The sequence below is a fragment of the Marichromatium gracile genome (assembly GCF_004343155.1).
Lineage (GTDB): Bacteria > Pseudomonadota > Gammaproteobacteria > Chromatiales > Chromatiaceae > Marichromatium > Marichromatium gracile.
On sequence record NZ_SMDC01000010.1, the window covers coordinates 56,659 to 114,329 of the forward strand.

At 69.5% G+C, this 57,671-nt stretch carries 44 protein-coding genes and 3 tRNA genes (2 of these 47 only partly in view); 13 read left to right on the forward strand and 34 right to left on the reverse strand.

Translation table 11 applies throughout. The annotated features are described in order from the left end of the window. The 7 genes from hemN to htpG form a co-directional block, all read right to left on the reverse strand. Window positions 1-1,051 carry the 5' portion of an oxygen-independent coproporphyrinogen III oxidase gene (gene hemN, locus EDC29_RS13345; RefSeq protein WP_123141091.1) on the reverse strand. Its footprint begins 335 nt before the window's first position, so the window shows 1,051 of its 1,386 coding nt (coding positions 1-1,051); the start codon lies at window positions 1,049-1,051; the stop codon falls past the left edge of the window. Between the two features lie 228 nt (window positions 1,052-1,279). After that, window positions 1,280-2,203, reverse strand: a complete 924-nt coding sequence (gene prmB / locus EDC29_RS13350; RefSeq protein ID WP_123141090.1) for a 50S ribosomal protein L3 N(5)-glutamine methyltransferase — start codon at window positions 2,201-2,203, stop codon at window positions 1,280-1,282. Window positions 2,204-2,374: 171 nt separating this feature from the next. After that, a complete protein-coding gene (locus tag EDC29_RS13355; protein ID WP_123141089.1) occupies window positions 2,375-2,818 on the reverse strand; it encodes an Rrf2 family transcriptional regulator in 444 nt (147 codons plus the stop codon). 156 nt (window positions 2,819-2,974) lie between these two features. Continuing rightward, on the reverse strand, window positions 2,975-3,481 hold the full coding sequence (locus tag EDC29_RS13360) for a DUF1249 domain-containing protein (RefSeq protein ID WP_123141133.1): 507 nt from the start codon (window positions 3,479-3,481) through the stop codon (window positions 2,975-2,977). A gap of 76 nt (window positions 3,482-3,557) precedes the next feature. After that, window positions 3,558-3,932: a thioredoxin gene (gene trxA, locus EDC29_RS13365; RefSeq protein WP_123141088.1), complete on the reverse strand. Its 375-nt coding sequence runs from the start codon at window positions 3,930-3,932 to the stop codon at window positions 3,558-3,560. Window positions 3,933-4,059: 127 nt separating this feature from the next. Next, window positions 4,060-4,719: an adenylate kinase gene (adk, locus tag EDC29_RS13370; RefSeq protein ID WP_062275367.1), complete on the reverse strand. Its 660-nt coding sequence runs from the start codon at window positions 4,717-4,719 to the stop codon at window positions 4,060-4,062. A gap of 205 nt (window positions 4,720-4,924) precedes the next feature. Beyond that, the gene (gene htpG, locus EDC29_RS13375) at window positions 4,925-6,841 is read right to left on the reverse strand and encodes a molecular chaperone HtpG (RefSeq protein WP_123142464.1); all 1,917 of its coding nucleotides are present in this window, start codon (window positions 6,839-6,841) and stop codon (window positions 4,925-4,927) included. A gap of 323 nt (window positions 6,842-7,164) precedes the next feature. On the opposite strand from htpG, the gene EDC29_RS13380 reads away from it, so the two are divergent. Continuing rightward, entirely contained in the window at window positions 7,165-8,799 is a 1,635-nt protein-coding gene (locus EDC29_RS13380; RefSeq protein WP_132230282.1) for an alpha-D-glucose phosphate-specific phosphoglucomutase, read from the forward strand. 658 nt (window positions 8,800-9,457) lie between these two features. Continuing rightward, on the forward strand, window positions 9,458-9,940 hold the full coding sequence (locus EDC29_RS13385) for a Crp/Fnr family transcriptional regulator (RefSeq protein WP_123141085.1): 483 nt from the start codon (window positions 9,458-9,460) through the stop codon (window positions 9,938-9,940). Window positions 9,941-10,114: 174 nt separating this feature from the next. On the opposite strand, the gene EDC29_RS13395 is transcribed toward EDC29_RS13385, so the two are convergent. The 5 genes from EDC29_RS13395 to EDC29_RS13415 form a co-directional block, all read right to left on the reverse strand. Continuing rightward, the gene (locus tag EDC29_RS13395) at window positions 10,115-10,717 is read right to left on the reverse strand and encodes an HvfX family Cu-binding RiPP maturation protein (protein ID WP_123142462.1); all 603 of its coding nucleotides are present in this window, start codon (window positions 10,715-10,717) and stop codon (window positions 10,115-10,117) included. 3 nt (window positions 10,718-10,720) lie between these two features. Continuing rightward, entirely contained in the window at window positions 10,721-11,749 is a 1,029-nt protein-coding gene (locus EDC29_RS13400) for a GGDEF domain-containing protein (RefSeq protein WP_132230284.1), read from the reverse strand. A 3-nt stretch (window positions 11,750-11,752) separates the two neighbouring features. Continuing rightward, window positions 11,753-12,532 carry a PstS family phosphate ABC transporter substrate-binding protein gene (locus EDC29_RS13405; protein ID WP_165913527.1) on the reverse strand — a complete coding sequence of 260 codons (780 nt, stop codon included), beginning with the start codon at window positions 12,530-12,532 and terminating at the stop codon, window positions 11,753-11,755. Window positions 12,533-12,630: 98 nt separating this feature from the next. Next, a complete protein-coding gene (gene pbpC, locus EDC29_RS13410) occupies window positions 12,631-14,634 on the reverse strand; it encodes a penicillin-binding protein 1C (protein WP_132230286.1) in 2,004 nt (667 codons plus the stop codon). 8 nt (window positions 14,635-14,642) lie between these two features. Continuing rightward, entirely contained in the window at window positions 14,643-20,021 is a 5,379-nt protein-coding gene (locus tag EDC29_RS13415; RefSeq protein ID WP_132230288.1) for an alpha-2-macroglobulin family protein, read from the reverse strand. A 254-nt stretch (window positions 20,022-20,275) separates the two neighbouring features. Here EDC29_RS13415 and EDC29_RS13420 point away from each other — a divergent pair, with 254 nt between their 5' ends. Continuing rightward, window positions 20,276-20,908: a hypothetical protein gene (locus EDC29_RS13420; RefSeq protein WP_123140168.1), complete on the forward strand. Its 633-nt coding sequence runs from the start codon at window positions 20,276-20,278 to the stop codon at window positions 20,906-20,908. Between the two features lie 140 nt (window positions 20,909-21,048). Here the strand turns inward: EDC29_RS13420 and EDC29_RS13425 are convergent. The 6 genes from EDC29_RS13425 to rplU form a co-directional block, all read right to left on the reverse strand. Next, window positions 21,049-21,133: transfer RNA gene (locus EDC29_RS13425), tRNA-Leu, on the reverse strand. Between the two features lie 57 nt (window positions 21,134-21,190). Next, window positions 21,191-21,264 (reverse strand) — tRNA-Cys (locus EDC29_RS13430). Between the two features lie 85 nt (window positions 21,265-21,349). Further along, entirely contained in the window at window positions 21,350-22,474 is a 1,125-nt protein-coding gene (gene proB, locus EDC29_RS13435; protein ID WP_062275344.1) for a glutamate 5-kinase, read from the reverse strand. A 6-nt stretch (window positions 22,475-22,480) separates the two neighbouring features. Beyond that, window positions 22,481-23,572 (reverse strand): Obg family GTPase CgtA, encoded by a 1,092-nt coding sequence (gene cgtA, locus EDC29_RS13440; RefSeq protein WP_123140167.1) that lies wholly within the window; start codon window positions 23,570-23,572, stop codon window positions 22,481-22,483. Window positions 23,573-23,718: 146 nt separating this feature from the next. Further along, entirely contained in the window at window positions 23,719-23,976 is a 258-nt protein-coding gene (gene rpmA, locus EDC29_RS13445; protein WP_005224844.1) for a 50S ribosomal protein L27, read from the reverse strand. A 13-nt stretch (window positions 23,977-23,989) separates the two neighbouring features. Then, window positions 23,990-24,301 carry a 50S ribosomal protein L21 gene (gene rplU / locus EDC29_RS13450; RefSeq protein ID WP_062275340.1) on the reverse strand — a complete coding sequence of 104 codons (312 nt, stop codon included), beginning with the start codon at window positions 24,299-24,301 and terminating at the stop codon, window positions 23,990-23,992. A 413-nt stretch (window positions 24,302-24,714) separates the two neighbouring features. Here rplU and EDC29_RS13455 point away from each other — a divergent pair, with 413 nt between their 5' ends. Together EDC29_RS13455 and EDC29_RS13460 are read left to right on the forward strand one after the other, a co-directional pair. Further along, window positions 24,715-25,683, forward strand: coding sequence for a polyprenyl synthetase family protein (locus EDC29_RS13455; protein ID WP_123140166.1), 969 nt, complete (start codon window positions 24,715-24,717; stop codon window positions 25,681-25,683). A 13-nt stretch (window positions 25,684-25,696) separates the two neighbouring features. Continuing rightward, a tRNA-Pro gene (locus EDC29_RS13460) sits at window positions 25,697-25,773 on the forward strand. A gap of 138 nt (window positions 25,774-25,911) precedes the next feature. Here EDC29_RS13460 and EDC29_RS13465 read toward each other — a convergent pair. Together EDC29_RS13465 and pdxH are read right to left on the reverse strand one after the other, a co-directional pair. Next, window positions 25,912-27,219, reverse strand: coding sequence for an MFS transporter (locus tag EDC29_RS13465; RefSeq protein WP_132230290.1), 1,308 nt, complete (start codon window positions 27,217-27,219; stop codon window positions 25,912-25,914). 275 nt (window positions 27,220-27,494) lie between these two features. Then, window positions 27,495-28,136: a pyridoxamine 5'-phosphate oxidase gene (gene pdxH / locus EDC29_RS13475; protein WP_123140164.1), complete on the reverse strand. Its 642-nt coding sequence runs from the start codon at window positions 28,134-28,136 to the stop codon at window positions 27,495-27,497. Window positions 28,137-28,426: 290 nt separating this feature from the next. Between pdxH and aceA the strand changes: the two genes are divergently transcribed. The 4 genes from aceA to EDC29_RS13495 all read left to right on the forward strand — a co-directional run bounded on the left by aceA (window position 28,427) and on the right by EDC29_RS13495 (window position 33,142). Next, window positions 28,427-29,731, forward strand: coding sequence for an isocitrate lyase (gene aceA / locus EDC29_RS13480; protein ID WP_123140180.1), 1,305 nt, complete (start codon window positions 28,427-28,429; stop codon window positions 29,729-29,731). Between the two features lie 80 nt (window positions 29,732-29,811). Next, window positions 29,812-30,297 (forward strand): ribonuclease E activity regulator RraA, encoded by a 486-nt coding sequence (rraA, locus tag EDC29_RS13485; RefSeq protein WP_132230292.1) that lies wholly within the window; start codon window positions 29,812-29,814, stop codon window positions 30,295-30,297. Window positions 30,298-30,306: 9 nt separating this feature from the next. After that, window positions 30,307-32,067 (forward strand): bifunctional isocitrate dehydrogenase kinase/phosphatase, encoded by a 1,761-nt coding sequence (gene aceK / locus EDC29_RS13490; protein WP_132230294.1) that lies wholly within the window; start codon window positions 30,307-30,309, stop codon window positions 32,065-32,067. A 61-nt stretch (window positions 32,068-32,128) separates the two neighbouring features. Beyond that, entirely contained in the window at window positions 32,129-33,142 is a 1,014-nt protein-coding gene (locus EDC29_RS13495) for a thioredoxin family protein (protein ID WP_132230295.1), read from the forward strand. A 30-nt stretch (window positions 33,143-33,172) separates the two neighbouring features. On the opposite strand, the gene serB is transcribed toward EDC29_RS13495, so the two are convergent. From serB to rlmH, 12 genes are all read right to left on the reverse strand, one after another. Beyond that, entirely contained in the window at window positions 33,173-34,402 is a 1,230-nt protein-coding gene (serB, locus tag EDC29_RS13500; RefSeq protein ID WP_123140160.1) for a phosphoserine phosphatase SerB, read from the reverse strand. A gap of 180 nt (window positions 34,403-34,582) precedes the next feature. Then, a complete protein-coding gene (locus tag EDC29_RS13505) occupies window positions 34,583-35,812 on the reverse strand; it encodes an SAM-dependent methyltransferase (RefSeq protein WP_123140159.1) in 1,230 nt (409 codons plus the stop codon). Beyond that, window positions 35,812-36,579: a DUF1365 domain-containing protein gene (locus EDC29_RS13510; RefSeq protein WP_123140158.1), complete on the reverse strand. Its 768-nt coding sequence runs from the start codon at window positions 36,577-36,579 to the stop codon at window positions 35,812-35,814. The genes EDC29_RS13505 and EDC29_RS13510 overlap by 1 nt, the downstream gene beginning before the upstream one ends. Then, complete coding sequence (locus tag EDC29_RS13515) at window positions 36,576-37,910, reverse strand: NAD(P)/FAD-dependent oxidoreductase (RefSeq protein WP_132230297.1); 1,335 nt, start codon at window positions 37,908-37,910, stop codon at window positions 36,576-36,578. Before EDC29_RS13515 ends, EDC29_RS13510 begins: the two co-directional genes overlap by 4 nt. Before the next feature lie 161 nt (window positions 37,911-38,071). Continuing rightward, window positions 38,072-38,344, reverse strand: coding sequence for a hypothetical protein (locus tag EDC29_RS13520; protein ID WP_123140156.1), 273 nt, complete (start codon window positions 38,342-38,344; stop codon window positions 38,072-38,074). After that, window positions 38,341-39,690, reverse strand: a complete 1,350-nt coding sequence (pmbA, locus tag EDC29_RS13525) for a metalloprotease PmbA (RefSeq protein WP_132230299.1) — start codon at window positions 39,688-39,690, stop codon at window positions 38,341-38,343. The genes EDC29_RS13520 and pmbA overlap by 4 nt, the downstream gene beginning before the upstream one ends. 71 nt (window positions 39,691-39,761) lie before the next feature. After that, complete coding sequence (gene tldD / locus EDC29_RS13530; protein ID WP_132230301.1) at window positions 39,762-41,204, reverse strand: metalloprotease TldD; 1,443 nt, start codon at window positions 41,202-41,204, stop codon at window positions 39,762-39,764. A gap of 221 nt (window positions 41,205-41,425) precedes the next feature. Further along, window positions 41,426-42,256 (reverse strand): carbon-nitrogen hydrolase family protein, encoded by an 831-nt coding sequence (locus EDC29_RS13535; protein WP_062275306.1) that lies wholly within the window; start codon window positions 42,254-42,256, stop codon window positions 41,426-41,428. 148 nt (window positions 42,257-42,404) lie between these two features. Further along, on the reverse strand, window positions 42,405-46,250 hold the full coding sequence (locus EDC29_RS13540) for a YhdP family protein (RefSeq protein ID WP_132230303.1): 3,846 nt from the start codon (window positions 46,248-46,250) through the stop codon (window positions 42,405-42,407). 93 nt (window positions 46,251-46,343) lie between these two features. After that, on the reverse strand, window positions 46,344-47,798 hold the full coding sequence (gene rng / locus EDC29_RS13545) for a ribonuclease G (RefSeq protein WP_123140152.1): 1,455 nt from the start codon (window positions 47,796-47,798) through the stop codon (window positions 46,344-46,346). Between the two features lie 136 nt (window positions 47,799-47,934). After that, window positions 47,935-48,549, reverse strand: a complete 615-nt coding sequence (locus tag EDC29_RS13550) for a Maf family protein (protein WP_132230305.1) — start codon at window positions 48,547-48,549, stop codon at window positions 47,935-47,937. Between the two features lies 1 nt (window position 48,550). After that, window positions 48,551-49,024, reverse strand: coding sequence for a 23S rRNA (pseudouridine(1915)-N(3))-methyltransferase RlmH (gene rlmH, locus EDC29_RS13555; protein ID WP_123140150.1), 474 nt, complete (start codon window positions 49,022-49,024; stop codon window positions 48,551-48,553). A 425-nt stretch (window positions 49,025-49,449) separates the two neighbouring features. On the opposite strand from rlmH, the gene EDC29_RS13560 reads away from it, so the two are divergent. Next, entirely contained in the window at window positions 49,450-51,711 is a 2,262-nt protein-coding gene (locus tag EDC29_RS13560; protein ID WP_123140149.1) for an NADP-dependent malic enzyme, read from the forward strand. Between the two features lie 493 nt (window positions 51,712-52,204). On the opposite strand, the gene EDC29_RS13565 is transcribed toward EDC29_RS13560, so the two are convergent. After that, complete coding sequence (locus EDC29_RS13565; protein WP_123140148.1) at window positions 52,205-52,753, reverse strand: hypothetical protein; 549 nt, start codon at window positions 52,751-52,753, stop codon at window positions 52,205-52,207. Window positions 52,754-52,925: 172 nt separating this feature from the next. Here EDC29_RS13565 and EDC29_RS13570 point away from each other — a divergent pair, with 172 nt between their 5' ends. Continuing rightward, on the forward strand, window positions 52,926-54,461 hold the full coding sequence (locus EDC29_RS13570; protein ID WP_123140147.1) for an AmpG family muropeptide MFS transporter: 1,536 nt from the start codon (window positions 52,926-52,928) through the stop codon (window positions 54,459-54,461). 21 nt (window positions 54,462-54,482) lie between these two features. Here the strand turns inward: EDC29_RS13570 and EDC29_RS13575 are convergent, their stop codons facing one another. Further along, on the reverse strand, window positions 54,483-55,046 hold the full coding sequence (locus EDC29_RS13575; protein WP_132230307.1) for a hypothetical protein: 564 nt from the start codon (window positions 55,044-55,046) through the stop codon (window positions 54,483-54,485). A 304-nt stretch (window positions 55,047-55,350) separates the two neighbouring features. On the opposite strand from EDC29_RS13575, the gene EDC29_RS13580 reads away from it, so the two are divergent. Together EDC29_RS13580 and EDC29_RS13585 are read left to right on the forward strand one after the other, a co-directional pair. Continuing rightward, window positions 55,351-56,136 (forward strand): hypothetical protein, encoded by a 786-nt coding sequence (locus tag EDC29_RS13580; RefSeq protein WP_132230309.1) that lies wholly within the window; start codon window positions 55,351-55,353, stop codon window positions 56,134-56,136. Window positions 56,137-56,163: 27 nt separating this feature from the next. Beyond that, a protein-coding gene (locus EDC29_RS13585; protein ID WP_132230311.1) for a sodium-translocating pyrophosphatase crosses the window boundary here: on the forward strand, window positions 56,164-57,671 show its 5' portion. 688 nt of this gene lie beyond the right edge of the window; the window shows 1,508 of its 2,196 coding nt (coding positions 1-1,508); it begins with the start codon at window positions 56,164-56,166; the stop codon falls past the right edge of the window.

Sequence of the window (57,671 nt, forward strand, 5' to 3'; positions counted from 1 at the left end):
AGTACTCGTCGAGCTCGCGCTGGTTCTGGCCGTAGGTGTTGTCGACCTTGCCGATCGAGGTCACGCCGATACCGATCAGGTCGCAGTCGGCGTGGGTCGAGTAGCCCTGGAAGTTGCGATACAGGGTACCGGCCTGCTGGGCGATGGCCAGCTCGTCGTCGGGACGGGCGAAGTGGTCCATGCCGATGTAGACATAGCCGGCGTCGGTCAGACGCTGGATGGTCGCCTGGAGGATGTCGAGCTTGACCTCGGCGGTCGGCAGGTCCTCGTCGCGGATGCGCCGCTGCGGCTTGAAGCGGGTGGGCAGGTGCGCGTAGTTGAAGATCGACAGACGCTGCGGGTTGACCGCGATCACCCGCTCGAGGGTGTTCATGAAGGTCTCGACCGACTGGAACGGCAGGCCGTAGATCAGGTCCAGGCTGATCGAGCGGAAGCCCTCGGCGCGCGCCGCCTCGAGCACCGCCATGGTCTCGGCCTCGCTCTGCACGCGGTTGACCGCCTTCTGCACCCGCTCGTCGAAGTCCTGCACGCCGAGACTCATGCGGTTGAAGCCGATGCGACGCAGCAACGCGATGGTGTTGGCGTCGGCCTCGCGCGGATCGATCTCGATCGAGTACTCACCGACCTCGTCGTCGGCGAGCTTGAAGTGACGACGGGTGGTCTCCATCAACTCGACCATCTGCTGGTCGTTGAGGAAGGTCGGGGTGCCGCCGCCCCAGTGCAGCTGCTCGACCACGCGGGAGTCGTCGAACAGCGCCCCCTGCATCTCCAGTTCGCGATAGACACGGTCGAGATAGGGCGCGACCCGCGAGCGGTCCTTGGTCACGACCTTGTTGCAGGCACAGTAGAAGCAGACCGTGTCGCAGAACGGGATGTGGAAATAGATCGACAGCGGGCGGCCACTCTCGTTGCTGCGCGCGCAAGTGGCGCGGTAGGCCGCCTCATCGAAGGACGTATCGAACTCGACCGCGGTCGGATACGAGGTGTAGCGCGGACCGCTCTGGTCGTAGCGACGGATCAGCTCAATATCGAAGGAAACGCCTTGTTCCACCTAATCAACCCTCCAGCCGCACGGCGCCATGCATCCGGCCCGGTACGGCATTCTTCGTAACGCCCGTTCAGGCATCATCCCCGCCCACCGAGGCCCACCGGGGCGCGTCGATCTGCACGAGCAGGGTATGGAATGGAATCTCTTCCAGGAATCGGCCCGACGCCTCACTGCGCGACCACGAGCACCCGGCAGCGCGCCGGCACCGGGTTCGCGCGAGCGGCGTCGGTCTCATGCGGCGGCCGCCGCCGCGATCTCGGCGCGATGCGCCAGCAGTTGCTCGCGCGTCAACACTAGCACGCCCTCTCCACCGCGCTCGAACTCCAGCCAGGTGAAGGGCACCTCGGGGAGGCGCTGCTCGAGCGCGAAGGCCGAGTTGCCGACCTCGAGGACCAGCACACCCTCGGGCTCGAGGTGGTGCGGGGCGCGCTCGAGGATGCGCAGCGCCAGCGCCAACCCCTCGTCGGCGGCGACCAGCCCGAGCTCGGGTTCACGCAGGAACTCCTCGGGCAGGGTGTCGTACTCGTCGCGCGGCACATAGGGGGGGTTGGAGACGATGACGTCGTAGCGGATGTCGTCGAGCGCGGCGAAGAGATCGGATTCGATCGCCCGCACCCGTTCATCGAGTCCGTAGCGCTCGATGTTCGCGCGCGCCACGGTCAGCGCCGCCGGCGAGAGATCGACCAGATCGACCTCGGCATCGGGCAGATGCAGCGCGGCGGCGATACCGATACAGCCACTGCCGGTACAGAGATCGAGCACCCGCTCGACCCGCGCCGGGTCGACCCAGGGATCGAAACCGACCTCGAGCAGCTCGGCGATCGGCGAGCGCGGCACCAACACGTTGCTGTCGACGATGAACTCGAACCCGGAGAACCAGGCGCGACCGGTGAGATAGGCCACCGGCACCCGCTCGCGGACGCGGCGCTCGATCAGTGCGGCAACGCGCTCGCGCTCGGCGAGGGTGAGTCGGCAGGAATGGAAGGCGGCGGGCAGGGAGTGATCCAGGTCGAGCGCGCCGAGCACCAGTTCGGCGGCCTCGTCGAGAGCGTTATCGGTCCCGTGACCGAAGAACAGGCCGGCGGCCTTGAAGCGACTCGCGCCCCAGCGCACGAAGTCCTGGATGGTGATCAATCCGTCGGGTTGTGCTGACATCGCGGCTCAAGCATGGTCCGGTACATGGACTGGCGCCCGGACTCGTCCGCCACGCCAGGAAACAAGCCGCGAAGGATACCATCCTTGGCTCCCGCTGTTCAGTCGGTCGTCCACCGATACCGGGGCGCCCCCGCACCCGACCGGGGACGGGCGGCCGAACGGCCAAGGACATCAGGCCGCCCGGCGCTTGCCCTCGGCGGCCAGCACCTCGTCCTGACCACGCTCGACCAGATCCTGCAGCGAGATGTCGCTGAGGAACTGGAAGATCTGGTCACTGAGCTGGTCCCACAGATGATGGGTGAGACAGCGCTGGCCGTCGCGACAGTTCTCGCGTCCACCACAGCGGGTGAACTCGACCCACTCGTCGACGGCGCAGATGATGTTGGCGATCGAGATCTCCTCGGCCGGCTTGCCGAGATAATAGCCGCCACCCGGTCCGCGCACGCCACGCACCAGCTGCTTGGCACGCAACGCCGCGAACAGCTGCTCGAGATAGGACAGCGAGATACCCTGATTCGCCGAGATATCGGCCAGGGTGACCGGCCCCTTGCCCGCGTGGAGCGCCAGATCGAGCATGGCGGTCACCGCATATCTGCCCTTGGTAGAAAGTCTCATCGTCGAATGCCTGTATAAGGTATTGATTGACAAGGAGACCGAGTAGGACCCGATCACCCGACCCTCCTACTAAATTAGTCAAGCAAAGGTCTATTTCAATACGTGCACTACGGTCGATGACGACGGGCGGGTAGAGCGGGGAGGTGCGCGGGGCGTTCAAAGACAGGTCGGCAGCCGACGTCCGGAGGCTGTCGCCCCGGAGATGGCCGGCTGGGCGGCGAGGAAGCAGTGGCCCTGTCCCAGACAGTAGTCCAGCCACTTGGCGAGGAAGAGGTTGGCGCGCCACTTGTGCGCGAGCGTCGGCGGTGCATAGCCGTTGCGCATCGACCACAGCGACTGCTCGAGCTCGAGCACCTCGAGCTGGCGGGCGTCGTGATAGGCGCGCAGGCGCGCATCCGGATCGCTGCGCACCCCGCCCTCCCCCGCCGGGAACAGGTGAGTCAGGCGCAGCAGGGTCATGTAACGGGTCTGCGACTCGACCTCGAGCACCAGGTCGACCCCGGAGGCGTGAGGCGACAGCCGCCGGCCCTCGAGCTGGCTCAGGTCCGGCGCCAGCCGCGCCAACCGGGCGAAGTTCTCCTCGCACAGCGCCAGCAGCGCACCCACGCTCGGGCGCGCGACCAGTGGCAGGGCGTCGGCCCAGGGATCGCTGGAGACTTGCATCATTGCGTCCGATAAAAACGCCGACGCCGGGCTCGAGGCCCGGCGCCGAGACGTCGACTGGTTACGCCGCGAGCGTTCAGCCGTTCTGCGCGGTCTGCTGCTCGGCGACCTGGCGCTTGACCTCTTCCATATCGAGCTCGGCGGCCTTGGAGAGCAGCTCGCGGAAGGAGCGCTCGGGCAGCGCGCCGGGCTGGGAGAAGATGATGACCTGCTCGCGGAAGATCATCAGCGTGGGGATCGAGCGGATCTGGAAGTGTGCCGCCAGCTCCTGCTGCGCCTCGGTGTTGATCTTGGCGAAGACGATGTCCTCGTGATCCTCGGAGACCTTCTCGAAGGTCGGGGCGAAGGAGCGGCAGGGACCGCACCAGGGCGCCCAGAAATCGACGACGACGAAATCGTTGTCCTTGATGGTCTGTTCGAAGTTGTTGCTGTCGAGCTCCAAGACGGCCATGCGAATATCCTACTAGATAGCTAAAGATTGTCGGGCATATTAACAGAATCGCCATCCACTCGCAGATTCCGCAACCCGCCCGGGGCGCCGGTCCCTGTCACCGGGGACAGACGACCGGCGACGACTGTCAGAGTGCCCCGAGGCCCTCGAGGATACGGTCGCGGATCTCCTCGACCGACCCGATACCGTGCACCTTGAGGTACTTGGGCGCGCCCTCGCCACCGGCCTCGGCCCAGGTGGAGTAGTAGCCGATCAGCGGCTCGGTCTGCTCATGATAGACCGCCAGACGCGCCTTGACCGTCTCCTCGCGATCGTCGTCGCGCTGGATCAGCGCCTCGCCGGTGACGTCGTCCTTGCCTTCCTCGCGCGGCGGATTGAACACCACGTGATAGCTGCGCCCCGAGGCCGGGTGCACCCGCCGCCCGGACATCCGCTTGACGATCTCGGCGTCGGGGACGTCGATCTCGACCACCGCGTCGACGAAGATGCCGCTCTCCTTGAGCGCGTCGGCCTGGGCGATGGTGCGCGGGAAGCCGTCGAACAGGAAGCCGCCCTGACAGTCCTCGGCGTCGATGCGCGCCTTGACCATGCCGATGATGATGTCATCGGACACCAGCCCGCCCTCGTCCATGATCTTCTTCGCCGCCTTGCCGAGCTCGGTGCCCTGCTTGACGTGGGCCCGGAGCATGTCGCCGGTGGAGATCTGGGGGATCTTGAAGTGTTCCTTGATGAAGCCGGCCTGGGTCCCTTTTCCGGCACCCGGGCCGCCGAGCAGGATGATGCGCATGACGCTCCTCATTGTGGTTGCGATTGAAAAACATTGATCTTGAGTGTGCCACAGCCGGATCGGGCAGGACCACAGCCGGCTCGGCGCCGCCATCGCGAATGCGCGCGCGGCGCGGCACAGATCGATCAGGGGATGCGCGCGGCGTGCGCGCGGCAAACTGAGCAGGACGACCACCGCACCGGCGGCACGGTGGTCGCGTGGGGGATCAGCCGCCGCTGACCATCATGTTGAGCATCAGCTTGTTGAGCCGACCGACGAAGGCGGCCGGGTCCTCGAGCTGACCGCCCTCGGCGAGCTGGGCCTGATCGAACAGCACCATCGCCAGCTCGGCGAAGCGCTCGTCGTCGGTCTCGGCCTCGAGACGCTTGAGCAGCGGATGCTCGAGGTTGACCTCGAGCGTGGGCTTGGTCTCGGGGGCCTCCTGGCCGACCGATTTCAGCACCCGCGCGAGGTTGGCGCTCATGTCGTGCTCGCCGACCACCAGACAGGCCGGGGAGTCGACCAGGCGGGTGCTCGCGCGCACCGTCTCGACCTGTTCGCCGAGCGTCTGCTTCATCTGCTCGAGCAGCGAGCCGTGCTCCTCCTCGGCCTTCTCCTTGGCGGCCTGATCCTCGGCGTCGGCAAGCTCGCCGAGATCGAGATCGCCCTTGGTCACCGACTGCAGCGTCTTGCCCTTGTACTCGGTGAGATGGCTCACCAGCCACTCGTCGACCCGATCGGAGAGCAGCAGCACCTCCACGCCCTTCTTGCGGAAGACCTCGAGATGCGGGCTGTGACGCGCCGCGGCGGGGCTGTCGGCGGTGATGAAGTAGATCTTCTCCTGCCCCTCCTGCATCCGCTCGATATAGCCATCGAGCGACTCACGCTGGGCATCGCCCTCGCTCGCGGTGGTGGCAAAGCGCAGCAGCCCGGCGATGCGCTCCTTGTTGGCGAAGTCCTCCGCCGGCCCCTCCTTGAGCACCCGGCCGAACTCGTCCCAGAAGGCGCCATAGTTCTCCGGCTCGTCGCGCGCCATCGCCTCGAGCACGCCGAGCACGCGCTTGGTGTTGGCCTGACGGATGGTGTCGATCTTGCGATTGTGCTGGAGGATCTCGCGCGAGACGTTCAGCGGCAGGTCATCGGCGTCGACCACGCCCTTGACGAAGCGCAGATAGTGCGGGGTGAGCTTGTCGACCTCGTCCATGATGAAGACACGGCGCACATAGAGCTTGACGCCGTGCTTCTGCTCGCGGTCCCACATGTCGAAGGGCGCGCGCTTGGGCACGAACAGCAGCGAGGTGTACTCGTTGGTCCCCTCGACGCGGTTGTGCGAATAGGCCAGCGGCGCCTCGAAGTCGTGGGCGACGTGCTTGTAGAAGTCGTGATACTCCTCCTCGGAGATCTCCGACTTGTTGCGCATCCACAGCGCGGTGCCGCGATTGACCTGCTCGTACTCGGGGGTCTCGGGCTGCTCCTCGCCCTCCTCGCCGTAGTGCTCCTTGCGCATCTCCACCGGCAGCGCGACGTGATCGGAGAACTTGGCGATGATCGCGCGCAGCCGCCAGCTGTCGAGGAACTCCTTCTCGTCCTCCTTGAGGTGGAGGATGACGTCGGTACCGCGGCCGGCCTTCTCCACCGTCTCCAGGGTATAGCTGCCGCGCCCGTCGGACTCCCAGCACACTCCGTGCTCGGGGCCGAGCCCGGCGCGGCGCGAGATCAGGGTGACGCGATCGGCGACGATATAGGCCGAGTAGAACCCGACGCCGAACTGACCGATCAGGTTGCTGTCCCTGGTCTGGTCACCGGAGAGGTTCTCGAGAAAGCGGCGGGTGCCCGAGCTGGCGATGCTGCCGATGGTCTCGGTGACCTCCTGACGGCTCAGACCGATGCCGTTGTCGGAGACGGTCAGGGTACCGGCCTCGCGGTCGACCTCGATGCGGATGCGCAGCTGCGGGTCGCCCTCGTACAGACCGTCGTCACTCAGCGCCTCGAAGCGCAGCTTCTCGGCGGCGTCGGAGGCATTGGAGACCAACTCGCGCAGGAAGATCTCCTTGTTCGAGTAGAGTGAGCGGATCACCAGGTCGAGCACCTGACTGACCTCTGCCTTGAACTCCAGGGTTTCCTTGTGCGCTTCTACTGTCATGCTTGTCGTGTACCTTGAGGAATGAAGATCGTTTGCGAACCAGGGGTTCGAGTCACCCGGCAGGGCTCAGACCGAACCATACCGGTATTGTCGCACGGCGACGGGGGGATACAATGCCTCGACGGCGGAGCCCCGGCGATGGCCGCCCCGAACGGGAGGCGTCACCCGGCCGGCGCGCCCCACAGGGACCGTGCCCTCGCACCGCAGCGGGTCGCCCCGCCACCACATCCCCTCGCCATGGGAGACGTGCACGGATCGGCACGCGCAGCACGCGGCCCAGCCAATCGAGCACCGCCTCTCCCCCACCAGTCAAGGGTCTGAAGATGGAACCGCAAATCATCGCCACCACCCCCTTCGAAGGTCAACGCCCCGGCACCTCGGGGCTGCGCAAGAAGGTCCGGGTGTTCCAGCAACCGCACTATCTCGAGAACTTCGTCCAGGCGATCTTCGACACCCGCCCCGAGCTCGCCGGCGGGACCCTGGTGGTCGGTGGCGACGGGCGCTACTACAACCGCGAGGCGGTCCAGACCATCCTGCGCATGGCCGCGGCCAACGGCGTCGCCCGGGTGCTGGTCGGGCGCGGCGGGCTGCTGTCGACCCCGGCGGCCTCATGCATCGTGCGCAAGCACCACGCCGAGGGCGCGATCGTACTCTCGGCCAGCCACAACCCCGGCGGGCCGGACGCCGACTTCGGCATCAAGTTCAATGCCGCCAACGGCGGCCCGGCGCCGGAATCGATGACCAGTGCCATCCACGCCCGCACCCAGGAGATCGAGCGCTATCTCACCCTCGACAGCGCCGCCGTCGACCTCGATCGGATCGCCACCCTGACCCTCGGCGCGACCCGCATCGAGGTCATCGACCCGGTCGCCGACTATGCCGAGCTGATGGCCTCGCTGTTCGACTTCGACGCCATCGCCGGACTGTTCGCCTCGGGCGGGTTCCGCATGCGTTTCGACGCGATGCACGCGATCACCGGTCCCTACGCCCTCGAGATCCTCGAGAACCGGCTCGGCGCCGAGGCCGGCACCGTCCTCAACGCCGAGGCCCTGCCCGACTTCGGCGGCGGCCACCCCGACCCCAACCTGACCCATGCCGCGGCCCTGGTGGCGATGACCCGCGGCGTCGACGGACTCGACTTCGCCGCCGCCTCCGATGGCGACGGCGACCGCAACATGATCCTCGGGCGCGACTGCTTCGTCACCCCCAGCGACAGCCTCGCGATCCTTGCCGCCAACGCCCATCTCACCCCCGGCTACCGCCAGGGCATCCGCGGCGTGGCCCGCTCGATGCCTACCAGCCAGGCCGCCGACCGGGTCGCCGAGGCGCTCGGTGTCGAGCACTTCGAGACCCCCACCGGCTGGAAGTTCTTCGGCAACCTGCTCGATGCCGGGCGCATCACCCTGTGCGGCGAGGAGAGCTTCGGCACCGGTTCGGATCACCTGCGCGAGAAGGACGGGCTGTGGGCGGTGCTGTTCTGGCTCAACCTGCTCGCCGCGCGCCGCCAGTCGGTCGCCGAGATCGTCACCGAGCACTGGCGGCGCTTCGGGCGCGACTACTACACCCGTCACGACTACGAAGGGGTCGCGTCGGCAGGCGCCGAGGGGCTGATGGCCGCGCTGCGCGAGCAGCTCCCCACCCTGCCCGGCCAGCAGCTCGGCGCGCGCCGTGTGGCACAGGCCGACGACTTCGCCTACACCGACCCGATCGACGGGGGGCGCGCCGAGCACCAGGGCATCCGTATCCGCTTCGAGGACGGCGCACGCATCGTCTACCGCCTCTCCGGCACCGGCACCGAAGGGGCGACGCTGCGCGTCTATATCGAGCGCTTCGAACCCGACCCGGCCCGCCACCAGCTCGACCCCCAGGAGGCGCTCGGCGAGTTGATCGCAACCGCCCGCGAACTCGCCGGGATCGAGCCGCGCACCGGCCGGGCGGCACCAGACGTCATCACCTGAACGGCGTTCGGCCAGCGCTGCGCTACCGTCCCGGATCAGCCATCGGCTCGGCGTCGAGGTCGAGCCCGCGATCGACCGTCTCGGCACGGTCTGGGACGGCTACCGCGCGGCGCTCTTCGCCGCGCCCGGCGGCGACCTCGCGGCCCGCCGGAGATCGCAGCGATCCCCACCGAGACAGCGGCCGACTGCGCGCCCCCATCCTCGAGCCCTTGGTCGGCGGCAAGCCACAGGGCACCGGGCCGGGGCCGGGGCCGGGGCCGGGGCTAACGATCGTCGCGCGGCGGCTCAAGCAGCACGGCGCCCGACTCCCCGCCCCCCACGGCTCCCGCATGCGCCAGACCTTTCCTGCTCCCGCACACTGCGCCACCGCCACCTCAACTCCAGCGCCGACAGCGACTTGCCGCAACCGTGCACAGCGGCCACAGTTGCAGCCGCACACCTCAAACCAGTAGGATTCAGCACAGATTTCCCCATCTTGGACAAGGGCCTGCGACGGCCCGGACTGCGCCGCCCACCGCGCATAGCACCCGTTTCCCGAGACGCCTGTACGCGCCCTGCGGATGACCGGAGCGCAGCGACGACCGTGGCGCCGGGGACCAAAAGACAGGGGGCGGTCGAGTGGCCTCCCCACGCATCCACAGCACGCGGAGCTATTGCAATGAGCCAATTCGACAAGATCCAGGCGCTCAACCAGTCGATCCTGGGCGCCGAACTCGACGACGCCGAGTGTGCCGTCCTCGCCGACCGCATGGGCGAGGTCGCACTCACCGACGGCGAGACCCTGGTGACCGAGGGCGAGGCCCGCCAGACCCTGTTCCTGCTCGGCGCGGGCAAGATCGACGTCATCCGTAATCAGGGCGGCAGCGACGTCCACCTCCACCGTATGCGCGCCGGCGAGTGCGCCGGCACCCGCGCCTTCGTCGATGGCTCGGACCGCAAGGCTGCGCTGCGCGCCGTCGGCGACGCCCGGGTGCTGACCCTGGAGCCGATCGACTTCGAGTCGCTGCTCGACGACCACCCGCGCATCGTCTACAAGGTGATGCGCGCGATCTTCCGCATCACCCACGCCAACCTGATGCGGATGAACCAGGAGAGCGCCGAGCTCAAGAACTACCTGGTCCGCGCCCCGGGGCGCTACTGAGCGACGTCTCCCGCCCGGACAGACGCAGGCCGTACGTGAGGATCTTGCGATCGAGCGCCGGGCGCGAGATGCCGAGGATCTGGCAGCTGCGCGCCTTGTAGCCGCCGGTGTGATCGAGCGGCCACCCCGCACCTGCTCGACCGCAGCGAGGCTGCGCCGCGCCGCCCAACCGCGTCAGCCCGTCATACGCAGCCAGCGCCCGATCCAGTGATCGAGACTCACCCAGCGCCCGGCACCACAGAAGAAGAGCGCCAGCAGCATCACGAAATAGGTCGCGGCGAACTCGATCCCGTTGTTGAGCATCACCAGGCTGCCGTACTCGGTCAGCCAGCTGTAGTCGCCGTGCGCACGCAGGATCTCCTTGGCCTCGGCCAGACGCTCGACCGCGATCAGGGTGCGCTCGGTGGCAAACAGCGAGCCACCACCCTCGGCGATCGCCAGCCAGCCGTTGTGCCAGTGCACGGTGAGCGCGGCGACCGCCATGGTGACCATCAGCGGTAGCGCCACCCAGCGCACCCCGAGCCCCACCACCAGCAACACCGCCCCCAGGGTCTCGGTCCCGGCGGCGAGCACCACCATCAACTCCGGCGCCGGCAGACCCAGCCCCCACTCGGGGTTGCCGAACCAGGCCACGGTGTCGTCGAAATTCGCGAACTTCCTGGTCCCGGCCATCCACAATACCGGCGCCAGGTAGAGTCGCAGCGCCAGCGGCGCAAGGAAGTCCAGCCACCGGGTCATATCCAGCAGTCCTTGCAGACGTCTCGCCAGAGACCACATCGCTCACCCCTCCGTTATCGAGTGATCGCCCCCCTCGAACCAACGGTTGCGCCCGGCGCGCTTGGCGCGATACATCGCCGCATCGGCGCAGCTCACGCAGTGCTGCAGCTCCTCCCCGGGTGAGCAGGCACACACCCCCAGACTGATGGTGATCGGCTGCGCCAGCCCGAAGTCATGCTCGGCGACCAGTCGGCGCAGCTTCTCGACCAGGGCGCGCGCCATCGCCAGATCGGTGTGGGTGGAGAGGATCAGGAACTCCTCCCCGCCCCAGCGCACCAGGTAATCGCTGGCGCGGACGTGCCGCGACACCAGCCCGGAGAGCTGGCGCAACACCCGGTCGCCGCAGTCGTGTCCGTGCTGGTCGTTGACCCGCTTGAAATGATCGATATCGAAGATGACGATCGACAGCCGCAGATGATGACGGCGCGCCCGTGCCGACTCGCGTTCGAACAGCGACTCGACCACGTGACGATTGAGCAGGCCGGTGAGCGGATCGTGCTCGGCCAGATAGCGGATGTCGCACTCGGCCCGACGCAACCGCGCCAGCGGATAGCGACACAACAGCGCCGCCCCCGTGCCGCCGATCACCACCAGTACCAGCGCCAGCAGCAGCGAGTCGCGCAGCAGGGGGCGCAGCGAGGCCGAAGTCTCCAGCGCCCCGACCGGCCGACCGGCATCGAGCAGCCACTGGCGCTGTATCAACAGCGGCGCCGGCAACGGCGCACCGATCTCGACCACGGCCTCGCCACCCTCGGCGTACACCACCTGACGGACCGCGACCCCGCGCACCTCGTCGCGCAGCAGCCCACCGATACGCCCGTCCTCGTAGACCCAGAACTCGGGATCCCGTGCGATCACCTGACGCATCAGCTGCTCGGCGGTGAGCACCGAGAGGGTGGCCAGGTTACCGTCGAGATAGCGGCGCTGGACGTCGAAATGGATGACAGGCACGGCCAGCGCCGTCACCACCACCAGCGTCAACACCACCAGACGCAGCAGGTCGGCGAGACTGCGGTCATCCCCGGGAGGCACGGATCAGCCCCCTGGACGCGGTGGTACCAGCGCCCCATTGGCCTCGACCACCGCCCGACCTGCAACCGAGAAGACGAAGTCGACAAAGCGGCGCACCCGCTCGTCCGGGGCCGTGGCAAGCACCAGGGTGAACTCGGCGACCAGCGGATAACGACCGGCGGCGAGTGCCTCCAGGGTCGGCGCCCGCCCGCCGAGATGCAGTACCCGCAACGACAGCGACTCGGCGACCCACTGCATGCGGGTGAGATAGCCGAAGCTCCCGGGCACCCGGCGCAGCACCGCAGCGTTATCCTGCGCCGTCAGCGTCACCACCAGATCGGGACGGGCGAAGGCGCGGTCGAGCGCCGCGTCGAGTCGCGGATCGAGTCCGCGCAACAGCATGGTCTCGGTATCGTACTCGGCGCGCAGCACCGGACGACAAGGAGTGCCGTCCGGCCAGGTGACGCGCTCGCCGCGATAGATCGCGACCAGCTGCGCGACATCCAGCGAGTCGGCGCCGACCCCGGGATGGGCGGCGAGGATCAGCGGTGTGCGGGCGAAGACCAGGACCTCACCGACCCGCCGACGCTCGACGGCACTCAGCGCACGCCCGGCCAGGGCGATGTCGAGACGGCCGTCGGCGAGTGCCCGCACCCCGCCGCCGGTACCCAGGCTCGGCAGCACCCGGGGCGACTCGCCACAGCACGCGCCATAGCGCTCGGCCAACGCCTCGGCGACCCCGAGCGCACCGCCGGTGCCACCGATACGCAAGGGCTCGGCCTCGCCGGTCAGTGACCAGATCATCGCCAAGATACCGAGCCATCGCCACACGTCGACCTCCCCGAAAAGACCGCACTGCCCGTTGCGAGTATAGACAGCCACGACAGCGCCACCGCGCCCGGTCATTCCAGCCACACCCGCACCCGGTCGCTCTCGCCCCGGGCGTCGACCACCGCAAGATCGACATAACCCGGCTCGCGCGGCCACCAGTCCAGGGTTCGGGCGACGGGCGCACGCCCGATCGGCACCCCGTCGGCGAACCACTGGAAGGGCGCCCGCCCCTCGTGCACCCGCAGCCGCAACAGCGCCGCCGCGCCGTCTCCATCGAGCCCGAGCGCGACCCGCGACCCGGCCGGCGGATAGGCGATGCGCGGCCCCGCGCGCGGCACCCCGGCGAGCGTCAGCGCCGGTGCCGGCGCGCGCGCCGGGGGCGGCTCGGGCAACGGCGAGCCCGGCCCCAAGCGGGCGAAGACATCGCGCAGCAGCGGCGCCGCCGCGCCGGCGCCGGTCAACCCGGGGACCGGCGCGCCATCGGCGCGACCGACCCAGACCCCGACCAGATGACGCCCGTCGTAGCCGAGCGCCCAGGCGTCGCGATGGCCGTAGGAGGTCCCGGTCTTGTGGGCGATGCCCCGCCCCGGCGCGGTGCCCACCGGCGGCGCGGCGGCGAGGATGGCACCGACCCGGCGCGCCGCCCCCGCCGCAACCAGCGGAGTGCCCGGGGACGTGGCCGGCGCCGCCCCGCGCCGGTGGTGCAGCGCCAGCGGCCGACCGTCGTTGGCGAGCGCACCATAGAGCGCGAACAGCTCCTCGAGCGAGAGCCCCACCCCGCCAAGCGCGAGCGCCAGCCCCGGGCGCGCGCCGGACGGCAGGCGCGGCGCGACCCCGGCACGACGCAGCCGCCCGAGCAGGCGCTGCGGCCCGAGTGCCTCGAGCAGGGTGACGGCCGGCACGTTGAGCGAGCGCTGCAGCGCCTGCGCCACCGCCACCCGGCCCTGATAGTCACGATCGAGGTTGCGCGGCGCATAGCCGTGGAAATCACGCGCGCGATCCTCGATCCAGCCGGCCGGGTCGGCGACCCCGGCCTCGAAGGCCAGGGCATAGATCAGCGGCTTGAGGGTCGAGCCCGGCGAGCGCACGGCCCGGGTCATGTCGACCCAGCCACGCCGCCCCTGGTCGAAGGGCGCGGCGGCGCCGACGTGGGCGAGCAAGGTACCGGCGCGATGATCGGCGACCAGCAGCGCCACCGAGACCCGGGGACCGAGCCCCCGGGCACGCGCCAGCGCCAACGGCTCGAGCCGTGCCTGCAGCGCACCGTCGAGGGTCAGCTGGTGGTGCACGCGCGCGGGCTCGGCGCGGTGCAGCCGCGCGGCCAGGTGCGCGGCCCGCGCCGGCAGCGCCCGCCGCGCCCGCGGCACCGGGGTCGCCGCGGCCCGTGCCCGCGCACGAGCGTCGATCAGCCCGGCGGCCTCGGCCAGCGACAGCACCCGGTCGCGGGCGCGACGCGCGGCCTCGGGATGGCGGTCCGGGCGGCGCGCCTCCGGCGCCTGGGGCAGCGCCACCAGCAGCGCGGCCTCGGCGAGATCGAGCCGACGCGGCTCCTTGCCGAACCAGGCCAGGGCGCCGGCGCGCACGCCCTCGAGGTTGCCGCCGAAGGGGGCCAGGGTCAGATAGGCATCGAGGATGCGCGACTTCGGATAGGCGCGCTCGAGCGCCAGCGCGGTGCGGATCTGCGCGAGCTTGGCCGCCGGGGTGCGGGTCGGGTGACCGGCGCGCAGCCGCGCCAACTGCATGGTCAGGGTCGAGCCGCCGGAGACGATCCGCCCGCGTGTCGCCCACTGCCAGGCCGCGCGCGCCAGGGCGCGCGGATCGACGCCGGGGTGACGCTCGAAGCGCCGGTCCTCGATCGTCAACAGCAGGGCGAGGTAGTCCGGGTCGAGCGCGGCGGCGGAGGTCGCCAACCGCCAGCGCCCGTCCTCGACGGGGAAGGCGCGCAGCAGTCGCTCGTCGCGATCGAGCACCTCGACCGCGACCGGGACCTCGAGCACCGGCGCCGTGCCGCCGAACAGCCAGCTCAGGCCACCGAGCAGCAGCGCCAGCCCCGCCGCGACACCCCAGCGCCGCACCGGCCGGCTCAGGGCGCCGGCGGCGCCACCCGCAGCTCGCCGCTCGCGCCCCAGCCGCGCAGTCGCGGTCGGTACATGTCCTCGATCCGCGCCGGGGCCAGGGCGAACACCCCGGGCGCCACCGCGCGGGCGCGATAGGCGAGACGAAAGCGCCGTGGCGCCGCCTCGTCACGTTCGAGCGCGACCACCAGGGCATCGCGCCCGAAGGACTGGTGCAACGGCCACTCCACCGTCTCGCCCAGCCAGTCGAACCCGGCGGGTGCATCACCGCCGAGCAGCCGCGGGTTGGCGATCGCCAGCCCGCCGGGCAGCGGGTCGACCACCAGCAAGCGTCCGCGCCGCGCCCGGCTCGACTCGACATCGAGCACCACCACCAGCTGCTGACCCTGCACCAGCGCGGCGGGATCGAGCGCTCGACCGTCGAGGTCGTGATAGCTGCGACTGATGCGATAGCCGACGCCACCGGCGACGACTGCGCCCTCGGGCACCCCGATCCGGGTCTCGACCAGGGTCAGCGGACCCTCGCCCGGATTCTCGATCCAGGGCGCGGCGGCGAGCGCGGCCGGGTCGAGGCGCAACGGCAACACGCCCTCGTCATCACCGCGCGAGAGCACCCCGGCGGCACGCGCCAGCCAGGCGAGTTCCTGGGTACTGAGCGCGCCCTCGAGATCGAGCCCGGCGAGCAGTTGCGCCGGCGCCTCCAGCGCCACCCCGGACTCGGCGGCGAGCACGATCACCCCGGCGCGATCGCGCAGCCAGGAGCCGTAGTCCTCGCGCCAGCCGTCCGCGTCACCGGGCGGCGTCATCGCCACCGCGCTGGCGAAGGCGCGCGCGGCGCGCTCCTGCTCGCCATAGCGGGCGAGTGCGGCGCCGAGCTGGGCGCGCGCCAGCGGCGTGGCGAAGTGCTCGAGCCGTGCGTCGAGGTAATAGCGCAGATCGCCGAGATCGGCGCGACCGGCCCGCGCCAGCACCGCCAGCGCATAGGCCAGGGACTCGCCGCCGTGGCTGAACTCCGGGGCATAGGCGACCTGGTTGGCGAGGTTGTCGAGCGCCAGCGCCAATGCCTGCGCCGGCACCGCCAGCCCGTGCGCGTCGGCGCGAACCAGGAAGTCGCTGACATAGGCGTCGAGCCAGGCCGAGCCGCCGTCCTGCCCCCAACGCCCGAAGCCGCCGTCGGCGCGCTGGCTGGCGAGCACCTCGGCGAGGGTCTCGGTCAGTCGCGCCGCGACCTCGCGCGGCGCCTCCAGCGCGCGCGCCCGCTCGGCGAGCGCGAGCAGCGGCAGGGCGCGGCTGACCCGCTGCTCGGTACAGCGATAGGGATAGCGATCGAGTGCAAGCAGCGGCCCGGCGACATCGATGCCGGTCATCGCGGCATCGGCGAGCACCAGGCTCGCGCCCGCCGGCGCCAGCCCGGCGAGTGCGTCGGCGGCGGGCCGCCAGCGCTCGCCCGGGGCGAGACGGTGCCAGCGACGGCTGAGCGTCGCGGCGCGCTGATCGCGCACCTCGAGGGCGAAGCGACGCTCGATCGGCGCACCCACGGGCGGCACCAGCCGCACCCGCAGCGCCCCCTCGCCCGTCGCCGTGGCACTCAACGGCAGGTCGAGCGCCACCGGCGCACCGGGCGCGAGCATCACGTCATGGCCCCGTGCCTCGACCGGGACCTGCAACGGTCCGGCCGCGGTGACCTCGACCCGGGCCGGACCGCTCACCCCCTCGAAGGCGGTCAGTTCCAGCCCGAGACGGCTGCGATCGCCCGGGGCGAGCAGCGCCGGCAGGCTGGCGCGCACGCTCACCGGATCGCGCACCAGCAGCTCGCGCGCGGCGTGCCCGACCCCATCGGCCGACCAGGCCATCGCCGCCAGGCGCACCCGCCCCTCGAACTGCGGCAGCGCAAGCCGCACCCGCGCGCGCCCCTCGGCGTCGACCTCGAGGATCGCCGATTGCAGCGCCAGCAGCGGCTCGGTCGGCGGCGGCGCACGGCGCTCGAGGATGCCGCCGTCGCCGCCGCTGCGCACCACGCCCGGGGTGGCGCCGAACGGGTCGATCAACCGACCGTAGAGATCGCGGATCTCGGTGCCGAGACGGCGCTGCCCGAAGTACCAGTCGTTGGGGGCCGGGGTCGGGTGGTCGGTGAGCGCGAGGATGCCGGTGTCGACCGCCGCCAGGGTGACGTGGACCGGCTCCTCCGGGGTCGCGCCCGCGACCTGCAGCGTCACCTCCAGCGGCGCGCGCGGACGCGCCAGCGCCGGGGCCTCGATGGCGACGCCGAGGCGGCGCGCACCGGGATCGACCGCCGCCCAGCGCAACCCGATGGCGCGCCCCGGCATGCGCCCGGCGGCGGTATCGAGCGGGCGGTGCAACAGCACGCAGACATAGGCCCCGGCGCCCCAGTCGGTCTCGACCGGCAACTCCAGGGTCAGCCCCTCGGCGGGCACCTCGACCTGCCGGCGCGCGAGCAACCGCTCACCGACCACCAGCACCGTCGCGGTGCCGGCGAAGCGCGGCTCGAGCCGCACCCGTGCCCGCTCACCGACGGCATAGCCGGGACGATCGAGGGTGACGCCGAGCAGGTCCGGGGTGTCCTCGCGCCCGGGGGCGGTGGTCCAGCCGGCATCGAAGTCGAGCGCGACCGGCAGCGCCCGACCGGCACCATCCTCGACGGTCAGTCGATAGCTGCCCCAGTCGACCGCGGTCTCGAGCCGCGCCGGCGTCTCGGCGTCGAGCGCCAGCTCACCGCTGGCCACCCGCCGGCTGGTGACGATCGGTTCGTAGCGCCAGCGATCGTCGAGGCGATACCACTGGAAGCGGGTCTCGAGCCGCGCCAGGGTCCAGCGCGCGTGCTCGACGGCGATGCGCTCGCCGCTCGGATCGAGCGCGATCAGCTCGAAGGCGGCACTGGCGCCGCTCTCGACCCGATCGTCGAAGAGTGCGCGCGCGCCGAGCCTGGGCGCCGGATCGCGCAGCGCGCGGGTCAACCGGCGCTCGACCGGGCGCGCGCCGTCCTCGCTCGCGCGCACCTGCAGCGTCAGCGCCAGCGGTCTGGTGGAGGGGTCGAGTTCGGGGAGCACCAACGGCATCCGCGCCCGGCCGGCGGCATCGGCGCGACGCGTCGGCAGCGCCGCGCCGAGCGGGGTGAAGTCCTCGTCGGTGAGACCGAAGCGGAACCCGGGCGCGGCCTCGAGCTGATCGCGGGCGACCACCCGCAGCTCACCGTCGAGCTGCAGGCCCGCGCCCGGGGCACCGTAGCGATAGCGCGCCTCCAGCCCGAGATCGGGCAGCGCGGCGGGGTCGAGCGGACCGGGCGGCAGCTCGGCGACGAGATCGACGCGCTCGGGGACGAAGTCCTCGACCAGGAAGGCCACCTCGGCCAGCGCCGGGCCCTCGGGGTCGGCGTGGAGACGGGCGCGCCAGGTGCCGTGCATGGCGGTGTCGGCGAGCGCGACCTGAGCGCGGTAGGCGCCGCCGCCCTGGTCGTCGAGCCGCTGACGCCGGGCGACATGACCGTCGGGACGCTCCACCACCAGGGTGGTGGTCAGCCCGGTGACGGCGGCGGCGAGCCGGTCGCGCACCAGCGCGGTGAGCACCACCGACTCGCCCGGACGATAGGCGCCGCGTTCGCTGCTCAGGAAGACATCGAGCGCGGCGGCGGGCGGGCGCCCGGCGACACCGCGATCGCGCAGGTCGAAGGGGGCGCGGGCGAGATCGAGGAAGGCGTAATCGCCGGCCGCCTCCTCGGCCTCGGCCACCAGCAGCGCCGGGGCATCGCCGCCGCGACCGCGCAGCAGCCCGGGGGCGAAGCGGGCATAGCCCGCGGCGTCGCTGCGGGTCTCGCCGAGCACCCGGTCGTTGACCGCGAGCAACCGCAGCCGCACCCCGGCGCGCGGCTCGGCGGTGCCCAGGGCGCGCACCAGGACGTGCAGCCCATCGGCGCCGGTGAGCGCGCTCAACCCCAGGTCGGAGACCACGAACCACTGGCTCGCCAGCGACTCGTCACGCTCGGCGGACAGCTCCTGCGGGCGTGCGGTAAGCAGATAGACCCCCGGCTCGAAGCGCTCGACCAGGGCGTCGAGCGGGATGCCGGTGCTCACCTCCTGGTTGCGACGGGCATCGACCGCGACGCTGCCCGACCACAGCGCCGAGCCCAGACGCTCGGCGATGCGCTCGCGCGACCAGCGATCGAGCTGGCGCTCGAACAGGCCCTCGGCGCGCACCTGGGTGAGCGCGCGGTCGTCGACCCGGTAGAGCTCGAGCGCCAGACGCGCGCTGTTGACCGAGACCACCGGCAGACGCGCGCCGCTGCCGCGCGGCAGGACATAGGCGCGCGACTGGAAGCGGGCGAGCGGGGCGCGATCGCGGACATAGAGGTCGAGCTCGACGTCCCTGGCCAGTACCTCACCGGTGGCACTCGGCAACCCGGCGCGCAGCCGCACCCGATAGCCCTGGCCATGACGTACGCCATCGAGACAGAGCTGGTCGCGCTCGGGTTGGAGGGCGAGGTCGGGGTCGCCCTCGACGCGCACGAAGTCGTCGATCTCGGCACGGTCGCGGGCGAGCGGTTCGCTGAAGCGGACACAGACCCTGGGGGCGGCGGCATCGGCGTCGATGGCGTGATCGAGCACCCGGAAGCCGTGTTCGGCGAGCAGGCGGGCGTATTCGGCGCGCAGCGTCGCATCCTCGTGCAGGGCGAGCGCGGCGCGGGTGGCGCGGATCGCCTCGGGCCACGACTCGCGCGCGGCGAAGGCGCGCCCGAGCAGGGCGAGCGTGGCACCGTCCTCCGGGGCCAGGCGCGCGGCGGCGAGCGCGGCGGCAAGCGCCTCGTCGCGCGCGCGCCAGTCGTTCGCGGCCGCGACCAGCGCGGTCTCGGCCAAGGCGCGCCACGCCGCCGCATCCGCCGGGGCCAGCCGCAACAGCGCGCGCAGTCGCGCCCGACGCTGCGCCGAGGTCTCGCCCGGTGCCGCCCGCGCCAACGTCGCCAGTCCCTGGCCGGGGGGCGCTTCGAGCGCCAGGGCGCGCGCCTGCTCGCGAGCGAGGGCACGGGCATCGGGGGGGATGAAGGCGAGCGTCTCGGGCAGGGCCCCGGGGTCGTCCCAGAGCAGCTCCGGACGATAGCCCGAGCGCGCCCCCGGCGCAGCGCGCGCCTCGCCGGGAGCGGATTTGAGGAAGCACCAGCCGGAGCGCTGGTCGTAGGTGAAGGCGAGACAGTCGGGATCGTCGGCGCAGGCGCGCTCGCAACCATCGAGCGGGACCGACTCCAGGGTGCGCAGGTCGGCACCGAAATAATCCACGCCGGGACTGTGCACCAGCCCCTGAGCGACGACACCACTGCTCACCAACAACCAGGGGAGCAGCAGCGCGATCGCGTGCGGCAATCGGATCGAGCCCAGCATCAGCGCCTCCCGCCTTGCAGATCGGTCGATCCTGGGGACTGTAGCCGTTGCGGGGAAACCGGTAAAGACGACGCGGACGATGACGAGGGTCGCGGATGCCCGAATGCGCGCGCGGATGTCACAACCCCTTAAACTTAGTTTCGGTAAGGGTTAAGATCCAGGACGCTTGACGCAATCGATGGCTTGAGGGGCGTTATCGATCCGGCCATCGGCCACTCACCACACAGTACCCGTACTCGCAAGGAGGGTCAGTCGTGTCAAAGTCAGCAGCCTCGTCCGAGGTCAAGTCCAAGCAGTCCCAGTCCCCACTGATGGTCGCCATCCTGCCATCGGTCTTCCTCTACATCGCCGCGGTGGTCCTGGTGTTCTTCGCCCGCGAGGACTTCGCCGCCACCACCCAGTACTGGGAGTTCTTCATCCCGGTGGTCGCCTTCATCTCGATCCTCTCGGGATGGAGTCAGGCCTACGCCTTCGACCGCTCGCGCTTCTTCTACCTGATCAAACAGCTGCTGCACTGGGGCGCGCTCGGCGGCCTGCTGTGGCTGTTCTACGACCACGGCATCCGCGACGCGCTCAGCGCCGAGCAGTACAACCTGGTGCAGCTCTATCTGCTCGGCCTCGCCGCGCTGATCGCCGGACTCTATCTCGACACCAAGATGCTGTTCTTCGGCGCCTTCATCGCCTGCTGCGCTTACCTGCTGGCCGACCCGGCCAACAGCGCCGTCCTCACCTCGGTGGGTGATGCCTTCGGCATCGAGAACGCTCAGGACAAGCCGATGACCATGATCATCGCCGCCGCCCTGGCCGCCTTCGTCGCCAACCTCTTCGTGCTGATCGCCATGCGTGGGGCCGTCATGGCCAAGCGCGGACGCACCGCACGCGGCTGAAACGCCATGCCAACCGTCTCGTCCCGATTCATGGACGAGACGGTCCGAAGCGGGTCGCGGTCGCAACGACAGGGGCAACGGCTGGATCCGCCACGCACGGACGTACCAGGGGGTTGGGTCGACAGAGAGATAGAGGCGGATGGTGCCCGGGGCGGGACTCGAACCCGCATGACCGAGGTCGAGGGATTTTAAGTCCCCTGCGTCTACCAGTTTCGCCACCCGGGCGGGTGCGGGACAGTGGACTGTCCTAGCTTGATCTCGACGGGGACTACGGGAAAGGAATGGAGGCTGAGCCCGGAATCGAACCGAGGTACACGGCTTTGCAGGCCGCTGCATAACCACTCTGCCACTCAGCCAGAGAACGCGCAGTATAAAGACTTGCCGGGGTCTTGTCACCCCCCATTTTGATGTCCGGCCTGCGCACCGCCGAACAACCGGCCTTCAGAGCAATACCAAGTTGTCGCGGTGGATCAGCTCGTCGTCGTCGACATAGCCGAGGATCTCGGCGAAGCGATGCGATGAGCGCCCCTGGATGCGGCGCGTCGCCTCGGCGTCGTAGTTGACCAGGCCGCGCGCGACCTCCCTGCCCTGCTCATCGACACAGGCGACCACCTCACCGCGCTCGAAGGCGCCGTGGACCGCCCGCACCCCGACGGCCAGCAGGCTGGTACCCTGCTCGCGCAGCGCCCGCACCGCACCGGCGTCGAGCACCAGCCGACCACGCACCTGCAGTTGACCGGCGATCCACTGCTTGCGCGCCGCCTGCGGCCCCTGGAAGGGGATCAGCAGGGTGCCGATCGACTCACCCGCACCGATCCGCTCCAACACCCGCTCGCCGCGACCGGGGGCGATCACCGTCGGGGTGCCGGAACGGGCGGCGAGCCGCGCCGCGCGGACCTTGGTGACCATGCCACCGGTGCCCAGGCCCGAGCCACTGCCGCCGGCGACCTGATCGAGCATGGGGTCGTCGACCCAGGTCTCGGTGATCAGGCGCGCCTCGGGATTGTTGCGCGGATCCTGGTCGAAGATGCCGTCCTGGTCGGTGAGCAGCACCAACAGATCGGCCTCGATCAGGTTGGCGACCAGCGCGGCGAGGGTGTCGTTGTCACCGAAACGCAGCTCGTCGTTGGCGACGGTGTCGTTCTCGTTGATCACCGGCACCACACCGTGACGGATCAGGGTGCGCAGGGTACTGCGGGCGTTGAGATAGCGCACCCGGTTGGAGAGGTCGTCACGGGTGAGCAGCACCTGGGCGGTGTGCCGGCCATGATCGCGAAAGCAGTCCTCGTAGGCGCGCACCAGCCCCATCTGGCCGATCGCGGCGGCCGCCTGCAACTCGTGCAGCGCACCGGGGCGCTCGCGCCACCCCATCCGCGCCATGCCCTCGGCGACCGCTCCCGAGGAGACCAACACGACCTCGGCACCGGCACCATGACGGGCGGCCATCTGCGCCACCCAGGGTTCGAGCAGGTCGCGTCCGACGCCGCGACCGTCACGGGTCAGCAGGGTACTGCCGATCTTGACCACCCAGCGGCGGGTCCCGGGGAGTTCCTCGCGCGAGATCATGGTCGATCAGCCCAGCGGATGCCAATCGTCTTCGGCGGCATCGTCCTCGCTGGTCCCGTCCTCGGGCTCGACGACGGTCTCGGCCGCACGCAACCGCTCCAGGTGGTTCATGAGATCCTGCATCAGCGGCTCCGTGCCCTTGCCGCTGAGCGCGCAGATGGCATAGACCGGCCCCTGCCAGTCGAGCCGCTCGAGCAGGGCCTCGCGACGGGCGGCGAAGGTCTCCTCGTCGAGTAGATCGACCTTGTTGAACACCAGCCAACGCTCCTTGTCGATCAGCTCGCGTCCGAAGGCGCGCATCTCGGCCTCGACCTTGCGGATCTCGTCGTAGGGGTCGGTGTGATCGCCGAGCGGCGCGACATCGACCAGGTGCAGCAGCAACCGGGTGCGCGACAGATGCTTGAGGAAGCGGGTGCCGAGTCCGGCGCCCTCGGCCGCGCCCTCGATCAGCCCGGGGATGTCGGCGATGACGAAGCTGCGCTCGCGCCCGAGACGCACCACCCCGAGGTTCGGATGCAGGGTGGTGAAGGGGTAGTCGGCGACGCGCGGACGCGCGCTCGAGACCTGGCGCACCAGCGACGACTTGCCGGCGTTGGGGAAGCCGACCAGGCCGACGTCGGCGAGCAGCAGCAGCTCGAGATGGAGATCGCGACGCTCGCCCGGGGTACCCGGGGTGGACTGACGCGGGGTGCGATTGGTGCTGGACTTGAAGCGGGCGTTGCCGATGCCGTGGAAGCCGCCCTGGGCGACCAGCAGGCGCTCGCCCGAGGCCATCAGCTCGCCGATCAGCTCACCGGTGTCGCGTTCGATCACCCGGGTGCCGACCGGGACCCGGATCACCAGGTCCTGACCGCTGCGTCCGGTCATGTCGCGGCCCATGCCGTTCTGGCCGCGCTCGGCGCGCTGGATGCGCTGATCGCGCAGATCGACCAGGGTATTGAGATTGTTGTCGGCGAGCAGATAGACACTGCCGCCGTCCCCGCCGTCGCCGCCATTGGGGCCGCCTTTGGGGATGTATTTCTCACGGCGGAAGCTGACGCAGCCGCTGCCGCCGTCACCGGCTTCGACCCGGATGTATGCCTCGTCGACGAATTTCATGCGATCGATCCGTTGTGCGATTGCCGATGCAGGGGTCGCGGGCGCACACCCTGACGGTGCGGCAGAAACGAAAAAGCCTCGTCACCCGGACGAGGCTGCGCGGTCTCCACGGAAGGCGCGGGGCCAGGGCTGGACCCGCTCGCGGATCAGGCGCCTTCCACGGTGACGAACTTACGCTTCTGCGGACCCTTGGTGACGAACTTCACGACACCGTCGGTCAGGGCGTAGAGGGTGTGGTCGCGACCACAGCCAACGTTCACACCGTCGTGGAACTGGGTACCGCGCTGACGCACGATGATGGCGCCGGCGCTGACACGCTGACCACCGAAGACCTTGACGCCAAGGCGCTTGGACTCTGAATCGCGGCCGTTACGCGAACTACCGCCTGCTTTCTTGTGTGCCATCGGTAATCTCTCCTCAGCCGGCGTTGATGCCAGTGATCTTGAGCGACGTGAACCACTGGCGGTGGCCCTGACGCTTCATGTGGTGCTTGCGACGACGGAACTTGATGATCGAGACCTTGTCGCCACGACCGTGCGACTCGACCACGGCGCTCACCTTGCTGCCTTCGACGAAGGGCTTGCCGACCTTGATGGTCTCGCCGTCGGCGACCATCAGCACCTCGAAGTCGACGTTGGAACCTTCCTCGGCGGCGAGCTTCTCGACCTTGAGTGTGTCGCCTTCCGAAACCCGGTATTGTTTTCCACCGGTTTGAATGACCGCGTACATGATCAGCAGATCCCCAGAATAATTCGGAAACAGCCGACGCAGCTCGCAGCTCCGCGCCGGAACAAAGAAGCGGAATCCTACCGCGAAGCCATGACGTGCGTCAACGTCGATGCCTCTCCGAATGTGACGGCGCACCATCGCCGCCCGGTCGAGACTTGACGCGCCAGGGCGCAGTTGGCAGATTGGACGGAGAAACGGCTGACTCCTGGTCCTTGAACGGGAGGCGGTCGCCCAGGGCCCGGCAACACCAGGCGGCGTCCTCAGGGCCGCAGGATCCGAGACACCCCGGACCTGCCAGTACACCCGTTTCCGTTGCCGTGGGAGGACGCACGTATCGCGTTCCGCGACCTCCTTGACAGCTCGGTGCCTCGCACCTAGCATCCGCCGTCACTATCGATAGACCCCGCATACGAATGGACCTCTCCACGATTCGACACCCCGTCGCCGACGACTCGAAGGCGGTGGACGCCCTGATCCTGCGTCGGCTCGAGTCCGATGTCGTACTGATCAACCAGATCGGTCACTACATCGTCAACAGCGGCGGCAAGCGACTGCGTCCGCTCTCCGTGCTGCTCGCGGCCCGCGCCTGCGGCTACAGCGGCGAGCGTCACATCGATCTGGCCGCGATCGTGGAGTTCATCCATACCTCGACCCTGCTCCACGACGATGTCATCGACAACTCCGAGATGCGTCGCAACCGCGAGACGGCCAACGCCGTCTGGGGCAACGAGGCGAGCGTGCTGGTCGGCGACTTCCTCTACTCGCGCGCCTTCGAGATGATGGTCGACGTCGGCAGCATGCGGGTGATGGAGGTGCTCGCGCACGCCACCAACCGCATCGCCGCGGGCGAGGTGCTGCAGCTGCTCAACGCGCGCGACGCCGATACCGACGAGGCGCGCTACATGGAGGTCATCGAGCGCAAAACCGCGACCCTGTTCGCCGCCGGCACCCGCCTCGGCGCGATCCTTGCCGAGACCACCCCGGAGGTCGAGGCCGCGCTCGCCAGCTATGGGCTCAATCTCGGCATCGCCTTCCAGCTGATCGACGACGCGCTCGACTACAGCACCAACAACGAGAGCCTCGACAAGAACGTCGGCGACGACCTCGACGAGGGCAAGCCCACCCTGCCGCTGATCCGCGCCATGGCCGTCGGCACCGCCGAGCAGCGCGCGATGCTGCGCGACTGCATCGAGCACGGTGGTCGCGAGCGGATCGACGCCGTGATCGAGGCTATTGCATCCACCGACGCAATCGCCTATACTGGCGATCTTGCTAAACGGCACGCCCAAAAGGCCCGTGAGGCACTCGAGATCCTCGATCCGAGTCCCGCACGTGATGCCATGGCAACGCTGGCAGACTTCGCCGTCAGCCGGTCGTATTAAGAATTCCCGATATCGGGGTGTAGCTCAGCTTGGTAGAGCGCTGTCTTCGGGAGGCAGAAGTCGCTGGTTCGAATCCAGTCACCCCGACCAATCTCCGCTAGATCAAGAAAACCGGCCTCGCGCCGGTTTTTTTGTGCCTGCAATCTCTCCATCCCTGCCCTACCTGCATCAGCACCGGGCCGGGCACGGCTGATCGACCGAGGCGCGCGCCCCGGCCGACCCCGCCCATCAGCGCCCGACCGCACCCACCTGAGGATGACGCCAGCGCACATAGAGACTGGCGAACAGCAGCAACAGGTTGATCGTGCCGACCACCGCGAAGGGCGCGCGCGGATCGACATGGTCGAAGAGATAACCGCCGACCAGGGTGATCAGCAGGATGCCGATCGCGCCGGTGACGTTGAAGGCGCCGAGCACCGAGCCGCGTTGCGCCGTCGGCGCCTCCTGACCGATCAGCGACTGTCCGGCGAGAAAGACGCTGATCTGACCGATCCCGAGCAGGATGAAGAAGACGATGCCGATCCGCGCCAGCGGGTCTTCGAGCAGCAAGGGCGCCAGGTTGCCGAGCGCGGCCAGCCCCATGCATACGGCCATCGCCGAGACCCGGTCGATGCGATCGAGCAGCGGGCCGAGCAACGGCGCCCAGACCAGCGCCGAGAGCTGGGTGATGACAAAGATCACCGTCCCGGCGAGTACCGCCTCCGGCGTCTCCATCCCCGCCGCCTTGCCGGCCAGCGTGCCCCACAGGATGATGAAGGTCGCGTTGACCGACTGATCGCCACGCGCGATGAAGGCCGAGGCATAGGCGAGCAGGATGCGCGGATTGCGCGCCTGGGCAAAACCGCTGGCGAACAGGGTACGCACGTTCGGACGCTCGTCATGACGCGCCGGCACCCCGGGTTTCAACCCCCAGAAGACCAACACGGCGACCGCCACCGACAGCCCGGCGATGATGAAATGGGTCAGGCGACCGGCCTCGACGCCGTCGAAACCGGCATTGGTGAAGACCTTGGGCAGCGCCCCCAGTCCCTGACCGACGATCACCACGCCGAGCCCGCTGAGCACCCCGACCAACGCCACCAGCTTGCCGCGCGAACGCTCGGCGGGATAGTCGGCGAGCACCGTCGACAGCGCCCCGGCGACCGCCACCACGCCGAGGGCGTAGATCACCCGAAAGCCGTAGAGCATCTCCACCGAGGTGGCAAGCGGATAGAGCACATAGGTCAGCGCCAGCAGCAGGAAGCCGACACCATAGACGGTACGCCGCCCGAGGCGGTCCATCAGCACCCCGGCGGGCAGGAACAGCAACAGGGTGACGATCTCGGTGAGGAACACCAGGTTGCCGCTGATGCGGCCCTGGCTCGACTCGGGGATGCCGAGATGCTCGTTGAGGATATAGGTCTGGCCAATGGAGACGAAGACCATGAGCCCGATCGAGAAGAAGGCCACGACCATGAAGGTCCAGCCGTGGCGCAGGCTGATCTCGGGGGCAAGATGAATCGGGCCGATACGATGAGTCTTGGCGTGTTCGGACATGGATACTGGGTCTCGGGCCGGCGCCGGCCGCTCGGTCGGGTTGCAAGAACGAACCGGCATTATTCAGCTTTCAGCCGCCAGCCGCCAGCCGCCAGCCGCCAGCCGCCAGCCGCCAGCCGCCAGCCGCCAGCCGCCAGCCGCCAGGGGATTGAACCGCAAAGACGCAAAGGCGGCGAAGCAAGGGGGGAGAGCCGCCAGCGTCCAGCCTCCAGTCATGAGTCTGCTCTTTCCCCACTGGCGGCTGAAAGCTGATGGCTGGCGGCTGAGCCCCCCCCCTAGGGCGCCAGCCGCTCGATGTCCCAGCCCGAGGCCGCACGGCGGTAGAGGAAGCGGTCGTGGAGGCGGCAGTCACGGCCCTGCCAGAACTCGATGCTGTCGGGGACGACGCGGTAGCCGCCCCAAAACTCGGGCAGCGGGATCTTGCCGTCGCGAAAACGCTGGCGCATCTCCTCGACCTTGGCCTCGAGCATCGCCCGCGAGCGGATCACCTGGCTCTGCGGCGAGGCCCAGGCGCCGATCTGGCTACCGCGCGCCCGCGAGGTGAAATAGCGGAAGGACTCGGCCGCCGAGATCCGCTCGGCACGCCCCGAGATCCCCACCTGACGCGCCAGCGCCACCCAGGGGAACAGCAGATAGACCCGCGGATTGGTCTCGATCTGGTGCGACTTGCGACTGGCGTAGTTGGTGAAGAAGACGAATCCACGCTCGTCGTAGAGCTTCATCAACACGGTGCGCGAGGAGGGTTGTCCCTCGGCATCGACGGTGGAGACGGTCATCGCGTTGGGCTCGGGGATGCCGCTGCCGACCGCCACCTGGTACCACTGCTCGAACTGGGAGAAGGGATCGGCGGCGAGCGACTCGCGCGCCAGCCCCTCCGCCATGCCCTGCGCGCGAATCTCTTCGGGGCTCGCCGTCATGCCGCCACCCCGGCAAGCTGGAGACCGAGCAGGGCACGCCCGGTCGGACGCGAGGGGAAAATCAGAGGATGTCTTCTCATTGATAATTATCAAAACTAATGGACAGAATTAGGATAATTGACTCGCCAAATGATTGGAACCCGGGGTAGTTTCATCCCTCCAAGACCTACTAAGACGGTCAATCATCCGCCGATTCGCTTCCACGGGCTACCGTGAACGGATGCCACGGGGCCTGGAAGACGACACAGATCGCGCGAACCGACACGATCAAGAAGGAGTACCCCATGCCGATGACCCGCCAAGACCAGATCAAGGCCCTGGAACAGGATTGGGCAGAGAACCCCCGCTGGACCGATGTCACCCGCGCCTACTCGGCGGCCGACGTCGTGAGACTGCGCGGTTCGGTGCAACCCGAGCACACCTATGCCCGACGCGGCGCCGAACGACTCTGGGGGCTGATCCACGGCGACGCCAAGAAGGGTTACGTCAACTGCATGGGCGCGATCACCGCCGGTCAGGCGATGCAGCAGGCCAAGGCCGGGATCGAGGCGATCTATCTCTCCGGCTGGCAGGTCGCCGCCGACGGCAACACCTCCGAAACCATGTACCCCGACCAGTCGCTCTATGCCTATGACTCGGTCCCCACCATGGTGCGTCGCATCAACAACGCCTTCAAGCGTGCCGACGAGATCCAGTGGGCCAAGGAGATCGAACCCGGCGATCCGGCCCACGTCGACTACTTCCTGCCGATCGTGGCCGATGCCGAGGCCGGCTTCGGCGGCGTGCTCAACGCCTTCGAGCTGATGAAGAACATGATCGCCGCCGGCGCCTCCGGGGTGCACTTCGAGGACCAGCTCGCCGCGGTGAAGAAGTGCGGCCACATGGGCGGCAAGGTGCTGGTGCCGACCAGCGAGGCGGTGCAGAAGCTCGTCGCCGCGCGACTCGCCGCCGACGTCATGGGCGTGCCCACGCTGCTGCTGGCGCGTACCGATGCCGAGGCGGCCAACCTGCTCACCAGCGACGTCGACGACAACGATCGTCCCTTCGTCACCGGCGAGCGCACCAACGAGGGCTTCTACCGGGTCAAGAACGGACTCGAGCAGGCGATCAGCCGCGGCCTGGCCTACGCCCCCTATGCCGATCTGGTGTGGTGCGAGACCGGCACCCCGGACCTCGGCTTCGCCCGCGAGTTCGCCCAGGCGGTGCTCGAGAAGAACCCCAACAAGCTGCTCGCCTACAACTGCTCGCCCTCGTTCAACTGGAAGAAGAACCTCGACGATGCCACCATCGCCAAGTTCCAGGACGAGCTGGCGGCGATGGGCTACAAGTACCAGTTCATCACCCTGGCGGGCATCCACAACATGTGGTTCAACATGTTCGACCTCGCCTACGACTACGCCCGTGGCGAGGGCATGCGCCACTATGTCGAGAAGGTGCAGGAGCCGGAGTTCGCCGCGCGCGACAAGGGCTACACCTTCGTCTCGCACCAGCAGGAGGTCGGCGCCGGCTACTTCGACGACGTCACCACCACCATCCAGGGCGGCGTCTCCTCGGTCACCGCACTGACCGGCTCGACCGAGGAGGAGCAGTTCTAACAACGCCCTCCCCCGCGCCGGGGCCATCACGCCCCGGCGCCCGCCCCGCACCGCCCCAGCCGTACCAGGAGACCCCGCGCATGGACTTCAAGACCGCCGATCTCTACGACCAGGAGGGCGACGCCCTGCAGGTCTGCGACCCGGTGTTCCAGGACTTCGGCGGCCGCTCGCGCTTCAGTGGCGAGGCGGTCACCGTCAAGTGCTTCGAGGACAACTCGCTGGTCAAGTCGACCCTGGCCGAACCCGGCGAGGGTCGGGTGCTGGTGGTCGATGCCGGCGGCTCGCTGCGCTGCGCCATGCTCGGCGACCTGATCGCCGCGCGTGCCGTCGAGCAGGGCTGGGCCGGGGTGGTGATCCACGGCTGCGTGCGCGACCGGGTCGAGCTGGCAGCCATGGCGATCGGCATCAAGGCGCTGGCCAGCACCCCGCGCAAGAGCCATCGTCGCGGCGAGGGCCAGCGCGACATCCCGATCAACATCGCCGGGGCGCGCGTCAACCCGGGCGATCAGATCTATTGCGACGAGGACGGCGTGGTGATCGCCGAGCGGTCGCTCACCGACGGCTGAGGACGCATCATGGCCTGGACCGAGGCGAAGCTGATCGCCGAGGCCATCCTCGATGGTTTCGAGCGTCATTACCGACTGTTCCGCGCCTGTACCGGCGAGGCCCGGGCGCGCTTCGAGCGCGCCGACTGGCCGGCCGTCCAGGCCGCCGCCCGCGCGCGCATCAGCTACTACGACACCCGGGTCGGCGAGACCGTGGCGCTGCTGCGCCGCGAGTTCCATCTGCGTGACCCGAGCGACGCGTTGTGGCAGCGGGTCAAGGTCGAGTATCTACGGCTGCTGCCGCTGCACCGCCAACCCGAGCTGGCCGAGACCTTCTACAACTCGGTGTTCTGTCGCCTGTTCGATCGGCGCTACTACGACAACCGCTATATCTTCGTCTGGCCGATGATCTCGACCGAGCACCTCGAGGCCGAGGTGCCGATCTACCGCCCCTACTACCCCACCCGCGACGGCTTCGCCCGGGTGCTCGCCCGCATCCTCACCGACGCCGGCTTCGAGCGACCCTTCCGCGCCCCGCGCCACGACCTGCGCTGTCTGCTGCGCGCGCTGCGCGAGCGCCTGCCCGCAGCACAGACCCGGCAGCAGAACTTCCAGCTCGCGGTGCTGCGCAGCCCCTTCTTCCGCAACAAGGCCGCCTATCTCATCGGCAAGGCGATCAACGGCGCCGACCAGATCCCCTTTGCCATCCCCGTCCTCAACGACGAGCAGCGCGGGCTCTATGTCGACACCCTGCTGGTCGGCGAGGACGAGCTGTCGGACATCTTCAGCTTCTCGCGCGCCTATTTCATGGTCGACACCGAGGTGCCGGCGGCGGTCGTCGAGTTCCTCCGCCCGCTGCTGCCGCGCAAGGGCAAGGCCGAGCTCTATACCGCGATCGGGCTGCAGAAGTTCGGCAAGGCCGAGTTCTATCGCGACTTCCTCAAACACCTGCGTCACTCCGCCGACGAGTTCGTCATCGCCCCGGGGATCCGCGGCATGGTGATGTGCGTCTTCACCCTGCCCTCTTTCCCCTTCGTGTTCAAGGTGATCAAGGACCGCTTCCCGCCGCAGAAGGAGATGAGCCGCGAGGCGGTGAAGGAGAAGTACCAGCTGGTCAAGCTCCACGACCGCGTCGGGCGCATGGCCGACTCCTGGGAGTACTCGCACGTCGCCTTCCCCGCCGCGCGCTTCTCCCCGGCGCTGCGCGCGCTGCTCGAGGAGGAGTGCGCAGGCAGCCTCGAGCACGACGGCGAGCACCTGATCATCAAGCACCTCTATATCGAGCGGCGCATGGCTCCGCTCAACCTCTATCTGCAGGAGGCCGACGCCGAGGACGCGCGGCATGCGGTGGCCGAGTACGGCGACGCCATCCGCCAGCTCGCCGCCGCCGACATCTTCCCCGGCGACTTCCTGTTCAAGAACTTCGGCGTCACCCGGCGTGGGCGGGTGGTGTTCTACGACTACGACGAGCTCTGCTATCTCACCGAGTGCAACTTCCGCAAGATCCCCGAGGCGCCCTACCCCGAGCTGGAGCTGGCCGACGAGCCCTGGTACAGCATCGCCCCGGCCGACGTCTTCCCCGAGGAGTTCGAGACCTTCCTGCTCACCGACCCGCGCACCCGGGCGCTGTTTCGTGAACTCCACGCCGAGCTGCTCGACCCGGACTGGTGGCGCGAGCGCCAGACCCATATCCGCCGCGGCCGGCTCGAGGACGTCTTCCCCTACCCCGAGGCGCGGCGCTTCCCCGGCCCGCCAACCCCACGCAGCGTCGGGGCACAGACCATCGGCTAGACTGCGGACAGGCCGCGCCACCCCCGGCGCGCCCCAGACCGGTCCGCCCGGGGAGGCCATCATGCCCATCCGCCCGCGCCTCGTCCTGCTCGCGCTCGCGCTGCTGCTGACAGCCGCCGGCGATGTCCTCAGCGCCCCACCAGAGCACCCATCCTGGTTCAAGCAGTCCTTCCTCGATCTCGCCGAGGATGTCGCCGAGGCCACCGCCGCAGACCGCCGGCTGATGCTCTACTTCTACCAGGACGGCTGCCCTTACTGCGCCCTGCTGCTGCGGGTGAACCTCGCCGATCCCGAGATCGCACGACTGGCACATGAGCGCTTCGAGGTCATCGCGCTCAACATCTGGGGCGATCGCGAGGTGGTCGGGCTCGACGGCCAGACCACCACCGAGAAGGGGCTGGCCGCCGCCCTCGGCGTCCAGTTCACCCCGACACTGCTGTTGCTCGACGAGGCCGGCGCCGTGGTGCTGCGGATCAACGGCTACCAGCCACCGGCGCGTCTCGCCGCCGCGCTGGCCTATGTCGCCGAGCGGCGCGAGCAGTTCGGCGAGCGCTTCGTCGACTTCCACGCCAGGCGCGGCGGTCCGCCGGCAAGCGGCGAGCTGCACCACGAGACCGGCTTTCTCGAACCGCCGCTGCGCCTGGCCGACAATCGCGACCGCTCGCCACGCCCGTTGGTGGTGCTGTTCGAACAACGCACCTGTCGCGGCTGCGACCGTCTCCACGACGATCTGCTGCGCCGCCCGGCGCTGGGCGCCGCGCTCAGCGCCTTCGACGTGGCGCTCGTCGATATCGACGCCGAGACCCCGCTGCAGACCCCGGACGGTGCCGCCCGCGCCGCGCGCGATTGGGCCGAGGCGCTCGGTATCCTCTACACCCCGACCCTGGTGTTCTTCGACGCGGCCGGGCGCGAGGTCTTCCGCGCCGAGGGCGAGCTGCGCGCCTTTCACCTGCACGGCGCGCTCGACTATGTCGCCACCGGCGCCTATCGCTGGCAGCCGAGCTTCCAGCGCTATCTGGCGGCGCGGCGCGAGCGCATCGAGGCGCTGGGGGTCGAGGTCGAGCTGATGGAATGAGCGCCGGGGTCGATCCCGGCGCGGCGCGGATCAGATGCGATCGAGCGCGGCGAGGTCGCGATCGCGCATCCCCAGCAGATAGAGGATGCCGTCGAGCCCGACGGTGGCGATCGAGTGACGCGCCTGCCGGGTGACGATCGGCTTGGCGTGGAAGGCGATGCCGAGCCCGGCGATCGAGAGCATCGGCAGGTCGTTGGCACCGTCGCCGACGGCGATCACCTGTTCGAGACGGATGCCCTCGCGCGCGGCCAGCTCGCGCAGCAGCTCGGCCTTGCGCGCGCCATCGACGATCTCGCCGGCGACCTCCCCGGTGAGCCTGCCGTCGCGGAACTCGAGCTGGTTGGCATAGACGTAGTCGATGCCGAAGCGTCGCTGCAGATGCTCGGCGAAATAGGTGAAGCCGCCGGAGAGGATGGCGATCTTGTAACCGAGCCGCTTGAGCATGGCGATCAGCCGGTCGGCGCCTTCGGTGATCGGCAGCCGCTCGGCGATCCCCACCAGCACCGACTCGTCGAGCCCCTCGAGCAGCGCCATGCGGCGGCGGAAGCTCTCCTGGAAGTCGAGCTCGCCGCGCATCGCCGCCTCGGTGATCGCCGCCACCTCGGCACCGACCCCGGCGGCCGCGGCCAGCTCGTCGATCACCTCGGTCTGGATCAGGGTCGAGTCCATGTCGAAGCAGACCAGCCGCCGGGTGCGGCGGAAGACGGTGTCCTCCTGGACCGCGACGTCGACATCCATCACCTGGCTGAGCCCGAGCAGCGCGCCGTGCAGTGCGGTGAGATCATCGACCGCGCCGCGCACCGAGAACTCCACCGAGGCGAGCGCGTGCGGCGCCGGCGCGGTGCGCCGCGAGATGCGACCGCTGAGCCGGTTGATGCGATCGACGTTGAGTCCGCGCTCGGCGATCAGCGCCGAGACCCGGGCGATGTGCTCGGCGCCGATCTCGCGCCCGAGCAGGGTGAGGATATGACGCGGCTGGCCCTGCTCGCGCACCCAGCGCTCGTAGTTGTCGCCGTCGATCGGGGTGAAGCGGATGTCGAGCCCCATGCCGTGGGCGGTGAACAGCAGGTCGCGAAAGACGCCGCTGTCGCGATCGGCCGCCGGCAGCTCGACGAGCATGCCCAGCGCCAGGGCGTCGTGGATGGTCGACTGGCCGATGTCGAGTACCGGGATGTGATAGCGGGCCAGGGTCTCGGTGAGTGCGGCGATGATGCCGGGACGGTCCTCACCGGCCACGTTGATCAGTACGATTTGGCTCATGAAGGTCTGTATTGGGTCACGAGGATTCGGATTCGGGTCGATGCGGTCTCGTCCGTCCTGGACGGTCGGTCAGGGTCAGACCGCATCCGCCGGGCGTCCCTGAACCGGCGGCGCGGGCCCGGATGCGTGGCCCGCGGCTGATCGATGGGGGGTACTTTAACGCAGATCGTCGCGTCCGACTCAGGTCCGCCGCGGCACCTCGAGCAGGGTCTGCACCAGATCGACGCAACCGGCGCGAAACCCCGCCTCGCAATAGGCCAGATAGTAGTCCCACATGCGCCGGAAGGCGGCATCGTAGCCGAGCGCCGCGACCTCGGCGTCGACGGCATGGAAACGCGCGCGCCAGCGCCGCAGGGTCTCGGCATAGTCGTCGCCGCACCAGCGGGTGTCGCGGATACGCAGCCCGGCGCGCGCGGCCTCCTCGGTCATGCGCCGCGGCGAGGGCAACATGCCACCGGGGAAGATGTAGAGCTGCACGAAGTCGGGGGTACGGCGATAGAGCGGGAAATCGTCCTCGTGGATGGTGATCACCTGCAGCGCGATCCGCCCGCCCGGGCGCACCAGCCGTCGCAGGGTATCGTAATAGGTCGACCAGTAGGCCTCGCCGACGGCCTCCATCATCTCGATCGAGATGGCGTGATCGAAACTGCCGCGCACCTCGCGATAGTCGGCGAGACGGAACTCCACCAGGTCGGCGAGCCCGGCCGCGGCCAGTCGGGTTCGGGCATAGTCGAGCTGGGCGCGCGACAGGGTGATACTGGTCACCCGCAGCCCGCGCTGCGCCGCGGCCTCGGCCAGACCGCCCCAGCCGCTGCCGATCTCGAGCAGGTGCTCGCCGGGACGGGCGTCGATGGCGTCGAGCAGGCGCTCGTACTTGCGCGCCTGGGCCTGCTCCAACGACTCATCGCCCGCCTCCGGCGCGAACAGCGCCGAGGAATAGGTCATGCCGTGGTCGAGCCAGAGACGATAGAAGTCGTTGCCGAGATCGTAGTGACGGGCGATGTTGCGCCGACTGTTGCGGCGATGGTTGCGCCGACGCAGATGGGTGAGACGATTGAGCCAGCGCCCCCAGCGCATCCCCTGTGGACCGCCGCCGAGGTGCTCGAGATTGTCGTAGAGCACCCCGAGCAGCGCCGGGAGATCGGGCGAGGACCAGTGCCCGGCGATATAGGACTCGGCGAAGCCGATCTCGCCGCGCACGACCACCCGGGTGGCGAAACGCCAGGGATGGTGGATCGCCAGCTCACCGGCCCCGCCACAGAAGCGCCCGCGATAGAGTCGGGCGCCGTCGGCGCCCATGCGCACCAGCACCTGACCGAACAGCAGATCGCGGAAGAAACGCTCGAACAGGCGCCAGGCGCCCCTGGTATCGACCGGTTGCGGCCCGGACAACGGCTCTTCGACGGACATCAGGACACCTCTTCGCGGGGCGGCTCGGGCTTGGCGTGATAACGCCCGCCACGGAGCCAGATCTTCAGCGCCTGCCAGTGGATCATCAGCATCACCTTCAAGGTCATCAGCGGATAGCTCAACGCGGCGCGCAACAGGTTGGCATCGTCGCAGGGCAGCAGCCGGGCGCTGTGAACGGCCGCCAACATCAACCGTTCCTCCTGGAACTCGCGGATGACGACGCTGTGCTGCTGCCCGTCGCGCGCGAACCTGAACTGATAGTCGGCGGCCATGCCGATGAAGGGCGAGACATGGAAGTCCTTGGCATGGCGGGCGCGGATCGGCCAGCGCAGCGGCATCCCGCCCTCGTGGAGCAGATAGCTGTGGCTCTCGCCGAAGGTATTGTGGACCTCGCAGAGCACCGCCAGCGGGCGTTCCTCCTGATCGAAACAGGTCCAGATGGTCAACGGGTTGAAGCCATAGCCGAGCAGACGGGGAAAGCACTGCAACTCGACCCGCGCCACCGCGACCTCGAGTCCCTGCCCGCGCAGCCGCGCCAGCAGCCAGGGCTTGAGCGGCGAGCCATCGCGCGGGCCGTGATCGCGGTCGTGGAAGGCGAGCAGGTTGAAGCGATTGTGCGAGAACCAGCGTGACCCGGCGGCCAACTCATCGAGACGATCGAGATCGAGCAGCAGGCTGAACACCCGGTAAGTGAAGCGGTAGCGCACCGGGAACAGCCGCCGGTGCATCACCTCGCCGAACAGCAGTCTCGCCGCCGGCGCGGTCATGATACGACCGGCGGCAGTTCGCCGCCGCGCGCACCGCGACCGACCGGGGCGGTGCGCGCGGGCGCCCAGGACGGGGGCGCGCCGAGCGCCTCGGCCACCTCCAGCGCCGCGCGCAGTCCGTCCTCATGGAAACCGTAGCCGAGATAGGCGCCGCTGAACCACAACCGGTCGCGGCCCTGGATCTCGCCGATGCGCTGCTGCGCCTCCATCGCCCGGGCATCGAACAGCGGGTGATCGTAGTCGAGTTCGGCGAGCACATGTTGCCGGGCCGGCGCCCGATGCGGGTTGAGGCTGACGAAGACATCGCGCTCGGGCGGCAGCGCCTGCAGGCTGTTCATCCAATAGGTGATGGTCACCGGCAGGCTGGCCGGATCGCCGCGATGACGCAGATAGTTCCACGACGACCACACCCGGCGGCGACGTGGCATCAGCGTCCGATCGGTATGCAGATAGACCTTGTTGGCCTGATAGCGGAAGCTGCCGAGCAGTTCGCGCTCGCGCGCGCTCGGCGACTCGATCAGCGACAGCGCCTGATCGGCGTGACAGCCGAACACCACCGCATCGAAGCCGAGCCGCTCCCCGCCGGCGGTCTCGACCTCGACCCCGCCCTCGACCCGCCGCACTCGGCGCACCGGGGTCGAGGTGCGCACCTCGCCGCGCATCCGTTCGAGGATACGGGCGACATAGGCGCGACTGCCGTCGCGCACCGTCTCCCACTCGGGCCGGTCGATCAGATCGAGCAATCCATGGTTGGAGAAGAAGCGGGCGAAGGCGAGGAAGGGGAAGTCGAGCATGTCGGCGGTCGGACAGGACCAGATCGCGGCGGCCATCGGCAGCAGATAGTCCTCGGCGAAACGCCGCGAGTAACGCCCGCGCTCGAGAAACCCACCCAGGGTCAGGGTGGTGCCGGGATTGGAGTTGATGAAGGCCTTGGCGGCGGTGTTGAAACGCAGGATCTCGCCGAGCATCCGCCAGAATCCCGGACGCACCAGATTGGCGCGCTGGCCGAACAGGGAGTTGAGGCCGGAGCCTGCATACTCGATCGCGCCATCATCGAGACTGGCGGCGAAGGACATGCTGGTGGGATAGCTCTCGACCCCGAGCTGCTCGAACATCGCACACAGCAGCGGATAGTTGCGGCGGTTGAACACCATGAACCCGGTATCGACCGGGAAGCGCCCGGCGACCCCCTCGACCTCCAGGGTATGGGTATGGCCGCCGACATAGTCGTTGCGCTCGAGCAGGATCACCCGATAGCGCGCATCCAGCATCCAGGCGGCACCGAGTCCACCGATCCCGCCGCCGATCACTCCGATGGTTTCCACTGGCATCGTCTGATCCCGAATCGCTTCGGCCCCCTCCGTCCGTGATACGTGCGCCAACGCGCCCCTCCCGGGAACATCGAGCCCCATCGCGAGGGATCAAGTCATCGACACACGCAGATTTCCCGCCATCATGCCGTGGTTGCAACGCCGAGACGACGAGCGGCACATCAACCGCGTACCACGGCCTCGATCTGCGCACGCAGCTGGCGCCACTCCGAGGTGGCGACGCCGCCCGTCGCCAGCGTCTCCATCAAACCATAGGCGATCGACCGATGCGCCGGCTCCAGGTCGGCGAGCTTGTCGAGCCGGAACAGAGAGCCCGAGCGCGGCTGCTCGAGGGTGCACACCAGGGCATAGAGGGTGAGCGCCGAGGCCGAGCCCGGCGCCGCCGCGATCGCCGCCAAGGCCTGCTCCAGCGGTTGCGCCCCGGCGGCGGTCATTCGCCGGCGACCGTCATCTGCTCGATCAGCCAGGAGCCGGTGCGGGTGCTGCCGGGGAAGTCGCAGTCATCACCGACGGCCACCAGGTTGGCGAACATCTCGCGCAGGTTGCCGGCGATGGTCACCTCCTCGACCGGATACTGGATCTCGCCGTTCTCCACCCAGAACCCGGCGGCACCGCGCGAATAGTCGCCAGTGACCATGTTGAGCCCGTGCCCCATCAGCTCGGTGACCATCAGCCCGGTGCCCATCTCGCGCAACAGCGCAGCGCGATCGAGCGGTCCCGAGTCGATGGTGAGGTTACGCACCCCGCCGGCATTCGCGGTGCTCGGCATCCCCAACCGACAGCCGGAATAGGTATCGAGCACATAGGTCTGCAGCACCCCGTCGCGCACCAGGTCCTTGGCCCGGGTCGCCACCCCGTCGCCGTCGAAGGGTGCGCTGGCCAGCCCCCGCGGCAGCAGCGGCTGCTCGTGGATGCGCACGAACTCGGGGAAGATCTGCTCATCGAGGCTGTCGAGCAGGAAGCTCGCGCGCCGATAGAGGCTGCCGCCGCTGATCGCCCCGATCAGCCCGCGCAACAGTCCGGTGGCGACCTCGGCTCGAAACAGCACCGGCACCTTGCGCGTGCCCAGGCGACGCCCGTTGAGCCGGGCCACGGTGCGTGCGGCGGCGCGCGCGCCGATGCGCGCGGCGGCATCGAGATCCTCGGGGGCACGCGCCGAACTCCACCAGTAGTCGCGCTGCATCGACTCGCCCTCCTGGGCGATCACCGCGCAGTTGAGCCCGTGTCGGGTGCTCGGATAGCCCCCGATGAAGCCGTGACTGTTGCCATAGACACGCAGTCCGAAATGGGTCGAGAGGCTCGCCCCCTCGGAGTTGACGATGCGTGGGTCATGACCGCGCGCGGCCTCCTCGCACTCGACGGCGAGGGCCACGGCGGCGTCGACCCCGATCGGCCAGGGGTGACAGAGATCGAGGTCGGGCACCTCGCGCGCCATCAGCTCGGGCGCGGCAAGATGGGCGCAGCTGTCCTCCTGGGTGTACTCGGCGATGGCGCAGGCGGCGCGCACCGCGTCGCGCACCGCCGCCGGCGACAGGTCGGTGGTGCTGGCCGAGCCGCGGCGGTGACCGAAATAGACGGTGACGCCGAGCCCGTTGTCGCGGATGTGCTCGACCGTCTCGACCTCGCCCAGCCGCACCGCGACCTCGAGTCCGGTGCTGCTGCCGACCGAGGCCTCGGCCGCACTCGCGCCCTGGCGCTCGGCCTCGCGCAGCAGCTCCTCGACGCTCTCCTGCAGCCGCGCCAGACGCTCGGCGGTATCCTCTGTGGCACTGATGGACATGCGGTTTCCTTCAGACTGGATTGAATTCGACACGCGTCGCGACCCAGGATCAAGACCGGGTCGCGACGGACTCAGGCGCTGGTGCCGCCGACGGTGAGCGCATCGATGCGCAGGGTCGGCTGCCCGACCCCGACCGGCACGCTCTGTCCGTCCTTGCCACAGGTCCCGACACCCTCGTCGAGCTTGAGGTCGTTGCCGATCATGCTCACCCGGGTCATCACCTCGGGGCCGTTGCCGATCAGGGTCGCGCCCTTGACCGGCCGACCGATCCGACCGTTCTCGATCAGATAGGCCTCGCTGGCGCTGAACACGAACTTGCCCGAGGTGATGTCGACCTGGCCGCCGCCGAAGTTGGCGGCATAGAGCCCCTTGTCGACCGAGGCGATGATCTCGGCCGGATCACGATCCCCGGCAAGCATATAGGTGTTGGTCATGCGCGGCATCGGCAGATGGGCGTAGGACTCGCGCCGCCCGTTACCGGTGGGCGCCACGCCCATCAACCGGGCATTGAGCTTGTCCTGCATGTAGCCGCGCAGGATGCCGTCCTCGATCAGCACCGTCTCCTGGGTCGGGGTGCCCTCGTCGTCGATCGCCAACGAGCCGCGCCGTCCCGGCAGGGTGCCGTTGTCGACCACCGTCACCCCGGGCGCGGCCACCCGCTCGCCGAGCCGCCCGGCGAAGGCTGAGGTGCCCTTGCGGTTGAAGTCGCCCTCGAGCCCGTGACCGACGGCCTCGTGCAACAACACCCCGGGCCAGCCGGGACCGAGCACCACCGGCATGGTGCCGGCCGGGGCCTCCTCGGCCTCGAGGCTGGTGAGGGCGAGACGCACCGCCTCGCGGGCGAAGCCGAGCGCCCGCTCCTCGGCGAGGAAGAAGCCGAGATCGGTGCGCGCACCGCCGCCGCTCGAGCCCTGCTCGCGACGCCCGTCGGCCTCGACGATCACGCTCACGTTCATCCGCACCAGCGGGCGCACGTCGGCAGCCAGCGAACCGTCATCGGCAAGCACCAGCACCACATCGTGCGCCGCCACCAGGCTGGCGGTCACCTCGCGCACCCGTGGGTCGGCGGCGCGCGCCTCGGCGTCGACGCGACGCAGCAGCGCGATCTTGTCGGCGTTCTCGAGACTGTCGATGGGGTTGATCGGCGGGTACAGGGCAGCGGCCGGCGCCTTGGCTCCGACCGCGACGCTGTGCCCCCGACCGCCGCGGGCGATCGTCCGCGCCGCCTCGGCGGCCTGCGCCAGGGCCGGGAACTGCAACTCGTCGGAGTAGGCGAACCCGGTCTTCTCGCCGCAGATCACCCGCAGCCCGGCGCCCTGCTCGATGTTGAAGTTGCCGTCCTTGATGAGACCGTCCTCGATCACCCAGGACTGCAGGCGGCTGGACTGGAAATAGATGTCGGCGGCGTCGACCGAGGCACCGGCGAGCAGCCCGAGCAGACGGTCGAGATCACCGTCGGAGAGACCGACCGGCGCGAGGATGCTGTCGCGCGCGAGCGCTAGTGAATCGTTCATCGGATCTAGAGGACTCCTGGGGAGCATCTCCCCGACCGTGACCGGCCGAGGGGTGAACTGGCGGGCCCGAAATGGACGTGGGACGAGGCAGCTTCAGCGCAGTGCCGTGCAACCGGTCCCCGCCCCCCTCGGCACGAGCAGGGACTGCTGGGACCCGGGGGGGATGCCCCCCCCGGAGCGGGTCCGCCGGCGGCGGGACCCTTTGCGATCTAGCTGAGGCTTCAGCCGTGACATTTCAAACGGCGGTGCTCGATGGTCGGGAAATTGCGACGCACCGACTCGAGGAACTCCTCGTCGACCGGGCAGCAGATGCTGCCGGCCCCGCGCGGCACCTGCGCCAGCACCGAGCCCCAGGGATCGACGATCATGGTATGACCATGGGTCTCGCGCCCATTGATGTGGAAACCACCCTGGGCGGCGGCGACCACATAGACCAGGTTCTCGATGGCGCGCGCGCGCACCAGGGTCTCCCAGTGCGCCTTGCCGGTGATCGCGGTGAAGGCCGAGGGCACCACCAGGATCTCCACCCCGCGATCGAGCATCTTGCGGAACATCTCCGGGAAGCGCAGATCGTAGCACACCGCCACGCCGAGCCGTCCCAGCGGGCTGTCGATCACCACCACCTCGTCACCGGCCTCGATCGCGGCCGACTCGTGATAGCGCTCGTCGACCTCGGGCAGACTGACATCGAACAGATGGATCTTGTCGTAACGCGCCACCCGCTGGCCCTGGTCGTCATAGACCATGCACGCAGCGCGAACCTTGGACGAGTCCTCGGCCACCATCGGAATGGTGCCACCGACCAGCCACACGCCGTACTGCTTGGCCACCCGCGCGAGGAAGGCCTGCAGCGGCCCCTCGCCGTCCTCCTCGCGGAGGGTGAGTTGGTCCTGGTCGCGCTTGCCCATGAAGGCGAAGTTCTCGGGCAACACCACCAGCTGCGCGCCGCCCTCGGCCGCCTCCTTGATCAACCGCTCGGCCTCGAACAGGTTCGCGCTCACGTTGGGGCCGGTCGCCATCTGCACCGCCCCGACCTTGGGTTTCGCATTCATCGTCTGCACCGCCTCGCCGGTCCGGTCGGCCCGCGACCTCGCCGATCTCCGCCTTTGCGTCCGAGCAGCCACCCGCCGATGGCGGCGACTGCGTACCTATCGGAAAGATACCATCCCCCCGGTCGAGCCGAAACCGCCGACCGCGCGCTCACTCGAGAAACAGGTTCACCGGCTCGTCGCGACTCGGCGTCTCGTCCTCGGCGACGGACTGCACCAGCTGCGGATCCCAGCCCAGCGGCGTCACCCGCGGCTCGCCCCAGGGACCGCTGACCCGGTACTGATAGCGCCCCAATCGGTCGATGGCGTTCCCCGCCACCCGATCGACCAGATAGACCGCGGCGCCGACCACGGGACCGCCGGCCACGGCGCTGGCCAGGGCGACGCTGGAGCCGAGCTTGGGCTCGAGCACCACGGTCTGATCGAAGCGCCGCTCGACCAGATCGGTCAGCCCGCCGATGATCAGCCGGCTCGATGGACCGACCACCTCGAAGCGATCGCTGCCGGCCTGACCATCGGCGAGCAGCAGTCGCCCCTGCATCCGCTCGAAGGCGAAACCCTGGGCATAGAGATCGCTGAAGTCGAGCGCCAGACGGCGACTGATCGCGCCCAGGTTGAGGAAGCCGAGCACGCGCCCTACCCCGGGCTCGAGTTCGAGCAGGCGCCCGGCGCCGATGTCGACGTCGATCCAGCCGTGGGTACGCGCCAACGCGTAGTCACCCGGCGCGCCCGGCCAGTCGAGTTCGGCATGGGCGTCGACCGGTGCGCCCTCGAGCACGCTGCGATAGCCGAGCCGGCGCAACAACTCACCGAGATCGCCCGACTCCAGCGCCAGGGTGACCCGGCTGTGACCGCCGCCGGGGCCGTCGCGCCAGTTCGCCGAGCCGCTCAGCGCGAGCCGCTCGCCATCGCTCAGACGCAGCCGGGGGATGCCGATGCCGGCGGCGCTCGGCCGCAGCTCCAGGGCCAGCCGACCGAGCCCCTCACCGCCCCAGCGCAGATCGCTGACGGCGAGATCGAGCGCCGGCCAGTCGCCCGGCGCGCGCGCCGCGCTCCCGGCGCCACCACCGCTGGCGAGCAGGGCGTCGAGTTCGAGCCGATCGAGATCGAGCCGCAGCGGCGCGTCGGGCGCGCCCGGCGCAGTGGGCAGCACCACCTGCCCGGCCAGCTCGCGGCTGTCGAATCCCAGGCGCCAGCCGCGCGCCTCGGGCGCCAGCGCAAGCGTGGCACGATGCAGCCGCAACGCGCCGAGACGCGCCTCCTCGGCGGCGACCTCGACCCCGACGAGCGGCGTGGCACCCGCGCCGCCACCCGGGCGCCGACGCGCCCAGGTCGACCAGGCATCGAGATCGAGCCGCTTCACCCGGCCGTCGATGAACAGCCCGTCGCGCCCCGGCCGGGGCGCGGCGCCGTCGAGACGCAGATGGCCGCGCTCGAGCCGCGCCGGCGCCAGCCCCAGGGCGAGATTGACGCCGAGCGAGCCGACCCGACCGGCGACGGCGAGGCGCTGGTCGGGCACCAGGGTGCCGGCGAGGTCGAGCCGCCGCCGACCCTCGGCGCGCTTGCCGAGCGGCGCCGGCAGCGCCAGCGCCAGCCCCTCGAGGCCGCTCTCCAACCGCCAGTCGAGCCGGGGGGCGGAGGCGCCCAGCTCGGCGTGGGCCAGCCCCAGCGTCAGGCGCCAGTCGAGTTCGCCGCCGAGGCTCGACCACAGCGGCGCGGGCAACTGCGCGGCCAGGGTCTCGACCGGGGTGCGCGAGGCGGCCTCGAGCACCACCCGCTCGGGCTCGGTGCGCAGCGCCAGTTGCAGCGGCCGCCCCCAGAGTCGGGCGGTCATCGACTCGGTCGCGACCCCCTGGGTGTCGAAGGAGAGTGCGCCATCGAGATCGGCCAGTCGCAGCGGGGTCTCGATCAGGCGCAGCGCGGCATCGTCCTCGGGCCAGGTCAGGCGCCCGCTGAGCGCCAGCGGCTGCTCGCGCTTGAGCGGCAAGCCGATATCGAGCGCCAGGTGCGAGTCACCGCTCGCCTCGAGCCGCGCGGCCAGGGCGCCGAGGCGCGTGCGCAACGGGCTCTCGCGCAACACCCGCACGCCGTCGGCGAAGGGGCCATCGGCCTCGGCATGGATCTCCAGCACCCGGCTGTCGCGCAGATCGGGGAGCCGCGCCCAGCCGGCGCTGACGTCGCTGTCGAGGACGCGCGCCCGGTCGAGACGCACGCTCATGCCCTGGTTGAAAAAGCGCAGCTCGCCGCTGGCCCCCTCCAACGGGGGATAGCCGGGGAGATAGTCGAGCCGGGTGTCGGCATAGTCGAGACGCAACTCGAAGCGCCCCTCCTGAGCACGGAAGGGGTAGGCGGCCAGCGGGCCGCGAAACAGCACCTCGGCCTCGGGCACCCGACCGGCGACGATGGCGCGCTCCAGCCAGGCGACCAGACGCGGGTGCATCTGTCCGACCGGGAGATAGCTGCGGGTCTGGGCGGCGTCGCCGTCGTGGAAACGCGCGCGCAGATCGAGCAGCGGGCTGGCGCCGGCGCCGGGCAGGTGGAGGCTGAAGCGCGCGTCACCGGCGAGATCGGCGGTGGCCAGTTCGAGCGACTCGGCCGCCAGCTGCCAGCCGTCATCGGCATGACGCCAGCGCAGCGTGCCGTCGAGTCGGGAGAACGCCAGCGGCCGATCGAACAGCGGCGCCAGATCGAGCGCGAAACGACGCGGCGCAAGCGCCAGCCGCCCGCCGTCCTGGTCGACGCTGAGCGTCCCGTCGAGCCCGCTGAGACCGGGCCAGTGTCCGTGGCGATCGAGACCGATCCCGACGAGCCGGGCGTCGAGACGCCAGCGCGGCGGCGCATCGACCGGCAGCGCCACCTCCAGGGCGCAGGCATCGAGCCGGCCCCGCGGGGCGCTGGCCAGGAGCCCGGCGAGCGCGTCCGGCAAGGGGCGCGGACTGGCACGCAGCAGGGTGCCGAGCGCGGCGAGATCGAGGGTGCGGGACTCGGCGACGAGCGCGCGCGCTCGCCCTCTGGGGTCGAGATCGAGCGCGAGGTCGCCGATCGCCACCGCGCCGCCCGCGGCCCCGACAAGATCGAGGTCGGCCAACCGTAGCCGCCAGCCGTGGCGATCCGGACGCAGCTGCGCCAGCGTCCGCACCCGACGCAACACCGGCTCGCCCGCGGCGCTGGCCAACCCGTCGAGGGCCAGCGCCAGACTGGCGCCGGCCAGCCGGCCGGGCACCAGCTCGGCCCACAGCTCGACCTCGCCGCCGGCGACCCGGGGCAGCGCCTGCCCCGCCCATTGCGTCGGCAGCGCCTCCAGCCGCGAGGCCGCCACCCGCGCCGCGACGTGCCCCCACCAGCGCGCCGGTTCGCGCAGTGGTCCGTGCAACCGGGCGCGTGCCTCGATGCGCCCGGCGAGCGCCGGCACGGCGGCGGCGAGCGCCACCCGGCGACCATGCCAGCCGTTGTCCAGGGTCAGCGTCAGCCCGTCGAGACGCAGCGGAGCGGACAGCTGCGGATCGTGATAGTCGAGATCGATGTCGGTGAGCGTCACCCGTCCTCGCTCGAGCAATCGCACCAGCCCCTCGGGGTCGCCGCCGCCGAGTCCGTCGAGTGCGGGCAGGGACAGCCGCCCGGCGCCATCGCGCACCAAGATCAACTGGCCACCGGCGAGCCCCAGTCCGGCGAGCCGGGGGGCGCCGGCGCGCAGCGAAGCGAGTGGCGCGAGCTCGATCGCCAGGGTCTCGAGTCGCAGCGGCGCCGCTGCACCCGGGGCGCGCAGCATCAGGCCATCGAGCGCCAGATAGGGACGCAGCCCGACCAGCCCGGCACGCAGCCGCTCGGCCTCCAGCTCGACGCCGAGCGCGGCAGCGACCGAGCGCAGCAACGGCTGGCGATAGTGATCGATCAGCGAAAGCCCGACGCGAACGCCGGTGAGCGAGAGTGCGCACACCACCAGCACGACGAGCATGGACCTGGACAGGGGCGCGTAGAGACGACGGATCGAGGACATGGGCAGTGCTTCGCGGCTGGCGTGAACGGGTGGCGGAGCGCCGCGACCGGGGACCGGTCCGCGAGACCCGGTCGAACGCCCCGGGGCGTTCGGTCAGATCAGCACCACGTCATATTGTTCCTGAGTATAGAGCGCCTCGGCCTGGAGCCGGATCGGTCGACCGATGAACTCCTCGAGTTCGGCCAGGTGCGCCGACTCCTCGTCGAGCAGCCGGTCGACCACCTCCTGGGAGGCGAGCACCAGCAGGCTCTCGACGTCGAACTGACGCGACTCGCGCATGATCTCGCGGAAGATCTCGTAGCAGGTGGTCTCGGCGGTCTTGATCGAGCCGCGACCGCCACAGCAGGGACAGGGCTCGCAGAGCACGTGCTCGAGCGACTCGCGGGTACGCTTGCGGGTCATCTCCACCAGACCGAGCGAGGAGACCTCGGTGATATGGGTCTTGGCGTGATCGCGTGCCAGACACTTCTCGAGGGCACGCAGCACTTGGCGCTTGTGCTCATCCTCGGTCATGTCGATGAAGTCGATGATGATGATGCCGCCGAGGTTGCGCAGGCGCAACTGCCGACAGATCGCCTGCGCCGCCTCGAGATTGGTCTTGAAGATGGTCTCCTCGAGGTTGCGATGACCGACGAAGGCGCCGGTGTTGACGTCGATGGTGGTCATCGCCTCGGTCTGATCGATCACCAGGTGACCGCCGGACTTGAGGCTGACCTTGCGATGCAGCGCCTTGCGGATCTCGTCCTCGACCCCGTAGAGATCGAACAGCGGACGCTCGCCCTGGTAGAGGTCGATACGATCCTTGATCTCGGGGATGTACTTGGCGGCGAAGGGGATCGCCTTGTCGACCATGGCGCGCGAATCGATGCGCACGCGCTCGACGTCCGGGGTGACCAGATCGCGCAGCGCGCGCAGCGCCAACGGCAGGTCCTCGTGGATCAGGCCGTCGCCGGAGGCGTTGGCGCAGCGCTCCTTGACCCCGCGCCAGAGCCGATCGAGGAAACCCATGTCGCGCACCAGCAGGTGCTCGTCGACGCCTTCGGCGGCGGTGCGGGCGATGAACCCGCCCTGCCCGTCGTGATCGTCGACGAAGGCCTGGAGGATATCGCGCAGGCGCCGCCGCTCGTCCTCGTCGTCGATCTTCTGCGACACGCCGATGCCGCCGAGGGCGGGCATGCACACCAGATAGCGCGAGGCGACCGAGATGTTGGTGGTCAGCCGCGCACCCTTGGTGCCGAGCGGGTCCTTGACCACCTGGACGACGATCGGGTCGCCCTCGACCACCAGGTCCTGGATGTGCTCGCTGAGCGGCTCACCATGGGGACCGATGATGTCGGATGCGTGCAGGAAGGCGGCGCGCTCCAGACCGATCTCGACGAAGGCCGCCTGCATCCCCGGCAGCACCCGACAGACCCGGCCCTTGTAGACATTGCCCACCAGACCGCAACGTTCGGCGCGTTCGATGATGATCTCCTGCACCACGCCGTTCTCGACCACGGCGACACGAGTCTCGGGTGGCGTGACATTGATCAGGATCTCTTCGCTCACGGGAGGTTCTCACTTATGGATTTGGATATGGAGATGGGGGCGCGCGCGCCTGGCGGCACGCGCGCGAAAACCATGAGCCGGCGGTCGCGCCGCGACCGGCGGCGCGATCGGTTCACTGCGTGAACCCGTGGACGAATCAGTCCTGACCGGGGGGCGAGGCGCCGAGCACCGGGATCCCGGCCTCGGCCAGCAGCGTCGCGGTCTCGAACAGCGGCAGCCCCATCACCCCCGAGTAACTGCCCGCGATCGCGGCGACGAACACCGCGCCGAGCCCCTGGATGGCATAGCCGCCGGCCTTGTCGCGAGGCTCGCCGGTCGCCCAGTAGCGCGCGGCCTCTGCGGGCGCGACCTGGCGGAAGCGGACCCGGGTCTCGCTGAGACGCAGCGACTCGCCGGCGGCGCCGACCAGGGCCACCGCGGTGAGCACCCGATGCTCGCGCCCGGAGAGCAGCTCCATCATCTCCAGCGCGTCGGCGCGATCGCGCGGCTTGCCGAGGATGCGGGCGTCGACCACCACCGCGGTGTCGGCGGCGAGCACCAGGGCATCGGCGCACGCGGCGACCTGCGTCCAGCCGGCCCGACCCTTGTCGCCGGTGACCCGGCGCACATAGTCGCCGGGGGCCTCGCCGGGACGGACGGTCTCGTCGACCTCGGCATCGAGGCGCGTGAAACGCACGCCGATCTGCTCGAGCAGCTCGGCGCGTCGTGGCGAGCGCGAGGCGAGATGGAGGCGCGGCGCGGCGGCGTCCATCTCAGTCGCCACGATGGTAGGGGTGGCCGTGCATCAGCGACCAGGCGCGATAGAGCTGCTCGGCCAGGATCACCCGGACCAGTGGATGGGGAAAGGTGAGGCGCGAGAGCGACCAGGACTGCTCGGCGCGGGCCAGACAGCGCTGATCGAGCCCATCCGGACCACCGACCAGCAGGGCGCGATCGCGACCGTCGGCGAGCCAACCCTCGAGCGCCTGGGCGAGACGCTCGGTGCTCCAGGACTGGCCACCGCCGTCGAGCGCGATCACCGCCGCGCCCTTGGGCACTGCCTTGAGGATACGCTCGGCCTCCTCGGCCTTGTAGCGCGCCACGCTGCCGTTCTTGACCCGGCGTGCCGGCTCGATCTCCTGGAGCTGCAGGGCACACTCCGGGGGCAGGCGCTTGGCGTACTCGGCATAGCCCTGCTCGACCCAGCCGGGCATGCGACGTCCCACGCTGATCAGCTGAATCCGCATCCGCTCCCTACCCGTCTCGCGCCCATCGTCTCTCCTCGGATCCCGTCCATTCGCCAGGGTCGCCATCGGCCCCGCCCCGGGGCCGCGCCCCACATCGCAACCGACGATGATAGCCGTGAGCCACCCCCGACCGCCAACCGCGCTGATGCCGACTCGCTGCCCACCCACTCTAACGGGTATACTGGTGTGTCGCAGCAAGCGTGATCGGGCGTACGCACGGGCAAGACGCCCGCTGCGCCGCGATCGATGCGCGCCACCCCAATCCATGCGTCCGGCGCCGCGTCCCCCGCCCTCGAGCCCACCACGATACCGGCCTGCGGCGCGCCGAGCGCGCGCATTCGCTGTGTCACGCCATGAGCAGCGGGGATCGACCCCGCCACGAGAGAGACTGCGGCGCGACCGCAAACCATCATTCGGAGACCCCGATGTCGGAAGAATTCGACCAGAGCGCACTCGAGTACCATCGTTACCCCAAGCCCGGCAAGCTGGAGATCAAGGCCACCAAGCCGCTGGCCAACCAGCGTGACCTGGCGCTGGCCTACTCGCCCGGCGTGGCCGCGGCCTGTCGCGAGATCACCAAGGACGCGCTGGCCGCCTCCGAGGTCACCGCACGCGGCAACCTGGTAGCGGTGATCAGCAACGGCACCGCGGTGCTCGGGCTCGGTGCCATCGGCGGTCTGGCCTCCAAGCCGGTGATGGAAGGCAAGGCGGTGCTGTTCAAGCAGTTCGCCGACATCGACGTGTTCGACATCGAGGTCGACGAGCGTGATCCCGAGGCCTTCATCGAGACCGTCGCCCGCCTCGAGCCGACCTTCGGCGGCATCAACCTCGAAGACATCAAGGCCCCGGACTGCTTCATCATCGAGAAGGCGCTCAAGGAGCGCATGGGCATCCCGGTCTTCCACGACGATCAGCACGGCACCGCGATCGTGGTCTGCGCGGCCATCCTCAACGGCCTGCGGGTGGTCGGCAAGGACATCAGCAAGGTGCGTCTGGTCACCGCCGGCGCCGGCGCCGCGGCACTGGCCTGTGTCGACCTGCTGGTGACCCTCGGCCTGCCCAAGGAGAACATCACCCTCACCGACATCGCCGGGGTGGTCCACGAGGGCCGCACCGAGGAGATGGACCCCTACAAGGGTCGTTACGCCCAGGCCACCGAGCAGCGTACCCTGGCCGAGGCGATCGAGGGCGCCGACATCTTCCTCGGGCTCTCGGCCGCCGGCGTGCTCAAGCCCGAGTGGCTGGGCAAGATGGCCGGGTCGCCGATCATCATGGCGCTGGCCAACCCGGTCCCCGAGATCATGCCCGATCTGGCTCGCGAGGCGCGTCCGGATGCGATCATCGCCACCGGTCGCTCGGACTACCCCAACCAGGTCAACAACGTCCTCTGCTTCCCCTTCATCTTCCGCGGCGCACTCGACTGCGGCGCCAGCGAGATCAACGAGGCGATGAAGGCCGCCTGCGTGCGCGCCATCGCCGACCTGGCCATGGCCGAACCCTCCGACATCGTGCGCGCGGCCTACGGCGGCCATCAGCTGAGCTTCGGCCCCGAGTACCTGATCCCCAAGCCGTTCGACCCGCGGCTGATGGAGCACCTCGCACCGGCGGTGGCGCGCGCGGCGATGGAGAGCGGCGTGGCCACCCGGCCGATCGCCGATCTCGAGGCCTATCGTCGCGACCTGCACGCGCGCTCGCACCGCACCGGCATCGCCATGAAGCCGGTGTTCGACCAGGCGCGCATCGCCCCCAAGCGGGTGGTCTTCGCCGAGGGCGAGGAGGATCGGGTGCTGCAGGCCGCGCAGCAGGCGGTGGCCGAGGGCATCGCCCGACCGCTGCTGATCGGTCGCCCCGAGGTGATCGGCGCGCGCATCGAGGCCCTCGGCCTGAGCATGCGTCCCGAGCAGGACTTCGAGGTGGTGGTGCCCTGCGAGAACCCGAACTTCGAGAACCACTGGCAGGCGGTCTACGAGCGGGTACAGCGACGCGGCTATGCCCCCGACGAGACCCGCGAGTACATCCGCAACGACCCCACGGTGCTGGCCGCGGCCATGGTCCGCTGCGGTGACGCCGACGCCATGATCTGCGGCGTGGTCGGGCGCTATGCCCGTCACCTGCGTCATGTCGAGGAGGTCATCGGCACCGCCGCGGGCGTCACCCACCTCACCGCGATGAACGCCGTGGTGCTGGAGAAGGGGCCGCTGTTCATCGCCGACACCTATGTCCAGGCCGACCCCGACGCCGAGCAGCTCGCCGAGATCACCCGGCTGTGCGCGGCCGAGGTCGAGCGCTTCGGCCTCACCCCCAAGGTCGCGCTGCTGTCGCACTCGAACTTCGGCAGCCACAACTCGCCCTCGGCGCAGAAGATGCACAACGCGCTGCAGCTGCTGCGCGAGCAGGCCCCCGAACTCGAGGTCGAGGGCGAGATGCACGCCAACCTCGCCCTCGATCCCGAGGGCCGGCTGGCGCGCTTCCCCAACTCGCGTCTGACCGGTGCGGCCAACCTGCTGATCATGCCCAACCAGGACGCCGCCAACATCGCCTTCAACCTGCTGCGGATGCGTGACGAGGGCGCCTCGCTCGGTCCGATCCTGCTCGGTTCGGCGCACGTCGCCCACATCGCCACCCCCAGCACCACGGTGCGCGGGCTGCTCAACATGACCGCGCTGGCCGCCGTGCAGGCCGGCTGACCCGCCACGCTGCCGACAGAAGCTGTCAGCTGACAGCTTCTGTCAGTCCCGCCCGCTCGCCGCGACAGCGTCACGGCATCTCCTCGCGGCCCCCGCGAAACAAAAAACAAAAACAAAACAAATAGATAAAAACAGATCACGCGTCTACGAGAAGCGTGGCATGCCTCATGCATTTACTAAGCGCAGGCAAGGCCCCGAAGGACGCACAGATCGGCGCCAGACGCCTGAAACAAAGAGAAGCCGGCCCCATCGGCTCGTGAGGTCGCACAGACCACCAGACACGGGACGGGGCGCGGCGCCGGGCAGTCCACGGCGTCGCGCCCACAGGGTCAGCCGGGCAGGATCAAACGTCGGCGCGCTCACTCCCCCCGGGCCCCGACGCCCCTGACCGTGCAGCGAAAGGAACTGAGCATCCCCGGGGAACGCGGCACTCCTCCTCGCGTCTCCCCAAGGTTGGCCATCGTGATCCGTGGCGGCGGATCCGATGGCCCTTTTATTTCCTCTCCGTCTCGTCCATGCCGACCTCGAGCTGACGACGCTGCCAGAGCAGGGTCAGCACGATGGCCACCACCACGGCGACCACGGCGACCGCCACCGCGGCATCGTCGAGGAAGGCGATCGCCACCGCGCTCAACATCAACACCACCCCCACCCCGGCCATGCGCAGATGCCCGTAGATACCGGCGAGCAGCGCCGAGAAGCCGAGCAACAGCACCATCATCAGCCCCATCACCGCGTTGTCGAACACCGACTGGAGCTGCGGCAGATAGAGCAGTCGCACCAGTACGAACAGCGCCGCCCAGTGCGCCAGGGTACGCACCACGAAGGCGGTACGCGCACCCGAATCGGACTCGAAACCGTCCCAGCCGACCCAGAGCGCAAGCGCACCGAACAGCGGGATCAGCACCTGCCAGTAGAGCAGCGCGGTCCCCGGGACCAGATTGGTCAGCCCAACCCCGATGATGACCGCGACATAGAGCACGACATAGGGCCACTCGGCCAGTAACAGACGACGCAGACTGCCTGCAGCGGGACTCGACACGATGCCACCTCCTGTCAGCATGAATGGTGTCCGGCCCCGGGGCCGGACGCGACTGCTGCCCCAAGGGTAGTACCTCTGAGCACGACCTGCAGGGGCGGCGCGGGCTTGCGCCAGACCCTTTGATACCGCTAGCGTAGCCGCACGCCACCGCCCCAACCCGACCGGATCCCGGATGCCCCAAGCCGACGGCCAGACCGCCACCGACTGGCGACAGACCCTGCTCGCCCTGTTCGAGCGCCGCGTGATCGCGATGCTCTTCCTCGGCTTCTCGGCCGGGTTGCCGCTGCTGCTGATCTTCTCCTCGCTGTCGCTGTGGCTGCGCGAGGCCGGGATCGAGCGCAACGCGGTGACCTTCTTCAGCTGGGCCGCGCTCGGCTATTCGTTCAAGTTCGTCTGGGCGCCGCTGGTCGACCGACTGCCGTTGCCGCTGCTCACCCGCGCACTCGGACGCCGCCGCGGCTGGCTGCTGCTCGCCCAGCTCGGGGTCTCCGGGGCGATCGCGCTGATGGCCTTCACCGACCCCGCCGGCGGCGAGTCGGCGCTCGCGCGCATGGCACTGGCCGCCACCCTGCTCGGGTTGACCGCCGCGACCCAGGACATCGTCATCGACGCCCTGCGCATCGAGTCTGCGCCAGCACGACTCCAGGCGCTGATGTCCTCGACCTATATCGCCGGCTACCGCATCGGCATGGTGGTTTCGGGGGCCGGCGCACTCTATCTCGCCGCCTGGTTCGGCTCGACGGCCGAGACCTACAGCTATAGCGCCTGGCGCAACACCTATCTGGTGATGGCCGCCACCCTCGGCGTCGGGCTCGTCACCACCCTGCTGATGCGCGAGCCCGAGACCAGAGAACGGCTCGCACACCCTTATCCGGGGCGCGACTATCTGCGTCTGGTGGTGGTGTTCGTGCTGGTGGCGGCGAGCTTCGTCAGCGCCTTCTTCCTCGGCGCGCCACTGTTCGCCGCGCCCGCCGGCGACGCACTGCTGCGCTTCGTGCTGGAGGTGGCCCATCTCGCCGCGGCCATCGCCGTGGCGGCGACGGTCGGCTGGGGGCTGGTGCGCCTCGGCCTGCTCGAGCGGCGGCTGGCGCACGAGACCTGGATCGAGCCGGTGGCCGACTTCTTCTCGCGCTACGGGCTGCGCACCGCGCTGCTGCTGCTCGCGCTGATCGGGCTCTACCGGATCTCGGACATCGTCCTCGGGGTGATCGCCAACGTTTTCTATCAGGACATCGGCTTCACCAAGCCGCAGATCGCCTCGGCGGTCAAGACCTTCGGGGTCTTGGTGAGCATCCTCGGCGGGCTGCTCGGCGGCGTCCTCGCCACCCGTTTCGGGGTGATGCGCATCCTGCTGCTCGGCGCCCTGCTCTCGGCCCTCACCAATCTGGTGTTCGTGCTGCTGGCCTACGCCGGCAACGAGCCGCTGCTGCTCTATCTCGCGGTCAGCGCCGACAACCTCGCCGCCGGGCTGGCCAGTGCGGCCTTCGTCGCCTTCCTCTCGAGCCTCACCAGCATCTCCTTCACCGCGGTGCAGTACGCCATCTTCAGCTCCTTGATGACCTTGCTGCCCAAGGTCCTCGGCGGCTACTCCGGCTCGCTGGTCGACGGCCTCGGTTATCCCGGCTTCTTCGTCTTCACCACCCTCATCGGTATCCCGGTGGTGGCGCTGGTGTGGCGGGCCGGACGGCTGTTGCGCGACGCGCCCTGAGCCACCCGTCCCGCCCGGGGATCAGACCGCGCCCCAGGTGGTGCGCTTGGCCTCGGTCTTGGTCGCGAGCATGGTCTCCAGGTCGCGACTCGGCAGGCCCGGCCGGTAGTCGGCCAGGGCCTCGAACACCCGGATCACCTTGTCCTCGCCGGAGAGCCCCTTGAGGTCCTGCTTGTCGAGATAGCAGCACTCGGTGAGCGCGTTCCACACCACCCCGTCGCTGTGCTGGATCAGCACATAGGGATGCCCCTGGATCTCGACCTCGGCGCTCTCGGCGACATTGTCGATGAAGAGCACCGGACGACACTCCGGGGCGAGTACGTCGTGGAAGCGCGCGACGAACTCGGGCAACTCGTCGATGCTCGAGAAGTTACCCACCACCATCTTCAGCTGGCTCTCGTCACCGACCATCACCGCCTGCTTGAGCACCGCCTTGGGCGGGGTGCGCTTGCCGGTCGAGGCCTTGAGCTCGCCCTCGAGGACGACGAACTCGCCGCGAAAGACCTGCAGTCCCTCGCGGCTCGGCGCCCCGAACAGGGTCTTGAGCCAGAACCGTTCCTGTTGTTGATAGGTATCGAGCAGCATTGATCAGGATCTCCACAAAGGACGGGGAATCGGGGCGCGTCCGTCGGGGTGGGAATCTCACAGTGATGTCGGTTTTGCCACCAAGGGGTTCTGAGCCAATCTGCGTTCTGGTGCCGCAACCGCTTGCCGATCAAGGAAATACTCACCCGACGGAACACGGGTTCGACCCCGCAACGGGGTCGCAGTCGGGAGATAGCAAGAACGAGGCCCACTCTCGACCACCGAGACCGTCATCGCGCTGATCTATAGTGATCGGGATGCGCCGGCATCACCGGTCGGCGCCACCGCCAAGGCGAGGCCCCGCATGACCGATCCGCAGCACCTCTATCTGTCCCTGATCCCGCAGGCACTGATCGCCTCGATGCTCGCCCCCGAGGCGTTCGGCAGCTATTACTCGATCGGCGCCAAGGTCCACGTCCAGGGCGAGTCGATCTTCTTCGAGGTCGACCCCGGATTCCGCGACGCCGACCTGCCCTTCGAGCTGATCGAGAAGCGCTGCGTGCGCACCCCCGAGGGCGCGCTCAAGCGCTCGGTCTATCTCGCCATCTACCGGGTGCTCGAGCGCATCCCGGTCGCCGCCCTCGGCAACCTCCATCTGGTCACCAACGACGGCAAGACCCTGACCCTGGAGCGCGCACCCTACCAGCCCCACCCCGAGCCGCGCTCGCACCTCTACCAGGAGTTCAGCCCGGTCACCCCGCTGGTCGCCAGCCGGCTCGAACCGCACGACTTCTGCGACTTCATCACCGATCCGGACAACCCGGTGCACGTCCCCCGAGTGGTGTTCTCCGAGCTGCGTCTCGGGGCGCTGGCCACCGATCCCGAACACGGCGCGGCCGACGACCTGCCCTATCCCAACCTCGCCCATCTGCGCGACGTGCTGGTCGAACTCAACAGCGACACCACCACCAAGTCGAGCAAGCTGGTGCTGCGCCAGGTCAAGGCCGGGGTGCTCTATCGCATGGTGCACAACGGTTTCTATGTCGGCGATCAGCAGGACTTCGCCTACTACCCCTTCCCCGATCACGGGCTGCTCGAGGACCAGTACCGCGACTGGTGGCGCTCGGCCCAGCTCGGTCCGCTCGCATGACCCGAAACCCCGTCAGGGAGACCACCGATGAACGAGATCGCCTTCTGGATCGCCCCCGTCGCCGCGCTCACCGCGCTGGTGGTCGCGGCGCGCTTCTTCCGCGAGATGCTTGCCGAGGAGCAGGGCAACGCGCGCATGCGCGAGATCGGCGACCATGTCCGCCACGGCGCCATGGCCTATCTGCGCCAGCAGTATCGGCTGATGCTGCTGGTGTTCGCGTTGCTCACCGCGCTGTTCGCGCTGCTCTCCTACGGGTTCGGGCTGCAGAGCACCTGGCTGCCGGCGACCTTTGTCTGCGGCGGGCTGTTCTCGGCGCTGGCCGGTTACATCGGCATGCAGACGGCCACCCGCGCGGCCACCCGCACCGCGGCGGCGGCACGCACCTCGCTGCCCCAGGCGCTGCGCATCGCCTTTCGCAGCGGTGCGGTGATGGGGCTGGTGGTGGTCGGACTCGGACTCGGCAACATCGTCGTCTGGTTCGCCCTCGCCGACTGGTTGTTGCCGGCCGGAGAGGATGCCGGGGTGCGCATGGTGCTGGTCACCACCACGGTGTTGACCTTCGGCATGGGCGCCTCGATGCAGGCGCTGTTCGCCCGGGTCGGCGGCGGCATCTTCACCAAGGCCGCCGATGTCGGCGCCGATCTGGTCGGCAAGGTCGAGAGCGGCATCCCCGAGGACGACCCGCGCAACCCGGCGGTGATCGCCGACAACGTCGGCGACAACGTCGGTGACGTCGCCGGCATGGGCGCCGACCTGTTCGAGTCCTACTGCGGCTCGATCCTCGCCGCCTGCGCCCTCGGCGCCGCGGCCTATGTCGGCGACCCGACGCTGCAGATCAAGGCGGTGGTGGCGCCGATCGCCATCGCCGGGCTCGGCGTGCTGCTGTCGATCCTCGGGGTCTTCCTGGTGCGCACCCGCGAGGGCGCCGACCAGCGCGCCCTGCTCGGCGCGCTCTCGCGCGGGGTCAATGCCGCCGCGGCGCTGATCGTCGTCGCCAGCGCGCTGCTGCTGTGGGCGCTCGGTGTCGCCAACCCCTGGGGGATCTGGGGCGCGGTGGTCAGCGGACTGCTCACCGGCATCGTCGTCGGTCGCGCCACCGAGTACTACACCTCGCCGAGCTATGCGCCGACGCTGCACATCGCCCAGCAGGCCGAAGGCGGACCGGCGACGGCGATCATCGCCGGCATCGGGGTGGGGATGCTGTCGACGGCGGTGCCCATCCTCGCCGTCGGCGCCGGCACCCTGGTCGCCTTCCTCTGCGCCTCGGGCTTCGACCCCGGGGCGCTCAACCAGGGGCTCTACGGCGTGGCGATCGCCGCCGTGGGGATGCTCTCGACGCTCGGCATCACCCTGGCGAGCGATGCCTACGGACCGATCGCCGACAATGCCGGCGGCAACGCCGAGATGAGCGGCCTCGGCCCCGAGGTCCGCGCCCGCACCGACGCACTCGACGCCCTCGGCAACACCACCGCCGCCACCGGCAAGGGCTTCGCCATCGGCTCGGCGGCGCTCACCGCGCTGGCGCTGATCGCCTC

Bases quoted from the DNA above. Each gene is read 5' to 3' on its own strand.
- EDC29_RS13520 (WP_123140156.1), bottom strand. From the start codon at position 38,344: ATGACCGCCGCCGGGGCGCAACCGCTGGAGCAGGCCTTGGCGGCGATC.
- aceK (WP_132230294.1), top strand. From the start codon at position 30,307: ATGGCCTGGACCGAGGCGAAGCTGATCGCCGAGGCCATCCTCGATGGT.
- EDC29_RS13580 (WP_132230309.1), top strand. From the start codon at position 55,351: ATGACCGATCCGCAGCACCTCTATCTGTCCCTGATCCCGCAGGCACTG.
- EDC29_RS13575 (WP_132230307.1), bottom strand. From the start codon at position 55,046: ATGCTGCTCGATACCTATCAACAACAGGAACGGTTCTGGCTCAAGACC.
- rpmA (WP_005224844.1), bottom strand. From the start codon at position 23,976: ATGGCACACAAGAAAGCAGGCGGTAGTTCGCGTAACGGCCGCGATTCA.
- trxA (WP_123141088.1), bottom strand. From the start codon at position 3,932: ATGGCCGTCTTGGAGCTCGACAGCAACAACTTCGAACAGACCATCAAG.
- EDC29_RS13570 (WP_123140147.1), top strand. From the start codon at position 52,926: ATGCCCCAAGCCGACGGCCAGACCGCCACCGACTGGCGACAGACCCTG.
- EDC29_RS13360 (WP_123141133.1), bottom strand. From the start codon at position 3,481: ATGCAAGTCTCCAGCGATCCCTGGGCCGACGCCCTGCCACTGGTCGCG.
- EDC29_RS13535 (WP_062275306.1), bottom strand. From the start codon at position 42,256: ATGAATGCGAAACCCAAGGTCGGGGCGGTGCAGATGGCGACCGGCCCC.
- EDC29_RS13550 (WP_132230305.1), bottom strand. From the start codon at position 48,549: ATGGACGCCGCCGCGCCGCGCCTCCATCTCGCCTCGCGCTCGCCACGA.
- pdxH (WP_123140164.1), bottom strand. From the start codon at position 28,136: ATGACGGCGAGCCCCGAAGAGATTCGCGCGCAGGGCATGGCGGAGGGG.
- rplU (WP_062275340.1), bottom strand. From the start codon at position 24,301: ATGTACGCGGTCATTCAAACCGGTGGAAAACAATACCGGGTTTCGGAA.
- EDC29_RS13355 (WP_123141089.1), bottom strand. From the start codon at position 2,818: ATGAGACTTTCTACCAAGGGCAGATATGCGGTGACCGCCATGCTCGAT.
- proB (WP_062275344.1), bottom strand. From the start codon at position 22,474: ATGATCTCGCGCGAGGAACTCCCCGGGACCCGCCGCTGGGTGGTCAAG.
- tldD (WP_132230301.1), bottom strand. From the start codon at position 41,204: ATGAACGATTCACTAGCGCTCGCGCGCGACAGCATCCTCGCGCCGGTC.
- htpG (WP_123142464.1), bottom strand. From the start codon at position 6,841: ATGACAGTAGAAGCGCACAAGGAAACCCTGGAGTTCAAGGCAGAGGTC.
- prmB (WP_123141090.1), bottom strand. From the start codon at position 2,203: ATGTCAGCACAACCCGACGGATTGATCACCATCCAGGACTTCGTGCGC.
- adk (WP_062275367.1), bottom strand. From the start codon at position 4,719: ATGCGCATCATCCTGCTCGGCGGCCCGGGTGCCGGAAAAGGGACCCAG.
- EDC29_RS13560 (WP_123140149.1), top strand. From the start codon at position 49,450: ATGTCGGAAGAATTCGACCAGAGCGCACTCGAGTACCATCGTTACCCC.
- EDC29_RS13465 (WP_132230290.1), bottom strand. From the start codon at position 27,219: ATGTCCGAACACGCCAAGACTCATCGTATCGGCCCGATTCATCTTGCC.
- EDC29_RS13495 (WP_132230295.1), top strand. From the start codon at position 32,129: ATGCCCATCCGCCCGCGCCTCGTCCTGCTCGCGCTCGCGCTGCTGCTG.
- EDC29_RS13395 (WP_123142462.1), bottom strand. From the start codon at position 10,717: ATGTGGTCTCTGGCGAGACGTCTGCAAGGACTGCTGGATATGACCCGG.
- EDC29_RS13455 (WP_123140166.1), top strand. From the start codon at position 24,715: ATGGACCTCTCCACGATTCGACACCCCGTCGCCGACGACTCGAAGGCG.
- EDC29_RS13415 (WP_132230288.1), bottom strand. From the start codon at position 20,021: ATGCTGGGCTCGATCCGATTGCCGCACGCGATCGCGCTGCTGCTCCCC.
- EDC29_RS13405 (WP_165913527.1), bottom strand. From the start codon at position 12,532: ATGATCTGGTCACTGACCGGCGAGGCCGAGCCCTTGCGTATCGGTGGC.
- EDC29_RS13515 (WP_132230297.1), bottom strand. From the start codon at position 37,910: ATGCCAGTGGAAACCATCGGAGTGATCGGCGGCGGGATCGGTGGACTC.
- EDC29_RS13505 (WP_123140159.1), bottom strand. From the start codon at position 35,812: ATGTCCGTCGAAGAGCCGTTGTCCGGGCCGCAACCGGTCGATACCAGG.
- EDC29_RS13380 (WP_132230282.1), top strand. From the start codon at position 7,165: ATGGAACCGCAAATCATCGCCACCACCCCCTTCGAAGGTCAACGCCCC.
- rlmH (WP_123140150.1), bottom strand. From the start codon at position 49,024: ATGCGGATTCAGCTGATCAGCGTGGGACGTCGCATGCCCGGCTGGGTC.
- EDC29_RS13385 (WP_123141085.1), top strand. From the start codon at position 9,458: ATGAGCCAATTCGACAAGATCCAGGCGCTCAACCAGTCGATCCTGGGC.
- rraA (WP_132230292.1), top strand. From the start codon at position 29,812: ATGGACTTCAAGACCGCCGATCTCTACGACCAGGAGGGCGACGCCCTG.
- EDC29_RS13510 (WP_123140158.1), bottom strand. From the start codon at position 36,579: ATGACCGCGCCGGCGGCGAGACTGCTGTTCGGCGAGGTGATGCACCGG.
- serB (WP_123140160.1), bottom strand. From the start codon at position 34,402: ATGAGCCAAATCGTACTGATCAACGTGGCCGGTGAGGACCGTCCCGGC.
- aceA (WP_123140180.1), top strand. From the start codon at position 28,427: ATGACCCGCCAAGACCAGATCAAGGCCCTGGAACAGGATTGGGCAGAG.
- pmbA (WP_132230299.1), bottom strand. From the start codon at position 39,690: ATGTCCATCAGTGCCACAGAGGATACCGCCGAGCGTCTGGCGCGGCTG.
- EDC29_RS13540 (WP_132230303.1), bottom strand. From the start codon at position 46,250: ATGTCCTCGATCCGTCGTCTCTACGCGCCCCTGTCCAGGTCCATGCTC.
- cgtA (WP_123140167.1), bottom strand. From the start codon at position 23,572: ATGAAATTCGTCGACGAGGCATACATCCGGGTCGAAGCCGGTGACGGC.